This is a genomic window from Asaia sp. W19 (assembly GCF_003994335.1).
GTDB lineage: Bacteria > Pseudomonadota > Alphaproteobacteria > Acetobacterales > Acetobacteraceae > Asaia.
On sequence record NZ_PNQZ01000054.1, the window covers coordinates 1 to 44059 of the forward strand.

The 44059-nt window shown below is 58.1% G+C and carries 50 protein-coding genes, 1 tRNA gene and 1 pseudogene; 26 read left to right on the forward strand and 26 right to left on the reverse strand.

Annotated features, from left to right (window positions below):
- Positions 1-272: 272 nt before the first annotated feature.
- On the reverse strand, positions 273-911 hold the full coding sequence (locus C0V97_RS09910) for a LysE/ArgO family amino acid transporter (RefSeq protein ID WP_127102364.1): 639 nt from the start codon (positions 909-911) through the stop codon (positions 273-275).
- A gap of 74 nt (positions 912-985) precedes the next feature.
- Here C0V97_RS09910 and C0V97_RS09915 point away from each other — a divergent pair, with 74 nt between their 5' ends.
- From C0V97_RS09915 to C0V97_RS09925, 3 genes and pseudogenes are all read left to right on the forward strand, one after another.
- Positions 986-1891, forward strand: coding sequence for a LysR family transcriptional regulator ArgP (locus C0V97_RS09915; protein ID WP_127102365.1), 906 nt, complete (start codon positions 986-988; stop codon positions 1889-1891).
- 111 nt (positions 1892-2002) lie between these two features.
- Positions 2003-2440 carry an alpha/beta fold hydrolase gene (locus C0V97_RS09920; RefSeq protein ID WP_127102366.1) on the forward strand — a complete coding sequence of 146 codons (438 nt, stop codon included), beginning with the start codon at positions 2003-2005 and terminating at the stop codon, positions 2438-2440.
- 46 nt (positions 2441-2486) lie between these two features.
- A pseudogene (locus C0V97_RS09925) lies at positions 2487-3637 on the forward strand (IS3 family transposase).
- Positions 3638-3660: 23 nt separating this feature from the next.
- Here the strand turns inward: C0V97_RS09925 and C0V97_RS09930 are convergent.
- The 7 genes from C0V97_RS09930 to C0V97_RS09955 form a co-directional block, all read right to left on the reverse strand.
- On the reverse strand, positions 3661-4020 hold the full coding sequence (locus C0V97_RS09930) for a hypothetical protein (RefSeq protein WP_127102449.1): 360 nt from the start codon (positions 4018-4020) through the stop codon (positions 3661-3663).
- A gap of 27 nt (positions 4021-4047) precedes the next feature.
- Positions 4048-4173 (reverse strand): hypothetical protein, encoded by a 126-nt coding sequence (locus C0V97_RS18805; RefSeq protein ID WP_255424178.1) that lies wholly within the window; start codon positions 4171-4173, stop codon positions 4048-4050.
- A gap of 43 nt (positions 4174-4216) precedes the next feature.
- Positions 4217-6475 (reverse strand): AAA family ATPase, encoded by a 2259-nt coding sequence (locus C0V97_RS09935; protein ID WP_127102450.1) that lies wholly within the window; start codon positions 6473-6475, stop codon positions 4217-4219.
- A gap of 471 nt (positions 6476-6946) precedes the next feature.
- Complete coding sequence (locus C0V97_RS09940) at positions 6947-7942, reverse strand: hypothetical protein (RefSeq protein ID WP_127102451.1); 996 nt, start codon at positions 7940-7942, stop codon at positions 6947-6949.
- Positions 7943-8529: 587 nt separating this feature from the next.
- Positions 8530-9240, reverse strand: a complete 711-nt coding sequence (locus tag C0V97_RS09945) for an SDR family oxidoreductase (RefSeq protein ID WP_127102452.1) — start codon at positions 9238-9240, stop codon at positions 8530-8532.
- Positions 9241-9361: 121 nt separating this feature from the next.
- Positions 9362-9940: a carboxymuconolactone decarboxylase family protein gene (locus C0V97_RS09950; RefSeq protein WP_127102453.1), complete on the reverse strand. Its 579-nt coding sequence runs from the start codon at positions 9938-9940 to the stop codon at positions 9362-9364.
- Between the two features lie 727 nt (positions 9941-10667).
- Positions 10668-11543, reverse strand: a complete 876-nt coding sequence (locus C0V97_RS09955; RefSeq protein ID WP_127102454.1) for a LysR family transcriptional regulator — start codon at positions 11541-11543, stop codon at positions 10668-10670.
- A 118-nt stretch (positions 11544-11661) separates the two neighbouring features.
- Between C0V97_RS09955 and C0V97_RS18350 the strand changes: the two genes are divergently transcribed.
- The 8 genes from C0V97_RS18350 to yghU all read left to right on the forward strand — a co-directional run bounded on the left by C0V97_RS18350 (position 11662) and on the right by yghU (position 17460).
- Positions 11662-11823 carry a hypothetical protein gene (locus C0V97_RS18350; protein ID WP_158625400.1) on the forward strand — a complete coding sequence of 54 codons (162 nt, stop codon included), beginning with the start codon at positions 11662-11664 and terminating at the stop codon, positions 11821-11823.
- Positions 11816-12451 (forward strand): glutathione S-transferase family protein, encoded by a 636-nt coding sequence (locus C0V97_RS09960; protein WP_127102455.1) that lies wholly within the window; start codon positions 11816-11818, stop codon positions 12449-12451. The genes C0V97_RS18350 and C0V97_RS09960 overlap by 8 nt, the downstream gene beginning before the upstream one ends.
- Positions 12452-12481: 30 nt before the next feature.
- Positions 12482-13585 carry an alkene reductase gene (locus tag C0V97_RS09965; protein WP_127102456.1) on the forward strand — a complete coding sequence of 368 codons (1104 nt, stop codon included), beginning with the start codon at positions 12482-12484 and terminating at the stop codon, positions 13583-13585.
- A gap of 112 nt (positions 13586-13697) precedes the next feature.
- Entirely contained in the window at positions 13698-14372 is a 675-nt protein-coding gene (locus C0V97_RS09970; protein ID WP_127102457.1) for a peroxiredoxin-like family protein, read from the forward strand.
- 67 nt (positions 14373-14439) lie between these two features.
- Entirely contained in the window at positions 14440-14856 is a 417-nt protein-coding gene (locus C0V97_RS09975) for a carboxymuconolactone decarboxylase family protein (RefSeq protein ID WP_158625401.1), read from the forward strand.
- 150 nt (positions 14857-15006) lie between these two features.
- Positions 15007-15756 carry an SDR family NAD(P)-dependent oxidoreductase gene (locus tag C0V97_RS09980; protein WP_127102459.1) on the forward strand — a complete coding sequence of 250 codons (750 nt, stop codon included), beginning with the start codon at positions 15007-15009 and terminating at the stop codon, positions 15754-15756.
- A gap of 106 nt (positions 15757-15862) precedes the next feature.
- On the forward strand, positions 15863-16579 hold the full coding sequence (locus tag C0V97_RS09985) for a glutathione S-transferase family protein (protein ID WP_127102460.1): 717 nt from the start codon (positions 15863-15865) through the stop codon (positions 16577-16579).
- On the forward strand, positions 16576-17460 hold the full coding sequence (gene yghU / locus C0V97_RS09990) for a glutathione-dependent disulfide-bond oxidoreductase (RefSeq protein WP_127102461.1): 885 nt from the start codon (positions 16576-16578) through the stop codon (positions 17458-17460). The genes C0V97_RS09985 and yghU overlap by 4 nt, the downstream gene beginning before the upstream one ends.
- 48 nt (positions 17461-17508) lie before the next feature.
- Here yghU and C0V97_RS09995 read toward each other — a convergent pair whose 3' ends face one another.
- From C0V97_RS09995 to msrB, 4 genes are read right to left on the reverse strand one after another with little or no spacing between them, the layout of a single operon-like run.
- Positions 17509-18153 carry an NrsF family protein gene (locus C0V97_RS09995; protein WP_127102462.1) on the reverse strand — a complete coding sequence of 215 codons (645 nt, stop codon included), beginning with the start codon at positions 18151-18153 and terminating at the stop codon, positions 17509-17511.
- Positions 18140-18670 carry a sigma-70 family RNA polymerase sigma factor gene (locus C0V97_RS10000; RefSeq protein WP_255424179.1) on the reverse strand — a complete coding sequence of 177 codons (531 nt, stop codon included), beginning with the start codon at positions 18668-18670 and terminating at the stop codon, positions 18140-18142. The genes C0V97_RS09995 and C0V97_RS10000 overlap by 14 nt, the downstream gene beginning before the upstream one ends.
- Before the next feature lie 30 nt (positions 18671-18700).
- Positions 18701-19492, reverse strand: coding sequence for a peptide-methionine (S)-S-oxide reductase MsrA (gene msrA, locus C0V97_RS10005; RefSeq protein ID WP_233582091.1), 792 nt, complete (start codon positions 19490-19492; stop codon positions 18701-18703).
- A gap of 8 nt (positions 19493-19500) precedes the next feature.
- Complete coding sequence (gene msrB / locus C0V97_RS10010; RefSeq protein ID WP_127102463.1) at positions 19501-19962, reverse strand: peptide-methionine (R)-S-oxide reductase MsrB; 462 nt, start codon at positions 19960-19962, stop codon at positions 19501-19503.
- Between the two features lie 162 nt (positions 19963-20124).
- Between msrB and C0V97_RS10015 the strand changes: the two genes are divergently transcribed.
- From C0V97_RS10015 to C0V97_RS10025, 3 genes are all read left to right on the forward strand, one after another.
- Positions 20125-20748, forward strand: a complete 624-nt coding sequence (locus C0V97_RS10015; protein WP_127102464.1) for a cytochrome b/b6 domain-containing protein — start codon at positions 20125-20127, stop codon at positions 20746-20748.
- Entirely contained in the window at positions 20745-21494 is a 750-nt protein-coding gene (locus C0V97_RS10020; RefSeq protein ID WP_127102465.1) for a molybdopterin-dependent oxidoreductase, read from the forward strand. The genes C0V97_RS10015 and C0V97_RS10020 overlap by 4 nt, the downstream gene beginning before the upstream one ends.
- A 107-nt stretch (positions 21495-21601) precedes the next feature.
- On the forward strand, positions 21602-21955 hold the full coding sequence (locus C0V97_RS10025; RefSeq protein WP_127102466.1) for a pentapeptide MXKDX repeat protein: 354 nt from the start codon (positions 21602-21604) through the stop codon (positions 21953-21955).
- A gap of 168 nt (positions 21956-22123) precedes the next feature.
- Here the strand turns inward: C0V97_RS10025 and C0V97_RS10030 are convergent, their stop codons facing one another.
- On the reverse strand, positions 22124-23002 hold the full coding sequence (locus tag C0V97_RS10030) for a LysR family transcriptional regulator (protein WP_127102467.1): 879 nt from the start codon (positions 23000-23002) through the stop codon (positions 22124-22126).
- Between the two features lie 17 nt (positions 23003-23019).
- Here C0V97_RS10030 and C0V97_RS10035 point away from each other — a divergent pair, with 17 nt between their 5' ends.
- Positions 23020-23958, forward strand: coding sequence for an NmrA/HSCARG family protein (locus C0V97_RS10035; protein WP_233582092.1), 939 nt, complete (start codon positions 23020-23022; stop codon positions 23956-23958).
- 544 nt (positions 23959-24502) lie between these two features.
- On the opposite strand, the gene arfB is transcribed toward C0V97_RS10035, so the two are convergent.
- The gene (gene arfB / locus C0V97_RS10040) at positions 24503-24925 is read right to left on the reverse strand and encodes an alternative ribosome rescue aminoacyl-tRNA hydrolase ArfB (RefSeq protein WP_127102468.1); all 423 of its coding nucleotides are present in this window, start codon (positions 24923-24925) and stop codon (positions 24503-24505) included.
- Positions 24926-25387: 462 nt separating this feature from the next.
- The gene (locus tag C0V97_RS10045) at positions 25388-26308 is read right to left on the reverse strand and encodes a LysR family transcriptional regulator (RefSeq protein ID WP_127102469.1); all 921 of its coding nucleotides are present in this window, start codon (positions 26306-26308) and stop codon (positions 25388-25390) included.
- A gap of 105 nt (positions 26309-26413) precedes the next feature.
- Between C0V97_RS10045 and C0V97_RS10050 the strand changes: the two genes are divergently transcribed.
- The 5 genes from C0V97_RS10050 (at position 26414) to C0V97_RS10070 (ending at position 31772) form a co-directional block, all read left to right on the forward strand.
- On the forward strand, positions 26414-26569 hold the full coding sequence (locus C0V97_RS10050) for a zinc-binding dehydrogenase (RefSeq protein WP_199751807.1): 156 nt from the start codon (positions 26414-26416) through the stop codon (positions 26567-26569).
- 28 nt (positions 26570-26597) lie between these two features.
- The gene (locus tag C0V97_RS10055) at positions 26598-27434 is read left to right on the forward strand and encodes an NAD(P)H-dependent oxidoreductase (RefSeq protein WP_127102471.1); all 837 of its coding nucleotides are present in this window, start codon (positions 26598-26600) and stop codon (positions 27432-27434) included.
- A 484-nt stretch (positions 27435-27918) separates the two neighbouring features.
- Positions 27919-28842: a DUF1837 domain-containing protein gene (locus C0V97_RS10060; protein ID WP_233582093.1), complete on the forward strand. Its 924-nt coding sequence runs from the start codon at positions 27919-27921 to the stop codon at positions 28840-28842.
- Positions 28839-31448, forward strand: a complete 2610-nt coding sequence (locus C0V97_RS10065; protein ID WP_127102473.1) for a DEAD/DEAH box helicase — start codon at positions 28839-28841, stop codon at positions 31446-31448. The genes C0V97_RS10060 and C0V97_RS10065 overlap by 4 nt, the downstream gene beginning before the upstream one ends.
- A 15-nt stretch (positions 31449-31463) precedes the next feature.
- Positions 31464-31772: a DCL family protein gene (locus C0V97_RS10070; protein ID WP_127102474.1), complete on the forward strand. Its 309-nt coding sequence runs from the start codon at positions 31464-31466 to the stop codon at positions 31770-31772.
- Positions 31773-32213: 441 nt separating this feature from the next.
- Here C0V97_RS10070 and C0V97_RS10075 read toward each other — a convergent pair whose 3' ends face one another.
- Positions 32214-32846, reverse strand: a complete 633-nt coding sequence (locus C0V97_RS10075; RefSeq protein ID WP_127102475.1) for a recombinase family protein — start codon at positions 32844-32846, stop codon at positions 32214-32216.
- A gap of 275 nt (positions 32847-33121) precedes the next feature.
- On the opposite strand from C0V97_RS10075, the gene C0V97_RS10080 reads away from it, so the two are divergent.
- Together C0V97_RS10080 and C0V97_RS10085 are read left to right on the forward strand one after the other, a co-directional pair.
- Positions 33122-33967, forward strand: coding sequence for a hypothetical protein (locus C0V97_RS10080; protein WP_127102476.1), 846 nt, complete (start codon positions 33122-33124; stop codon positions 33965-33967).
- A 10-nt stretch (positions 33968-33977) separates the two neighbouring features.
- On the forward strand, positions 33978-34838 hold the full coding sequence (locus C0V97_RS10085; RefSeq protein ID WP_127102477.1) for a hypothetical protein: 861 nt from the start codon (positions 33978-33980) through the stop codon (positions 34836-34838).
- 26 nt (positions 34839-34864) lie between these two features.
- Here C0V97_RS10085 and C0V97_RS10090 read toward each other — a convergent pair whose 3' ends face one another.
- Positions 34865-35464 (reverse strand): recombinase family protein, encoded by a 600-nt coding sequence (locus C0V97_RS10090; RefSeq protein WP_127102478.1) that lies wholly within the window; start codon positions 35462-35464, stop codon positions 34865-34867.
- Between the two features lie 313 nt (positions 35465-35777).
- On the opposite strand from C0V97_RS10090, the gene C0V97_RS10095 reads away from it, so the two are divergent.
- From C0V97_RS10095 to C0V97_RS18675, 3 genes are all read left to right on the forward strand, one after another.
- Entirely contained in the window at positions 35778-36086 is a 309-nt protein-coding gene (locus C0V97_RS10095; RefSeq protein ID WP_127102479.1) for a helix-turn-helix transcriptional regulator, read from the forward strand.
- Between the two features lie 265 nt (positions 36087-36351).
- Positions 36352-36843 (forward strand): MobC family plasmid mobilization relaxosome protein, encoded by a 492-nt coding sequence (locus C0V97_RS10100; RefSeq protein ID WP_127102480.1) that lies wholly within the window; start codon positions 36352-36354, stop codon positions 36841-36843.
- 27 nt (positions 36844-36870) lie between these two features.
- Positions 36871-38832 carry a hypothetical protein gene (locus C0V97_RS18675; protein ID WP_233582094.1) on the forward strand — a complete coding sequence of 654 codons (1962 nt, stop codon included), beginning with the start codon at positions 36871-36873 and terminating at the stop codon, positions 38830-38832.
- 28 nt (positions 38833-38860) lie between these two features.
- On the opposite strand, the gene C0V97_RS10110 is transcribed toward C0V97_RS18675, so the two are convergent.
- Positions 38861-39184: an AlpA family transcriptional regulator gene (locus C0V97_RS10110; protein ID WP_127102481.1), complete on the reverse strand. Its 324-nt coding sequence runs from the start codon at positions 39182-39184 to the stop codon at positions 38861-38863.
- Between the two features lie 163 nt (positions 39185-39347).
- On the opposite strand from C0V97_RS10110, the gene C0V97_RS18355 reads away from it, so the two are divergent.
- Positions 39348-39430 (forward strand) — tRNA-Ser (locus C0V97_RS18355).
- 58 nt (positions 39431-39488) lie between these two features.
- On the opposite strand, the gene C0V97_RS10115 is transcribed toward C0V97_RS18355, so the two are convergent.
- From C0V97_RS10115 to C0V97_RS10150, 8 genes are all read right to left on the reverse strand, one after another.
- Entirely contained in the window at positions 39489-40337 is an 849-nt protein-coding gene (locus tag C0V97_RS10115; protein WP_127102482.1) for a site-specific integrase, read from the reverse strand.
- 38 nt (positions 40338-40375) lie between these two features.
- A complete protein-coding gene (locus C0V97_RS18930) occupies positions 40376-40720 on the reverse strand; it encodes a helix-turn-helix domain-containing protein (protein WP_127102483.1) in 345 nt (114 codons plus the stop codon).
- Positions 40677-40934, reverse strand: coding sequence for a helix-turn-helix transcriptional regulator (locus C0V97_RS10125; RefSeq protein WP_127102484.1), 258 nt, complete (start codon positions 40932-40934; stop codon positions 40677-40679). Before C0V97_RS10125 ends, C0V97_RS18930 begins: the two co-directional genes overlap by 44 nt.
- Complete coding sequence (locus C0V97_RS10130) at positions 40927-41160, reverse strand: hypothetical protein (protein ID WP_127102485.1); 234 nt, start codon at positions 41158-41160, stop codon at positions 40927-40929. The genes C0V97_RS10125 and C0V97_RS10130 overlap by 8 nt, the downstream gene beginning before the upstream one ends.
- Positions 41153-41932 carry a hypothetical protein gene (locus C0V97_RS10135; RefSeq protein WP_127102486.1) on the reverse strand — a complete coding sequence of 260 codons (780 nt, stop codon included), beginning with the start codon at positions 41930-41932 and terminating at the stop codon, positions 41153-41155. The genes C0V97_RS10130 and C0V97_RS10135 overlap by 8 nt, the downstream gene beginning before the upstream one ends.
- Positions 41929-42723: a hypothetical protein gene (locus C0V97_RS10140; protein ID WP_127102487.1), complete on the reverse strand. Its 795-nt coding sequence runs from the start codon at positions 42721-42723 to the stop codon at positions 41929-41931. The genes C0V97_RS10135 and C0V97_RS10140 overlap by 4 nt, the downstream gene beginning before the upstream one ends.
- A 136-nt stretch (positions 42724-42859) precedes the next feature.
- Positions 42860-43450: a 3'-5' exonuclease gene (locus tag C0V97_RS10145; protein WP_233582095.1), complete on the reverse strand. Its 591-nt coding sequence runs from the start codon at positions 43448-43450 to the stop codon at positions 42860-42862.
- The coding region (locus C0V97_RS10150; protein WP_199751811.1) for a recombinase RecT at positions 43447-44059 on the reverse strand (613 nt) is incomplete at its 5' end. The genes C0V97_RS10145 and C0V97_RS10150, both read right to left, overlap by 4 nt.

The window sequence follows — 44059 nt, forward strand, 5'->3', positions numbered from 1 at the left end:
CCTATAGAATAGACATCTCTTTTCCGCTACTTCCGATGATTTCTATTATCGGAAGTAGGTGTAATGGACAGAAAACGGCCGCGGATGTGCTTGTAAGCATGCCTCAGAGGCAGGGTTTGGCTATGCCACAGATTACCTCCGCGCTTACACGGCCGCGCTCAACGAAGGATGTCAGCTTTCGCCTTCTTTCCGGACACTAAACATGCCGGCACAGGTTCCTCGAAGCGGACGTCAGACACAGCCGATCGTTCGCATCGATCTGTTTGTCACTTTCATCCCAGTCGTAACTCCGGGCACAAAGTCCGTAAGATAAGCACGGCTGCCAACGTCAGCATGACGCAACCTACGATCGCATCGAGTATGCGCCAGGCGAACGGACGCGCAAAAATCGGTCGCAACAGACGACTGCCGTAGCCGAGGGATGCAAACCATACCACGCTCGCGGACGCGGCGCCGACGATGAAGAGCGGGCGTTGTCCGGACGGTTCGGCCGCCCCAGCCGCTCCCATCAGGAGCACCGTATCGAGATATACGTGCGGGTTGAGGAACGTGAATGCCGCCAGCATAGCCAATACCCGCGCACGCGGGATTGGGGGCGTCTCGCCTGCGATCATGCGTCGGGGTGTGCGCATCCGGCGCAGTGCCGCAAGGCCGTACCAGGCCAGAAACGCGCTACCGCCGAACGCCAGAACCCGTTCGAGCGGCGGAACAGCGCCCAGAAAAGTCCCAAGACCGCTGACGCCTAGCGTTATTAGCAAGGCGTCGGCAAGGCTGCAGAACAGGACGACCAGGGTGACATACTCGCCCTTCAAACCTTGCTGAAGGACGAACAGATTTTGCGCGCCGATCGCCATGATCAGCGCGGCCGACAGACAGAAACCGGAAAAGACTGGAAGCAGCAGAGGCATCATTCCTGAGGGAGGTATCAGCCAAGCACTCGAAAGGAAAACTTGTTTTCTTTCATCAGATGAAGCAACGCTTCATCATGCTCGATTATCCGTCGCTTGCGGCTGTCGCCGCCGTCATTCGCGAAGGCACGTTCGAACGCGCTGCAGCTGTTCTCGGCCATACGCCTTCCGCGGTTTCGCAACGTGTGCGCGGTCTGGAAGAGCGTCTTGGTGCGATCCTCATCCAACGCGGGCAGCCATGTCAGCCGACCGCACTGGGCCGGAAGCTGTGCGATCATGTCGACCGCGTGCGCCTGTTGGAACAGGATCTCGGCCCCGCTCTGGGGCACGGCGGCGGCAGCCTGTCTGGCGGCGTTGCCACCATTGCGATCGCCGTCAACGCGGACAGCATGGCAACATGGTTTGCCAAAGCCGCCGCCGATTTTACGCATCAGACTACGGTCGCACTTGATTTCAGGCTGGATGATGAAGCGCATACAGCCGATCGCCTGCGCTCCGGCGAAGTGCTGGCCGCCGTCAGTTCCAATCCTGCTCCCATTCCAGGATGCAAGATCATCGAATTAGGCACGCTACGCTATGCCGCCTGCGCCAGCCCGGCCTTCATGGCGCATCATTTCAGTCAGGAATTCAGTATTGAAAGGTTGGCGGCAGCGCCATCCTTGCGTTTCGATCGACGCGACGGACTACAGGCCCGCTGGCTACGCGAAACCCATGGAACCGAGCCGGGCAAGGTGATTCATTGGGTGCCGTCCACCCAGGGGTTCCTTGACCTCGGGCTCGCCGGCGTCGGCTGGGGGATGCATCCGATCAAGTTGGTCAGGGAACACCTGACGGCGGGACGGCTGGTCGAACTGCCGCCGGGCATCAGGATTGGGGTGGCGCTTTACTGGACTGTCGCCCGACTACATGCCGATACCCTGATCCGTCTAACGCAGGCCGTGCAACGTGCCGCTGCTACGGAACTACAGGCGCATGATGGGTGATTGTCCCCCTCCCCACAGCTGGGTCATGGAGGCCGGAAGCCGTTCCGGCCCGCGCAATAATGAAAACGACGATCCAACGCGTCTTTGAAACGAGAGGATATCGCCGCGATCATGCCCAAAACCCTGGTCCTGCCGGGTGCCGCTGGAAGCGCCACATTCTGGCGACCGGTCGCGTCCCACGCCGGACTGGAGGGCCTATTCTTCGCCTGGCCCGGTCTGGGTCACGAGCCGCCTCAGGGCGATATCCGTTCGATCGACGATCTGGTCGATACGGTCGGCGCCCATATCACGGAGCCGGTCGACATCGTGGCGCAGTCGATGGGCGGCTTTATCGCGCTGCGTCTGGCATTGGCGTTTCCGCATCTGGTCCGGCGCCTGGTCCTGACGACCACGTCCGGGGGCGTGCCGGTCGCGGATCTGGGCGGCTGCCCCTGGCGTGATGATTATGCGCGCACATTTCCGAATGCCGCGCTGTGGATCGCCGATCCCGTCAGCGATCTCTCTGCCCGGCTTCCAGCGGTTACACAGCCTCTGACGTGCTCCGCTTGAATGTGACCGTTTTGAAGTAGAGTCCGATCGAGAAGGATACGGACGAATGAAGCGCAGTCGATTTTCGGAAGAGCAGATCATAGGCATCCTGAAGGAGCAGGAGGCGGGTCTGAAAGTTGCGGATCTGTGCCGCAAGCATGGGATCAGCGATGCGACTTTTTACAAATGAAAGACCCGTTACGGTGGGCTTGAGGTTTCCGAGGCAAAACGGCTCAGGACGCTGGAGGATGAGAACGGTCGCCTCAAACGACTTCTGGCGGATGCCATGCTGGACAATGCGGCGCTAAAGGAACTCGTTGGAAAAAAGTGGTGACGCCTGCCGACAAACGGCAGGCGGTCCGACACATCCGGGAAGTTTTCGCCCTGAGCGAGCGGCGTGCGTGTGCACTGGTGGGTGTGGCTCGCCGCGTTTTTCGCTACGCCTCTACGTGGCCTGACGATGCGGCCCTACGCCAACGTCTGCGCGCCCTGGCGGCCGAGCGTCGCCGGTTTGGCTATCGGCGGCTGGGTTATATTCTGGCGCGGGAGGGCCTTGCTCCCAACCACAAGAAGCTGTTGCGGATCTATCGGGAAGAAGGCCTGCAAGTCCGTGCACGGGGCGGCCGGAAACGGGCGCTGGGAACGCGGGCGCCGATGACGCTTCCCCAGGCCGCCGGTCAGCGGTGGAGCCTGGATTTTGTTTCAGATGCGCTCATCTGCGGTCGTCGGTTTCGCATTTTGGCGGTCATTGATGATTTCAGTCGGTAATGCCTGTGTCTGGTGGCCGACACGTCCTTGTCCGGCGGACGAGTTGCGCGGGAATTGAACGCGCTGGTCATGAAGCGCGGCAAGCCCCTCATGATCGTCAGCGACAATGGAACGGAGTTCACCTCACATGCCATTCTGAAATGGACCGAGACGACATGCCTCGAATGGCACTTCATCGCGCCCGGCAAGCCGCAGCAGAACGGATATGTCGAGAGCTTCAACGGGCGATTGCGCGATGAATGCCTCAACGAGACCCTTTTCACCTCCCTGGCGCAGGCCAGAGAGATCGTCGCTGCCTGGCAACACGATTACAACACCGTGCGCCCACACTCGCAGCTCGGAGGCAACACACCCGATCAGATCGCCAGGCAACGCTCCTGGGGGCATGCCCCCAGGAGCGTTGCCATCACATCACCATCAGCCCATAACAGAAGGGAACTCTCCTTTTGAGCGGATACACAAAGGGGAGCACGTCAGCCGCCCCAGCTCTTAAGCAACAATTCAACGTCGCCATTCTTAATTTCGATCGGATGCGAGATCATCCAGAACTTGTTGGAGCGGGAGTCTCGCTGATCGCTCTGGTAGGGACAGTCGGCGAACAGCTGATCGGCGATTCCTTGGCTAAAGACGCCGGCAGCGACCTGAGCAGCGAAGCGCGACCGAACATTATTGAGAGTCGATGAGTAGATGCCGTCTTGCAGGAGGACGTCAGTCTCGTCATTTGTCATTCGCGTATAGTGCCAGGCACGGATCGTGCGTGCCTCCATGAGCCGAGCAATGTGCTCCATCGCCCGGAGGAATTCGCCCGCATAGGGGTTCTCTGGGTAGGGCATTGTCCGGTCAGAGGCCTCGCGTTCGAGCTATTGGCGACGAGAGGTGAGCAGATAGTCATGAATAACGTCACCATGGGAATCGAGGTTGCCGCTCAATTCGGCATTGAACGTCTCGACACTCCACACGTCAATGATATCCTCGTGCTCACCCATGTTGATCCATCACCTTACAGGCAACTTTCAAGATGTTCGCCGTTTAACAGCCTCCCACGATCGCGATCGTCCGCTGAGCATAAGTCCGCACCTCGTCTTCGACGAACGTAGTGTTTGGGTCGTGATGGAACGGCGCTGTATAATTGTTGATGTCGTCCAGATCACTATATTGTGGCGTCAATGGATGGGCTGTGTCTGCTCGAATGATTGCCAGCATATCACCTAACCACTTTCCCTCGAGAATCTGATTGGGGAAGCGGTAGCGAATATACTTTTCCAGCAATGGCCGCATCACCGTTCTCATGTCACGCGCATCGCCGCTGCGCCCTTCGGCAAACTCCTGCAGCCGCATGTGATCGTGCAGATAGCCTTCTTTGACCTCGCACTCGATGTCCCAGGGCTCGATCGACGAACCGCCCGCGCTGGCCGAGATCTGGAGCGGCGTGCATGTCGCGCCGTGAATCATGCCGCGCACGGCATCTAGGAAGAACTTGTCATGGCTGAGTAGGATGACTTGCGCTGCCTTTCCCGGCTCGCCTGTCCGCCCAATCTCCCTCGCAGTCATCGCCCTGCGGAAGTCATCAAGGCTGGTGAAGGGATCATCGAACACGACGATTTTGTTCGCGATGTCGGGATCGCGTTTGAGTTGGGACAGGAAGAAGGCGAGCGCGAAGGTGTTTTTGTCGCCGGCGCTCATTGTGGTGTCGAAGCCAGGATCATCGGCGTTGGCCTTCGTCACATCGATATCGCTGGTATCAAAGCGCAGGCAGTAGGTGGATTGCGGCACCTTGCCGACATAATTTTTGCCACATTGTGCGAGGCGGAAGCTGGCGCCGAACGACGCTAGAAACCGATTGATATCGGCCTCATAGGCGCCAAGAATCGTTTCGTCGTAGGTGTCGAGGGCGGCTTTCTTCGCATCTTTCGCATCAATGAGGGCCTTCTTGTCGTTCAGTAGAGTGGCATAGTTGGACGCCAAACCGAGCACCGGTGCCGAGTGCCGCTTCTTTATCGCTTGAAGGTTGGCGAGCGTCGCTTCAGCGCTGGTCTTGTTCGCTACGGCATTGGCATCCTTCACTTCCTGGATAAGGCGATTTGCCTGGGCGAGCGTCGCCACGTTAGCGTCCAACTCCACACTCGTCGCCGACCAAGTGGCTTGCGCCTCAATGAAGGCGATGGATGATTCTATCGGCTCGAGCGGCGCGGCCTCCTTCGCCGCCAGCATCGCCTTGGCCGCATCGAACAGGGCTTTGACCTCGCCGCTAATACGATCGGCGCTGCCGGACCCAACATAGCCATGGTTGCAATAGGCCTTCCAAAACTCGGCATCGTTCGAGGCCTGCGTAAAGCTCTGCTCGACCCTGAGCGCTGTCGTCAACGACAGCGCTCCGCTAAGCGCGGTGCTCATGCTGGTAATGGCAACCTTATGCGCTGCATAGGCCTCGCTGAAATATCCGTGATAGGCGTCGATCAGGTTGTTGCCGTCGAGCGGTGTCGCGCAAAAAGGGCAGCGATCGCTGACGATGTGCGACAGACCCTGCGACAACCACGTCTCGCCGCCGTTGCGAAAATTATGGTGGGCGAGTTGTTGCTGAATCCGTTCCGCCGCATCGGCAGCAATCCCATCGACACCTTTGGCCAACAGATCGAGAAACCCGTCAGGCAAGGTAGGCAGCGCCAGCACGCTTAAGGTGTTGCGCGACGCGATCGTCGCACCATCATTGATCGCCTTTAGCGCTTTCGTCGCCTTGTCGATTCTGTCGTCGATGTTGGCATCCGCTGCGAGCTCCAGAAATGCTTCCAGCTTCATGCCGGCGGGCAAGTGCTGCTCCAGAACCTTCTTTTCAGATTTGATCTCTGATTGTTTCATGGTTGCATCGGTATCGAGCCGATCCACCTCCTCGGCCAAGGCGACGCCTGCGGGACCGACGACAATGCGATAGAAATTACGACGATGCTCGACATCGATCTGATCACCGCCGTGAATATTGTCGGTGACGAATTGCTGATCAAAAATATGGATGCCGGACTGAGTGGCAGTCCAGGCGCCTCCTGAAAATCGAACCGGACCACTATCAAATAGGAGTCCGATCTCAGGTTCCGATGTAGCCAAAAAGGTCTTTCGGCGTTGGATGAGCTTGGGCTCGTTGCGTTGGAGCGAGCGTAGAACTGCGCACAAGGTTGTCTTGCCGCGTCCATTACCACCATAGATTAGGGTAAAGCGGCCATATTCACCACCGGTGATGCGCGCGGCCCTGTACCGGCCGACATTCCTGATCGTCGTGATTTTCTTCAGAAACACGCCCCGAGCCCCTTCGATCTGTAGTTCTTTACCGGCCTCATTCGCTCCACGCCAGCATTGGGAACCAGAGTAAAGCATAGTGTAGTGATGTGCCAGATTGGTTATGGATTAGATGGAGTTCGAACACTTACACTGAATCAATTGACTGACGCCTGGCCGGTTCATGAGCTCATATCGCCTTTCAAAACATCTCACGGGTTATTTGAACAACCGGAATGGGATGAAAGCCTTCGGGGGGCGTCAGTGTGCATGTCCGGTTTTACCAATCGCCCTATACAAAGCCCACCTTCCGTTTACCCTCCAAAACTACCCGTCTGTTTTACGAGATGCGACACAACAGGTGGTAGTCGCTTTCGACTTGGCCACTTACAGTTCCCAAATATGGCCTGACAGAGGTTTTTCGCTCGTGCGTTACCGGGTTGAGTGGCAATTGCGACCCGGCAGCTAATATGCGTCCAAAGCAATAGTCGATCAGGCTTTTGGTTGACCTTTTCCAATCGTCAAATCGCGAGTGCTCCGGTCATCGTAGAACTGACGTAGCCCAGGATAGGGCATCGGTGCTGCTGCTTCTGTCGGGGAATAGCGCGGTACAAGTTCTTCTCCGCACTGTACGATCAGGTGACCTTCTGCCAAGCGGAAATTATGTGCGAGATGCCGACGGATTTCATCGCAAACTAAGTTCGCTGCACGCGTCAATTCAAGCATTAGGTCGCTAACCAAACGGACATGGAAGTAGTACCGCTCCAGAAGCTCTGCGTAGAGCGACTGATCCCATTGTCTGATCTTGTAGAACTTTTCAGTCCAGAGTTCGGCACCTGCGCCATGTGGTTGTAGGTGCTCTTGCAGAATTTCCTTAAAGTCCGCCAACACTCGGCGGAAATTGTCAAAAGCGATTTCGAGTGAAGGATAGCGATTTGGCCAGACGCGTCCGAGCAGCCACCGGTTTAGCGCTGTGAGATCATCATAAATATTTACCCGAATGCGCGGCTGCCCAAACTCAAGCACCCGGCCACTCCATGCTAACCATTCGTCAAGATGTGCAAGTTTAACCCATTCGTCGACATAGCCGGCATAGACAGTGTCATCGTGCATCTTGGCCTTATCGAGTCCAAGCGACTGCTCTACCCAAGTCTCGTGTTCCACCTTCAACTTTTTCAGGCGGTCGACTGTCCAGACTGCCTCATTGTCATCAATGATCTTATGATGGACGTTACAGAGTAGGGTGAGGTTTGCGTAACGATTTCGGTCTTCGACTGACATCGTTGGATCGCTGCGTGGTCCGCCGTCCTTCTCAGCAACAATGTGGCAATTCTCGCCGACGAGTGTGGGATCGTCGGTCTCGCTGATATCTTCGACGAGTTGTCGGCGGCATTCGGGCATTGAGCAACGTGCGGCCGCCCTGCCCCACAATATTTTCTGAGTCTTTAGGCTGACGGTCACAAATAAATTTCCCGATGCGTTTGGCATGCTGATATAGACGCTTTTTGCATATCGACCAATCGACGACTCATATCTTTAATCGAACGTTTTATGCGAGGAAACATAATGTCCGCATATCGTCAGTAGACATCATAATGCCGACCTTCCGCTTTCCCCCCATTCAAGACGGAGAGCCTTTGGCGGGGTTCTCTCAGTGACGACCTACTCCAAATAACTGGGCGCTAAAACGTTCAAAAAATAACCGCCGATGCCGGTCGTCGTCTGCCGATCAGATCGGTCGATAACGCGTAGCGAGATAAGATTGCCGATAGACAGAAAATGGCGGCCTTCCGCCTTTTTCCTACTTCCGATGTTTATCATTATCGGAAGTAGAGGGGGGCGAGGGGGTTATAAGGCCTAAAAGCCCCTCCTCAGAGGCATGTCTCCACCCAGGTGCGTAACCGTCAGAATTTTTGCCGACATAGCATTATCACGCGTCGTGAGGCGAGCCACGCTCAACTACGCGTGCCGACGAGTGACTCTATCAGGGGAAGACGATACAAGACTAAGCTATGCGAATTTTGATTCACGCCTGCTACGATTCAGTATGTTCGCGGAGCCGCTTCCGATATCGATCATCCTTTTCCCAGACTGCTACCGCCGTCGATGAAAAGCGACTGGCCTGTAATGAAGCTGGCAAGGTCTGAGCAGAAGAAAGAAATCGCTGCTGCGATTTCTTCGGGGCGGCCAAACCTTCCGGCAGGCACGCCTGTAAGATATCTTGCCTCGCCTTCGCTACCAGGCTGATTATTTGCGCGAAAGAGCTCCGTCTCCGTTGGACCTGGGGCGACGATGTTCGCTGTGATGCCATATGCAGCGTATTCGATCGCGATCGTCCGCGTGAGGCTCTCGAGTGCAGATTTTGCCGCCGCATACCCGGCGCGATAGGGCAATCCACGCGTGGTGAGACTGCCAATATTTACTATGCGCCCAAACTTGGCATCGCGCATCCCTGGAAGCAAAGCCTGCGTAACCTGTAATGCCGGGCGGAGGTTGGCCCCGAGCAGCGCCATAAAGTCGACGTCCGTGACGCTCTCAAAGCGCTCATGTCTCGCAATACCGAAATTATTGACGACACCCAGCACGTTACCACGGCTGACGACATCTCTCGCCAGTTTCCGGATTGCGTCGCTATCGGTCAGATCGCACGAGACGAACTCGCCCGGAAATCCTCCCGCAATTGAACGGGCTACGCCGATAACGTGCCAGCCCGTGTCAGCAAGTGCCTGCGCTGCCGCCCGCCCGATGCCTTTCGACGCGCCCGTGATGAGAATGGACTTATCCAATGGAAGCTTCCCTGATCAACAAATTTGAGGTTCAGCCAATGAGCCCGGGGGTGTATCGAGACACCTCCGCGACACCTCGGCCGAAGGACTTGCTTCGGCCATTTGCCAAAATGGGCTGCGTTCAGCCTGCTACACCCAGTTTACCCGGGGCGGTCCATTCGGCACCCGCCATGAAGCTGTCCAGAGGTGTATGAGCGAGATGGTTCGTATAATTCGAAATCAGTTTAGTGGCTTCAAGCACCAGCACGTCAAGTACGGACAGATTGGTGTAGCCAGCAGCTTTAAATGCATCGACATCGGCTTCGCTCAGGACGCCACGATTGCGTGTTACCAGCGCCGCGAATCTGCGCAAGGCCTCAAGTTTGGGGTCAGCAAGGGGCTTCCCCTCACGGATCGCCTCAATTGAGGCATCGTCGACTTTTGCCATGCGCGACAGATTGGTGTGACCTGCCATGCAGTAGGTGCATTCGTTCTCATAGATGATCGAAAGATAGGCAATATTCCGTTCGACAGGAGAGAAGCTCGTTTTCTCGGCAATCCCCCACAAGGTAGCGTATGCCTCAAGCGCCGCAGGGCTCTCGGCTAGAACGCGATGCAAGTTGGGGATAAAGCCCCAGGCCTGCTGTACCCCGTTGAGAATGTCTGCTGATGCCTTCGGTGCATTTTCGATATCATGCAGCTTGAACGCATTGGTCGTCATTATGAAAACTCCTGTATCCTTGCTTGCCAATATGACAATCAGGAAACGGAGATTTCGTATTTTCCTCTCGCTTGGGGAGCGGGGTAATGGCAATAACGCTTATTCCCGAATGGAATGGCCAAGCCCGACTGTAGCGGATTGAAGAGAGCAACATATCGGGTCAGGCACCACCCATCGTTGACCTGTCGATGTCGATGTCGAACTCTGCCTCGACGTCCCAGCATAGCTGGCACACTTTCAGGGCTGCGTGCTCATCTCCACACTGATCCGTCCAATTATTTCAGTATAGTTATGGGTCTCACGAGAGTGATTTTGCTTCGCAAATTGTAGGAGTATGGTCCGTAACACCGAAAGCTGCGCGGCCGCCAAAACCAGAGACTTCGACTGGAGGCAAACATCGGTTTGGGATGATTGGGTGAGATTTCAAGGCCGCTTCGACAAATGGGGAATGTCGGGACATCGGTATTCTCCCCGTATGGATGATTGCAATTAGTGCATAAGGTACCGTTATCTCTTGTAGTCTCCCTACTTTTCGAAAGGCTGCTTTGCTGAGCGACTTGCATGGCGCAAACGGCAAACCAAATCGATCCGAGGCTGAGCCGCCCCCGGAGATTCATCAGAAACCTGCTTTGCTAGCATAGCTGAGCGAACGCGATCGCAACGCCAGCCCTTGTCTTTCTGAATATCGCAAAAGACAGTATGCGCACCAAACGGCGGCATCTTGCTTTCATTCCATCAAGCCCTGAACAAAATCTGCAAATTGCCTTGCCTTTGCGGTCATCATTCTCCCCGTGGGGAAGACAGCCCACAGGTCGATATCAGGCAAAGACCACGCCGGAAGCAGGCGCGTTACGGCGCCGTTCTCCAGTTCAGGGGCAAACATCCAGTCCGAGGTGATGGTCAGGCCCATATCAGCGAGTATGGCTGCCCGCAGGCCTTCGGCAGCGCTGACCCTAAGACGCCCCGCAACGGACACCGAGACGGCCGAGCCATCCCTGTGAAATGACCAGACATTGGGGAGCTGACTGTAAACGATCGCGTTGTGATCAGCCAGATCGGCAGGAACCAACGGCATGCCCGCACGCGCCAGATAGGCCGGTGTGGCGAGCACCGAACGTTTTCCCGTCGCCAGCTTGCGCGCGACCGCTGAGGAATCGGCCAAAGCCCCCATACGCAACGAGATATCAACCCCCTCGGCCACGAGATCGATCATCCGGTCATCAAGCAGAATATCCACATCGAGCTGCGGATGCGCATCGAGAAACGCTGGTAGCCGCGGTATGATGTGCAGTCGTGCAAATGTTGTCGCCGCCGATACACGCAAACGCCCGGACAGACCGCTCCCCGCACCACGCGCGGCCAGCTCCGCTTCGTCGGCTTCCTGAAGCGCATTGCGTGCGCGTTCATAATATGCCTGCCCTGCTTCGGTGGGTGTAAGGCCATGAGTGGAGCGTATGAGCAGGCTGACCTGTAGCCTTGCTTCCAGCTGTGCCACGATTTTCGACACAGCGGGCTGACCGACATGAAGCTGCCGTGCCGCTGCTGAGAATGAACCCGTTTCGACCACACGCACGAACGTGGTCATCGCCTGATATCGGTCCATCCTATTCCTCCGGGGAATGATGCTTATCGCATCGAGCCATCTGCCATGCCCAGTGAAACAGAGGCAAACCAGACCTGCAACCCGGTCAGCATCGGGGAAGGATGGAGCAGGCTTCAGGATGATCGTTCATTTCACCAACGCCGTGTCAACACGACCGGTGTCGCATTTCATCTCGGCCTATCAGCTCACGGGTGACCTGCCACAAGCCATGGTCGCTGCCCTTCTCCCGGCGCTCTCCGCTCTCCTTGCAAAACCTGATGGAGGAACCGCTCATGATTGAGGTCTACGCTTTCGCGACGCCCAACAGCGTCAAGGTCACCATCGCGCTGGAAGAGCTCGATCTCGCCTATGCGCTACACGGCATCAATATCCGGCAAGGCGAACAGGGTACCACGGCCTTTAAGACGCTTAATCCCAACCAGAAGGTTCCCGTACTGGTTGATCACGACGCGAGGGATGAGAACCTCGTCCTCACAGAGTCTGCAGCCATACTCGTGTACCTGGCTGAAAAAACCGGCCGCCTTCTCCCTGCAACCGGGGCCGAACGGGCGCGCGTTTTCGAGCAGCTCTTCTTTCACGCCTCTGCCCTGAGCCCCGCCTTCGGCCAATCGGGTTTCTTTCAGCGTTTCGCCAGCGAGAAACTGCCTCTCGCGGTCGAGCGCTTCGACAAAGAGGCAAAACGCGTCCTGCATGTGCTCGACACCTTATTGGCGCACCGGGATTTCATGGCAGGCGATCATTTTACTATCGCAGATATTGCCCATTTCGGTTGGCTCTGGCGGCGCAGTTTTCCCGGCCTCACCCTCGATGACACCCCTCATATCGCCCGCTGGTACGAGCGGATTGCGGCCAGACCTGGCGTTCAGCGCGGTATCGCCCGGGTTGAGACGCTCGCCGCCCCAAACTGATCCTTTTCTGATCGCTCCGAGGTTATTCCCATGAACAAACTTTTTACGCCTTTCAATGCCGGGGCGCTGTCGCTCGGCCACAGAATCGTCATGGCACCCCTTACGCGCATGCGGTCGGACCATACTGGCAAGGCCAATGCCCTCATGGCGCTGTATTACAGCCAGCGCAGCTCACCCGGCGGTCTTATCATCTCAGAGGCAACACCCGTTGCGCTCGAGGGATACGGCTATGCCGGCGCGCCAGGTATCTATGACGACTCCCAGATAGACGGGTGGCGCAAGGTGACCGAAGCCGTTCATGCACGCGGTGGCAAAATTGTCATGCAGTTGTGGCACGTAGGGCGACAGTCGCATCCTGATCTGCAGCCAGGTGGTGCAGCCCCGGTCGCGCCCTCTGCAATCAAGGCAGAAGGTGACGCCTATACGCCCAGTGGCCCTGCCCCGTTTTCCATGCCGCGTGCCCTTTCGCTGGAGGAAATTCCCGCGGTGATCGAGCAGTTCAGGGAAGGTGCCGCAAGGGCAAAGCAGGCAGGTTTTGATGGCGTGGAAATTCATGGCGCCAATGGCTATCTGCCAGACCAGTTCCTGCAGGACGGTACCAACCACCGCACCGATGAGTATGGTGGCCCGATCGAGAACCGCGCCCGCTTTCTGTTGGAAGTGACCCAGGCAGTCATATCCGTCTGGGGGGCAGACCGCGTGGGTGTTCGCCTGAGCCCAAGTGGCACCTACGGCTCGATGTCAGACAGCAACCCCAAAGAAACCTTCGGTTATGTGGCGGAGCAGCTGGATAGGCTCGGCATCGCCTATCTGCATGTGGTTGAACCCCGCATAAAGGGCACGGAACTCATCGCCGAGAGCGAACCTGTGGCCGCGCGTGATCTGCGCGAGAGATTTCGGGGCACGCTGATCGCGGCAGGTGGGTTCGACAAAAACAGTGCCGCAGCCGTGCTTGGGTCCGGTGATGCCGATGCCGTCGCCTTCGGCCGGCATTTCATCAGCAATCCCGATCTGCCTCAGCGCCTGCGCGAGGACCGTGCTCTGACAAATTACGACCGCTCGACCTTCTACGGCGGCGATGCTCGTGGCTACACCGATTATCCCTTCTTCGACGCCTCGACAGCAGAGCAATAACCACCGCGGTTATTCCACCAGGGAATGACCATTAGTCGCCCCTGCCATCATCCCTCCGGTACGGCGACCTCCTATCGTCAGATCTGTCACCAGATTTCGAGGAAACGAACCCATGACACTTCAGACAAAGCTCGATGCCTTCAAGACCGATTTCGAAGCTGGAAAGCCCCCCTATAACGCTCCGCATAGCGTCATCGAAACCATGCACCGTGCCACCGCCGAGCTGGTTGCGTCCGGCGCTGCGGAAAAAGCCCTCAAAGCCGGAGACAAGGCACCCGTTTTTACGCTGAACGACCCCGAGGGTAACCCTGTCTCTTCTGCTGATCTTCTGGCCAAGGGGCCTTTGGTCATCAGCTTTTATCGCGGTGTGTGGTGCCCTTACTGCAACATGGAATTGCAGGCTCTCGAAGCGGCACTTCCCTCATTTCGTGAGCTTGGCGCCCATCTGATCGCAATCTCCCCGCAAACTGCGGTGAACAGCCGAAAATCAGTCCGCCAGAATGAACTGCAATTTCCGATCCTGTCTGACACGCATAATGACGTCGCCGCGCAGTTTGGCCTTCGCTTCACCATGCCCGATTATCTGATTGAGCTTTACAAGAATCTCAAGAACGATCTGCCCGGTTTCAATGGTGACGACAGCTGGACGCTGCCTATGCCTGGCCGCTTCGTCATCGGTCAGGACGGCGTCATTCTCTATGCCGAGGTCAACCCGGATTATACGCGTCGCCCGGAACCTGCCGACATGCTTCCTGCCCTGCGCCACGCTACCCAGTCGGCCGACTGATCGCTCCATCCATACCGCCCCGGCTCGCGCAGGGGCGGAGTTTTTCACTGAGGATACGGAGAGAGATATGCGCTCCAATGACATGGGCAATAGCTTCACTCGCCATTTGATGGGTGACGAACAATCCGCCAAGCTCATCGCGGCATCACAGTCAGGCACTTTCGGCGCAGCCATAGCCAGGTATGCAGTTGATCATGTTTTCGAGGACATCTGGACACGTGAAGGGCTCGATCAGGCGCGTCGAAGTCTCATCACCATGACCGTCATGGTTGCGCTGCGCCAGCCTCATGAATTCGGCCTCCATATGGGTTTTGCGCTCGATCACGGTATGAAGCTGAAGGAAATAGAGGAGGCTCTGATACAGATGCTTCCTTATGTGGGCTTCCCCGCCATTTCGGGTGTCATGCCTGTCGCTGCGAAGATCATTGCTGAGCGTGGACTCGACAAAAGCGAAGAGTATGAAGGCCATCGCGGTCTGCTCTGAGCCCTCACCCAAGTACTGTACCCTGCCGGTAGAACGGGCCTCGTCTCGCGCTCCCGATGACATCCAGCCTGCGGCGTTCACGAACCTCTCTGCGCCCCTCTCGCGCTTCGTGAGTACTTCACGGCAATCTGCCTTCGAAAAGGAACATTTATGACGAAACTGCATCAAAAAACGGCCCTTGTGACCGGAGGAAGCAGCGGGCTCGGGCTTGCAATCGCAACGCGTTTCATCGCTGAAGGCGCATTTGTCTATATCACCGGTCGGCGACAGGCCGAGCTTGAGCGGGCTGTAGCGGCATTGGGCAGTCAGGCCGCCTCTATACAGGCAGATGTCAGTCTTCCCGGCGATATCGAACGCATGGTGGAAACGATACGGCGTGAACGTGGGGCTATCGATATCCTGGTCGCCAATGCCGGTATCGTTCTGCCTCAAACCCTCGAACAAGCGACACAAGCCAATTACGATCTGACGTTCGATATCAACGTGAAAGGCCTGTATTTCACGATCAGCAAGGCACTTGGCCTGTTGCGGTCTGGCTGCTCAGTCATCCTTGTCTCATCCATCGCTGCCAATAAGGGTGTGCCTGGCTATGGCACATACAGCGCAAGCAAGGCTGCAATACGCAGCCTGTCCAGAACCTGGACGGCCGAACTGGTCGAACGCGGCATACGGATCAATACCCTCAGCCCCGGACCGTTCGACACACCAATCATGGACAGTCAGGCCGATACGCCGGAAGGTGCCGAAGCCGTCAAGCGTCAATGGGCTGCAGCCGTGCCCATGAAGCGATTGGGGCAGCCAGAGGAACTTGCTGCGGCCGCGCTCTTTCTGGCTTCTGATGAAAGCAGTTATGTTGCAGGCATTGACCTCATTGTCGACGGTGGTGCGGCCGCGGTCTAGGGCTCCGTGATAACCACAGGATTGCGATCACCAGTACGGTGGAGCGTCAGCAGGACCCGCCCATACTGCCAATCAGACTGACATGGTTTCGCAAGGGTGAGCTATCATGATCCGTTTTTATTTCCATCCCACGCCCAACCCGGCGAAAATCGCCCTCATGCTCGAGGAAATCGGTTTGCCCTATGAGGCCATACCGGTCGATACCCGCAAGGGTGATCAGCATGACCCGGCGTTTCTCGCGATCAACCCCAATGGCAAGGTGCCTGCCATTATCGACACCGAAGGTCCAGCGGGCCCGGCAACACGCGTGTTCGATTCCAATGCAATATTGATCTATCTTGCTGAAAAAACCGGGCAATATCTCGGGACCCCCGCGGACCGACCTGAATTGCTGTCATGGTTGATGTTTATCGCATCCGGGCTTGGGCCTTTTTCCGGTCAGGCCGTGCATTTTCAGCATGCAGCGCCCGCCGGGCTGGACTACGCCGTCAATCGGTACAGGCGCGAGGTCGAACGACATTACACAGTTCTCGACCAGCACCTCACGGACCGCCGTTACATCGTGGGCGATACTTTCACGATTGCCGATATGTCTGCCTGGGGCTGGCTGGAGCGTGCGCCCCGTGTGCTCAAGGAAGATTATCCGCTCGAGCGCTGGCCTGCACTTGCTCGCTTCATGCACGACCTCAACGCCCGTCCGGCCGTGTCGCGCGTGCAGGCGCTCATGAAGAGGCACGCATTCAAGACAGATATGGACGATCAGGCACAACGGGCCCTCTTCCCATCCAATTTCCCTATCTACAATCGGGAGCAGCGCTCATGACCGCTTCGGAAAACTATACACCGCCCAGCGTCTGGACATGGGACAAACAGAATGGTGGCAAATTTGCCAGCACCAATCGCCCTGTCGCCGGGCCGACGCATGAAAAGAACCTCCCCGTAGGGCATCACCCGCTCCAGCTGTACTCACTGGGTACGCCCAATGGGGTAAAGGTGACGATCATGCTGGAGGAACTCCTGGCCCTGGGACATAAGGGGGCGGAATATGATGCCTGGCTGATCAATATAGGGGATGGCGATCAGTTCGGATCGGGTTTTACTGCCATCAACCCGAATTCCAAGATCCCGGCGCTGGTTGACCAAAGCGGGGCCACCCCCCTGCCCGTTTTCGAATCAGGATCGATCCTGCTTTATCTCGCCGAGAAATTCGCGGCTTTTCTGCCTCAGGATGTTCCATCGCGCACGGCCTGTCTGAACTGGCTTTTCTGGCAGGTCGGCAGCGCACCCTATCTCGGCGGCGGCTTTGGCCATTTCTATGCCTACGCCCCTGAGAAGATCGAATATGCAATCAACCGGTTTGCCATGGAGACCAAACGCCAGCTGGACGTTCTCGACCGGCAGCTTGCCAGGCATGAATATATGGCAGGCGACACCTATACAATCGCCGATATGGCGATCTTTCCCTGGTATGGCGGCCTTGTTGAAGGCTGGCTTTATAATGATGCTGCACAGTTTCTGAGCGTTCAGGAGTATTCCCATGTGCAGGCGTGGTCAGCCCGGTTGCTCGAACGCCCTGCTGTCCAGCGGGGCCGGATGGTGAACAGGCTCTCAGGCCCGCTCTCTTCCCAGCTTCGCGAACGCCATGACAGCTCGGATTTCGAGCTTAGAACGCAGGACAAGTTGCCGAAAGACAGCGCGATCTGATCGCTTCCACCCCGCCGCATCGGGCGATGCACCCCGCATCGCCCGGAACTACCAGCGTATCAGCCACGGCAATACCAGACGCGTGCTGCAGGCCACCAGCGCACAGGCCAATGAATACCAGACGACGAGATAAAGCGGGTCATCGAAGGGGCAGGCAAGAGCAAAGACGAGCGCACCAAAAGCCGCGCCGGCAATGCCTGTGACCCACGCCGTTCCGCGCACATCAACCGGTGCGCCGCGGCGCACGATAACACCCAGCGCGAGGACAGCAGGCAGAGCAAGCTCTACGATCTTGCGTGCACAGACCATGCCGTGCGCCGGATCAAGCCTGAGCCATAAGGCCTCTGGCCCAGCCTGAAGCGCGTCCACAAGCCAGCCAAGGGCAAAAAGTGCAAGAGCGGTCACGCCCAGCCGACGCAGCCCCTGCCGGGGCGAACGCGTCGGGTCGAGCGAGACCAGCGCCGAAGCAACGCCCAGCCCGACGATCAGTAGCAGCCCGATTGCCTTCCACCAGAAGCTCATCATGTGCATGGCATGGGGCATGTCAGGGCGCATCAGGCCAAACCCGAGCACTGCACCAATCTCGACCCCGGCGAGAACCGCGAGGGTCAAGGCATCGCGCCAGAGCGAGCGCCTCCGGACGGGGCGAAGATCGGTTACAAACTGCTCGATCAGGGGATCATTCACCATCATTGCCTCCCATCACCAGCGTGCTCATACGACTCAACCCACGATGAATATTGACCTTCACCAGCGTCGCGGATTGCCCTGTGCGACGTGCTGCCTCCTCTATGCTCAAACCCTGCAACTTCACCAACCTGATCGCTTCTGCTGGCCCCGGCTTCAACTGCGCCAGAAGCTTTTCCAGTGCATGAGCCGTGGTCACCTGTTCCTCGTGATCGCCCACAGCCACCGTCTCATCAAGCAGGGTCGTTTGTGTACGCCTGGCGGCCCGAAGGCGATCAATCCATTTGTAACGCGCAATCGCCGCAATCCACGGGCCGAATTTCTGGGAAGGATCGAAGGTGTGACGCTTCTCATGCACTGCCATAAGGGTGTCCTGCACGGCGTCATCGACCATTGAGGGCGGCAGGCGTTTGAGGAAAAAACGGCGCAACCATGCCTGAGCCTCGCCCAGCACCAGGCGATAAGCCTGTGCATCTCCTGCCTGCGCGGCCTCCATCCAACGGCTCCAATCCGCTTCTGTCAAAAATCTGCTGCCTTCATGCGTGATCGGAGATCATTTCCTACCGCTATCATTTGACATACGTAAAGACCCAGGCGCCGTAGAAAGTGCGAGGACTGGCTCTGTCCGCCAGCTTGCCGGGAAGCTGGCACGCAGTGCGTCCAGCCGCGGGGCATCATAGGTCTCGATGTAGATATTATGCGGATAACGCGCGGCGAAATTCTGGTGCTCTCTTTCCGCCCCGGTAAACGCCTTGTCAGGCTGAACATGCGTTGCGATGGGCTGGGCAAAAATGTGGGCGGCATCGAGCTGCGCGATATAGGCCTCTGCCTCACGCGCCTGTTGCGCTGTGCGCGTGAAGATGACGGAACGGTATTGTGGCCCCGTATCGGGGAATTGCTGGTCGATCTGCGTCGGGTCCAGTGCCACGGTGAAGAATATCCGCATCAGCGTGCCAAAGCTGACGAGGGTGGGATCATACTCGACCTCAACCGATTCCGCATGACCGGTATCGCCTTCGCTGACGCGTTCATACTGGGCCGTGTCACGCGCACCGCCGTCATATCCAGCTCGGGTGGCTGTGACGCCTCGCACATGCTGGAATATGCTCTGCACCCCCCAGAAACACCCTCCCGCAAAAACGACGCTGGATGGGGTTATCCCCGGACGGGAATCATCGGGGGGTGCCGTCATCTGCCCGATGGGTTTGTCGTTACCGGTCTTTGCCACGATAACGGGCTCAGGCAAGGTCGGATAGGCAGACGCCCTTGAGGTGACCTCGTGCAAAATTCCATAAAGGCTGAATGTGGCGAGCGCGACGCCAAGCACGTTTTTTCTGATCATCATGCGAACTTTCAGACTGGCCTGAAGGTAAGGGCTGCACCGTTCATGCAGTAGCGCAATCCGGTCGGTTGGGGACCGTCATCAAAGACATGGCCAAGATGACCACCGCATGTCGCGCACTGTACCTCCGTACGCTCCATGCCAAGACTGTCATCCCCACGCTCCTGAACAGCATGGGGCAGCGCTGCCGTGAAACTTGGCCAGCCCGTCCCGCTTTCGAACTTGCTGCGTGAGTCAAATGCCGGCGTTGCGCAGCCTGCGCAGGCAAACCGCCCCTGTCGGTGTTCGTTCAGGAGCGGGCTGGACCAGGGTGCCTCTGTGCCAGCCTCGCGCAGAATCTCGAATTGCTCCGGTGTGAGCAGGCGCCGCCATTCAGCAGCACTATGCGTCACGGGATAAGGTTCTGCGCCCCAGGCGCGGCCCGACAGAGCCAGACAGACTGAAGCAAGGCAGAATTGTCGACGCGATGTCATGATCTTCGCCCTTTTGCTGAATTTCACACCATCCTTCGTGCTGCACCGCGCAGAGGTTACGGGCAGTCACACTGTTTTTTTTCGTTCCGTGCCGTAACTTTTAGGGGCCTGCGCACGAAGGAAGCTCTGCCAGCCTCCAGAAGACTCAGGGAACGAACTGCCATGTCACGATCGCGACGCGCGCCCGCACCGATCATACGCCTCACCCATTGGGCAGGCGCGCTTGCCATGCTCGTCATGATCGGTAGTGGCTGGCAGATCTACAACGCCTCCCCTATCCTGCCTTTCGAATTCCCCGCTGCCATCACTCTTGGAGGCTGGCTTGGCGGCGGCATTGCCTGGCATTTTGCTGCCATGTGGGTGCTGATGGGGGCGGGGCTGGTTTACGTTGTGTATGGCGCCGCAAGCGGGCATTTTCGCAATGACCTGCGCCCCGCAGGACCGCGATCTGTGGTTAGGGATATAGGGCAGGCCGTGCGCCTGAAGCTCTCCCACAAGGCTGGTCACTACAACGCCGTGCAACGTGCGCTCTATACGGGCGTGCTTGTGGTGGCTGTGCTGACGGTCACGACGGGCCTCTCGATCTGGAAACCCGTGCAACTTGGATGGCTGACCTGGTTGTTCGGAGGCTACGACATTGCCCGGTGCATCCATTTTGCCATGATGAGCCTGATTGTAGGCTTTCTTTTGCTCCATGTCGCGCTTGCCCTGATGGTGCCTGCCACCTTGTGGGGCATGGTGTTCGGGCGACGCATGCCAGATAGCGACAAGGAGAGCGCATCATGAGTCCGCCGAAAATCGACCGCGCCGGTGCCGCGCCTGAGTTGCGCAAGCTCGAACGCAGGCTCTTCCTTCGGAACAGTCTTTCGCTTGGTGGGCTTTCCCTGCTGTCAGGCTGCGCACTGGACGATAATGCGTCGGTGGAACACGCCCTCAGCCTGATGTCACGTTTCACCGACCGGATGCAGGCGCTTCTTTTCAGCCGTCAGCGCCTCGCAAGGGGATTTGACCCGTCACGCATCACACATCCCTTTCCATTCAATGCCTATTATGACGAGAGCGACATAAGGCTCGTCGAGACTTCATCCTGGCGGCTGGAGGTGAGCGGGCTTGTTTCAGACAAGAGCCCCTGGTCCGTCGCCCGGTTTCGCACCCTGCCGCAGAAAAGGCAGATCACGCGACATATCTGCGTGGAGGGGTGGAGCGCTATCGGAGATTGGTCGGGGGTTCCGCTCTCTGTATTCCTGCAACATGTCGGGGCCGATCTACGGGCAAGATATGTGAATTTCCGCTGTTTTGATGATTACAGCACGAGTATCGATATGGCGACGGCACTTCATCCGCAAACAATCATGGCGCTGGATTTCGGCGGGAACCCTCTCCCACCCGCCTATGGCGCCCCGATGAAGATCCGCATCCCTACAAAACTCGGCTATAAAAACCCGAAATATCTCGCCTCTATCGAGGTCACGAATCATTTCCCGGGCGGATATTGGGAAGACCAGGGGTATGACTGGTTCGGCGGTTCATAAAAAACCACACAAGCGTGTAACCTGCGGCAAGGCTGAGGCGAAAGAAAAGATATCGGAAGCTGGCGTGTCCATTTTCCGATCCTTTAAACCGATCTAGGAATGTAATCATGTCTTTTCGTACACTCGCTCTCGCCTGTACCCTCTCTTCGACAATGCTGCTGGGAGCCCCTGCCTTCGCTCAGGACACCATGTCACAAGGGACGATGTCGCGGGGCGCTATGGCACATGACAGCATGTCCCACGGTGACATGTCCTCCGACAGCATGAAGAAGCATGCCATGACGAAGGACGAAATGGCGCCCCACGGGATGTCGAAGCAGTCCATGAGCAAGCACGGCAGCATGATGAAGTCAGAGGGTATGGAAAAGAAGAACAAGATGGGCAGTGCGATGAAGCACGACCCGATGGAACATGACGCGATGAGCAATGACTCGAAAGGCGACATGGCAAAGCCGAACTAAGGGCCAGACGCCTGTGGCCAAAAGCCACAGGTCGTCCCTTTGGGGCGTAATCGGGTTCTGGTCCTAGCGAAATGTCAAACAGCGCCGGGGCACGTTAGAAAAAGATGACATCAGAGAGCTTTCGCCTTCGCTGCCGATAAGCTGTATCCCATAGGATAATACGAGTAGCTATCGTGTCAGATGTCCACGCAAGGCATCGTTAAAAACTCGAACCTTGGAGGAGAGGCTCCGATGCGCGGCGTAGACCGCATGTACCTCCACCGTCTCCGCTTCATAATCGGGGAGCAGTCTCACAAGTCGCCCTTGCTCGATTAAAGGGCTTGCCAAGAAGGCAGGCAAACGCCCGACACCTCCCCCGCTCTCTAGGACGACCTGCAGGACGGCGGGCTCCGGGATGACGGATCGAACAGCGACAGGTACGCAATGCTCGCGATCAGAGCGATCCCTGAAACGCCAGATCGACGGTTGATCGGTCCACCCAAGCAACTCGTGATCGGCCAAGTCGTGTGGCGTTTGGGGCCTACCTCTTTCCAAAAGGTAGGCTGGGTTCGAGCAGGGCCATAATTCGATCCTGCCCAGCTTGCTGGCGATTAGGTCGGAGTCGGGCATGGCCCCTATTCGGATTGCCACGTCGACATCCTCCCTCGCCAGATCGACGATCCGGTTCTCGGCCTCAAGATGAACGCGCAGATCAGGGTAGTCTCGCAGAAAATGCGGCAGCATCGGCGCCACCAGCCCGATTGCGAATGTCGTTGCTGCGCTGATCTTCAGAACGCCTCGAGGTTGCCCCGTCACCCCATCGAGGGCCGCGGCAGCCTCATTCAGATCGTCCATGACGCGTCTAGCATGGATCAAGAGTATGCGCCCGGCCTCGGTCAGTCTGAGGGCATGCGCGCCGCGTTCGAACAGCTTCGCCCCAATTTCCCTCTCCAGACGGGATAATGCCCGGCTGAGCGATGATTTAGGCGTTCCCGTGACGCGCGAGGCTGCGCTGAGGCTCATGGTCTCCGCGATGCGCAGAAAGCTGCCGAGATCATCTGAGTTCATGGGCTCGTGTTCCAGATATGGAACAAGACGTCTACGATGACGCACCTGCCCTGTCCAACGGGAACGGCTTATCGTACCTCTGTATTGAGGGGGCCGAGATGTCAAAACCAGTCATTCTGATTACGGGCGCGACCGGACAACAAGGCGGAGCCACGATCCGCGAGATGCAACGTCGAGGGCTTTGGCACATTCGCGCGCTTGTTCGGGATTTGAAGGCGCCAAAAGCAGTCGCTCTGGCAAAACATGGAGTTGAGCTTGTTCTCGGCGATCTAGACGACGATCACTCCCTTCGATTGGCGCTTGATGGGGCTGAGGGCGTTTTATCTGTCCAGTCGCCCATGAAGATCGGTCCAGTCGGCGAAGAGCGACAAGGGAAGACGCTTGCCAGGGTTGCCAAGGAGAGTGGTGTGAGGCACTTCGTGCAATGCTCCGCAGGCGGGGTAGAGCGACGGAGCGGCGTGCCGCATTTCGAGAGCAAATGGGCGATCGAGCAGCACATCTCGTCCCTTGACTTACCCTCTACAATTTTGCGTCCGGCGGCATTCATGGAAAACTTTTCGAGCATGATCTTTCGGATCACCATGCTCTCCATGATGAAGACCTATCTGAGGCGGAATCAGGCCATGCAGCTTGTCTCGGTGCAGGACGTCGCCTGGTTCGCGGCGGAGGCGTTCGAGAAACCTGATCAGTACCTTGGTCGGGTCATGGAGCTTGCAGGCGATAGCGTGACGGCCCGCGCCGCAGCGTCAATTCTGAGGGATGCCGGAATACGTCCTAGCCGCAGCTTTACGATACCCTCTGTCATGCGGAAGCGCTTTCCCGAGGATTTCCGTTTGATGTTCGAGTGGATTGCCCGAGACGGGTTCAAGGCTGATATCCCCGTTCTGCGCCGCGAGCACCCTTCATTGCTCACACTTGAGGACTGGGCGCTGCAACGCGCAAAGTATTGCCGTTAACATCTGTCGTAGTCTGACGATCGGATCGGTCGATGCCGCATAGCGAGAAAGGGAAGCCGATATTTGAAAATTGACAAGCTTCTTTCGGTTTTTGACTCCCGGTTGCCTCTATTACCGGTAGTGCGGCCAGTGGGCGCAAAATATCGAAGACCGAGCTTATCATGCAACCAGGCCCGGAGGAATTTTAAGCGCGCGATCTCCTCAGCGAAACCAGACAGTTTTGGCTATCGGTTTTTTTTTGGAATGGTCGGCCTAGGGTTCAGATCGAGTGCCGCACCACACGTTCGAGAGATAATCCTCTGCATCTATGAAAAGGAAGCATAGTAGTACATGTGACCGGCCTCTCTCTAAGGGCAGCATAGAGAGACCGATTTGTGTGAGTAGTACTCTGACGATGATGATCTACGCTCCTCCTTTGAGCCAGATTGCGGAGACCGTGCTGCTTTTATGGAATGCAACGGCGGAAGTGAGTGGACAGTCGCCTGATTTCTTTGCAGCCCGTATATTTATAAAGAAGATACTCTAGCGAGTTCGTTCTCCAGTTTCAGTCTTCGCGGGGCGCAGCACGTCCGCGCTTGATCCCCGCACGATGGGATTTGCCGTCCATCCGGCGCGCGCGCGCCGCTCGCCCCGGGCGCGTAGGAATCCTGAACGCCTGACGGTGGGCAGCTTCGCGGATCATTGTGGTCAGACGTTCAATTGCGTCCTCGCGATTGCGGATCTGCGTGCGGAAACGCCGGGCCGTAATGACGACCACGCCATCTCGCGTCGCCCGGCTTCCAGCGATTTTCAGCAGTCGTACGCGCACCCGTTCAGGCAAGGACGTGGAACGCGCGGTATCGAAACGTAGCTGTGCTGCGGTCGCAACTTTGTTGACGTTCTGACCGCCGGGCCCGGACGCCAGAATATAGCTGATCTGAAGTTCGTCATCGGCAAGAGACAGGCCGGGGAGAATGGGAATTGCCATGACGCGCCCCATAGCATATCGCACCGCGAAATGCCCGCATGCGCTGTCTCTGAAGCGTTCAGGCGCTTCCCTAAAGAGGTCGATTACCCCGCATCCTCCCCTATGTGCCGGCCGCAGAGCATGCCTCTAACGCTATCGCATTTGGGCGCGATCGAGAGCGAGCGACCCCACTGGCTTCGCCATATACATTTCAAATAAGAAATTTAGGATGCCCTTGGGTAAGTTCATCGTGATCGCGAATACTTTCATCAATTAGGGAACTTTCAGGTGCCCGCTTTGAATCATTGTCCTTTGGTGCGGCTCAAGCATTTCAACAATAAACAAGAAAGCGCACCTCAGAGACTGCTGACTCTCACCGATGTACTCGAAGCCGTACAGCTGCGCCGCCTTCTTTGCGGACGCTTGCGGGCGTGAGCAGGTAGCCGCAGAGCGGACATCGCGTCTGGGTGTATAACATGACAATCATACCCCGATATCCGAAACCGTTGTCCGAGCGACGACCGCGATCATCTCGCGCATCCACCGGTGCAACGGATGCGTGGCGGTGCGATCATGCCAGGCCATGGCGATGGTAAAGCCCGGGACGCGGATCGGCGGCGGCAGGATCTGCAACGCAAGGCCACGTCCCTGCACGATGCGGCGCGGCACGAGGGCGACCATGTCCGAGCGGGCGACCATCTCCGGTACCATCAGAAAGCCTGACGCCGAGAGCATGACGCGTCGGGTATGTCCCAGGGCCGCCAGCGCGACATCGGTCGGTCCTGAGAACCCGCCGCCCTCGGGGGAGACGATGATGTGTTCCAGGCTGCAAAACGTCTCGAGGTCAAGCCAACCCTGCAGGACCGGATGATCGGCCCTGCCGATCGAAACGTAATCTTCATCAAAGAGCGGCTTCATGCGCAAGCCGTCTGGAATGTCTTGCGGTATTGTCAGATACAGGTCTGCAAGGCCCTGTTCGAAAGGACGAATTCCGGCCTCAATGTTGGCGGTACGCCAGGCGATCCGTATCCCAGGCGCTTCCTTCCGCAGACGAAGGACCAAAGGCATCAGCACGGCGTACTGAACATAGTCGCTGGCAACGATCGCGACAGTGCCCTCAGCCGTTGAGGGAACGAACGGGTTTGCGGTGGCCACCACATCGCGCACGCCGTCCAGGGCAGCGCGCAACGGCTGCCGCAGGGCGATGGCGCGGGCGGTCGGCACCATGCCGCGCGGCCCGGGCAGCAACAGTTGATCACCCAGCACGATCCGCAGTCGCGCCAGCCGCGCCGAGAGGGCGGGTTGGCTGAGGTTTAGCCGGCGCGCGGCACGGGTGACGTTTTGCTCGGTCAGCAGCACGTCCAGCGTTGCAAGCAGGTTGAGATCGAGGGATCCGATATCCATTCAGTGGATAGCAACACACAAATCATTCGATTTCAACAATACCTTATATCGGCGCATCATCCTCAGATACAGACCACGTAGGACATCGCCGACATGAGTTGCATCTTGAACGTCCACGCCTATCGCGAGGCCTGCGATGAAATCGATGCCGTCTACGGACACCCGGCGATCGACCGTTCCTTTCCTTTCGCAGAGCTCAACGACGCCGTCCGGCTACAGAAGAGCGGCAGGCACGCCGGCAACGTCGTTGCCGAACTCTGATCAACGTATACAGTGGGAGCATCGGACCATGAACATACTTATCGTTTACGCGCATCCTGAACCCACTTCGCTGACACGGCAGTTGGTCGACGTGACCGCCGAGACGTTGTCGGCAGTGGGACATACCGTGGTTCATTCGGACCTCTACGGCATGAAGTGGAAGGCGGTGTACGACGCCGCCGACTTCCCCATGCGTGACAACCCCGAACGGCTGTCTTTCATCGCGGAATCGGGACACGCTTACGCAAGCGGGCATCAGACGCCCGACGTGATCGCCGAGCAGCAGAAACTGCTCGCGGCTGATGCAGTGATTCTGCAATTCCCGCTGTGGTGGTACGGCGTGCCCGCGATCCTGAAGGGCTGGATAGAGCGGGTCTATGCCTTTGGTTTCGCTTACGGCTATCACAATGGCTCCAACCAGTACCGCTTCGGCGAGGGTATACTCAAGGGCAAGCGAGCGCTGGTTAACGTGCAGGCCGGCGGCCCAGCAGCCGATTACGGCCCGCGGGGCATCAACGGGCCGATCGAGCAACTGCTGTTCCCTTTGACTCATGGCGCGCTTTTCTACCCCGGCATGGAGGTGCTTCCAACGCATGCGGTCTACGGCGCGGGTCGCGTTTCCACGGCGGAAGAAATGCAGGCGATCAAGATAGCTTGGCGTAAGCGTCTTGCCGGGCTGTTCACAGACGCGTCGATTCCTTTCCGGTTACAAAACGGCGGTGACTTCCCCGATCACCACACCATGGCCGACCACGTTGCGCCGGGCCAAACTGGCCTCGCCGCGCACTTTTCCGACCGGGCCGACCCACGAAAAGCGAAGAAGCGCGGGCCGCGCTGCCGAGACGCTAAACCAAATCAGACTTAGACGCTGGCCGCGCTGGCATCAGAAGCCGCCGTTTGATCGCCACTCGCGCGGAATGGCACAATTTCACATGGTGCCGTCGGCTGCGTCCGCCTTCAAGGTAGACATCAAAGTGGTGATGGCGGTTGCCCGAAAGCCGACATTGTCGGACGAACCGCGATAGACAGAGTTTGGGACTTTCTTGCCGTTTCCACGCAACGTGTCGAGCGGCAGGTTTTGTCAATCGCTGACATCCGCACGCATCTGCCCACCTTTCCCCTGTCGTTTCGGGCGTCCTTCGTCATCACCGACGATGCACCCTATGGCCCACGATGGGTGCCCCCTGACGCTTCGGTGAGCATGGCAGGGCTGGATTTGCTGTTCGGCCCAAACCGGATCATAAATACCCTCGGGACACGGCTTGGCAAATAACCTATAAAATGGATGCTAATCGTATGCCGGTCGCGACGTTGGAGGGGACGACCTGTCTAATATCACTGTCGAGAATTTGAATGCCGCGCTTACCGGCAATCCTGAGACTCTCGAAGTTCACCTTGAGCTCGTCGAGCGCGACGCCGTTCTCGATGGACACCAAGTAAAGATTCACTGTCACTGTCTGACAGTCGACGCGAATGGCCGTGTCGATCCGCACCGGCTCGCGGAGTTTATGCGAAACGCAGTGACCAATTACGCCATCCCACGCGCGAAAATGGCTGACGCGAAGGCGCGGGACGAGAGATGGAACAGCGGCGAGGCAATGGCCGCGCTTCACGAGGAAGCGAAACGGTCTTTCACCGATCTTGCCCTCACGGGCGAGGGCGGGGAGATGCTGCTGTTTCTGCTTGCCGAGCGCTTTTTGAAGCTCCCACAAATCCTCTGCAAAATGGACCTGAAAACCGACACCCGCCTGCATTATCATGGCGCAGATGGCGTTTACGCTGGCGTCACAGAAGATAGGGTTTTGAAGCTCTTTTGGGGTGAGTCCAAAGTCTACAAGGATGTCGGAGACGGCATCAAAGAGTGCTTCGCGTCAATCGCGCCTTTCCTGATCGAGCCCGATCATGAGGGCGCGGAGCGAGAAAAGGACCTAATCCTTCTGAGCGACAAAGCCGATCTGTCGGATCCAATCGTCACGACGGCTCTCCGACAATATTTCAACAAGGACTCAAAGCAATCCAAGCGCGTTCGCTACTGCGGCATCGCTCTGATTGGATTTGATGCGGATTACTATCCGACCGACGGCGTGAAGGGCATAGCGGAAGAGATCGCCAAAGCGGCGAAGGCCGAACTGGAACATTTAAAAACCCGTATCGGCAAGCGACTGACAGCCGAGAAGCTTAATCAAATTGAAATCGAGGTGCTGTGCATTCCGTTGCCCTCGGCAGATGGTTTTCGAAAGGCGTTTCTCAAAGCGATGGGGCTTACTGAATGAGCCTCGACCAACTTGCGACATGGCTGATGGACGAGGGGGTTAAAGATGATGTCAAAACCCTCACGCGTTTGGCCGTTCGGACAGAACTCGACCACCTCGCGCCCGAAACTGCGGAGACAGCTCCTATCGATTGGCACCGTCTGCTGTTCGCGGGCAGCATTTTGGCTCGGTCAGCATCTCGGCAGCATCAGGAAGCGGCTTTGCGCATCGCGACTGGAGCCGTGACGATGGCTGACACTCAGCCAGTGAAGGACGCGGGAGCCGTCCTTCTAGGCAAGCTGACAAATTTTCGAGCTGTTGCCCTGGCGAACGACCGCAAGCTGCTCGAAACGGACCTAGAAGGCCGGTTAGGTTTCGGTCTACGGATGGAGGCCCAGCGTCGCAAACTTGATCATTCGGTTCTGATAGAATCTAGCGGCCACTGGCTTCAGGTCAATGATTTTCAGCAACGGTTCTGGGATAGCGCCACGCTGAATAATTGGCTGTCGGCCTCGGCGCCCACAGCATCCGGTAAGACCTTCCTAGTCCTGCAATGGCTGATAAATCATATGCGCTCGGCCGAAACGCGGGTATCGGTCTACCTAGCACCCACGCGCGCGCTTGTTTCCGAGATTGAGACAAATTTGGCTCAGCTTTTGGGCAAGGCGGCAGAGATTGAAGTGTCGTCTCTTCCTCTACCGGAGAAGTATGATGCCGCTCAGTTAGGTGGAAAGAAGCTCATCCTGGTGTTTACGCAGGAGCGCCTGCATCTGTTAGCCAATGTTCTCGGAGAAAACGTCCACGTCGATCTGCTCATCGTCGATGAGGCTCACAAGATCGGGGACAATCAGCGCGGCGTCATTTTGCAGGATGCGATCGAGCGGTTAGAACGCTCGAATGATGATCTCAAAGTGGTCTTCATCAGCCCGGCCACGCAAAATCCCGAGGAGTTATTGGCCGATGCCCCGAGGACAGCGAAAACGGATGCCGTCGATAGCGACGCCCCGACGGTCATTCAGAACCTGATCGTTGCCGAGCAAGTCCCGCGCAAGCCGAAACTCTGGAATCTGTCGATAAGGGAGGGAACGGCATCCCAGCCCGTGGGTGTTTTGGAGCTTGCCAGCTCACCTGGTAACGTCACCAAAAAGCTGGCCTTCATTGCAGCCGCAGTGGGTGAGCGAGGCGGGACGCTGGTTTATGCCAACCGAGCTGGCGATGCCGAAGATATCGCCGACTTGATCGCCCAGCTTGTCCCCGCGATCGACGGGACCGACAAGGAATTGATCGAATTGGCGGACCTGGCGCGGAAGGGTGTTCACCCAAATTTTGCCCTTGCATCGCTCGTTCTGAAGGGCGTTGCTTTCCACTACGGCAACATGCCGTCCTTGATCCGACAGGAAGTAGAACGGCTCTTTAAAAGCGGCAAAATCCGCTTTCTTGTTTGCACCTCTACCCTGATCGAGGGCGTCAATTTGTCCTGCCGGACAATCGTGGTCCGTGGTCCCCGCAAAGGTATGGGAAATCCGATGGAGTCCCATGATTTTTGGAACCTCGCTGGTCGTGCTGGGAGGTGGGGAAACGAGTTTCAGGGTAATATCGTGTGCATCGACCCGGATGACACAACAGCTTGGCCTAATGGCGTGCCTATCCGCTCACGCTATCCGATCAAACGCGAGAGCGACGCTGTTTTGGAGACCGGTGACGGCATGGCTGATTACTTAGAGAGAAGGGTAGATACACCCCTCTTCGAATTGGCCGACGTCGGCCGGTTCGAACAGGTTGGAGCATATCTCCTATCCACCTACCTGCGACTGGGCTCGATTGCGCAGGCGAGCTTCGCAAAGCGTCACAGTCCTAATACCATCGCAAAGATCGACGAGCAACTCGCTGCTTTGGCTGACAAGATCGAGATTGGATCAGGCTTCGCAGAGCGACACCCAGGCGTGAGCGCGCTTGGCCTTCAGTCATTGTTGGAAGCGTTTCGGGCCTACGAAAAGGATGTCGAAAACCTGATACCGGCGCCGGTCGAAAGCCAGGACAGCTACGATCGCTTCGTCACCATCATGCGGAGGATCAACGAGCATCTCTATCCGGCGTTCATGCCGGACAGCCTAATCCCCCTATACGTCGTGATCGTCGTTCAGTGGCTGAAAGGTTTTTCCCTCGCGGCCATGATCAGAGCGAACATCGATTATCACAACAGGCATGGTCGGAAGTTCGTCCTGCCGAAGTTGATCAGACAAACAATGGAACACGTCGAGCAGGTGGCTCGCTTCAAAGCGCCAAAATATCTCTCGGCTTACATGGACATTCTGCATCTACATTTCCGCGAAATCGGTCGTGAAGATTTGATCGATACCGATCTTGATATCGGCACCCAGCTGGAGTTCGGCGTGTCAACGCGCACTCTGCTGTCTCTCATGGAGATGGGCCTATCTCGTATGAGTGCCGTAAGCCTCTACGAAAAGATCGCGCGAGATAACCTTACCAAAGAAGAATGTATGAAGTGGATTCGGGAGCGCGACGACCAGTTCGATACAATGGACATCCCAGCGATCATCGTTCGGGAAATTCGAGAGAAGATACTTGCTATCGATGAAGGCAGTCCGGATACCGTTAGTCCGTAACGAGGGAGGGTAAACATGCCTGCGAAACCTTTCAGCTTGGGTGAGCTACATTTCGCTAGCAAAGGTGATGCGGTAGCCTACCTCAATGCCATGCTGCGCAAGTATGATGTCGGGGACAAAGTGAGCGCGGAAGACTCAAAGATTTTGATTGCAGCGTTGGCTCGCCACCCAGAGGGTGATAAGAAGATCGGCTCCGGCGTCGCTGATTTCAGCGTGAGGACCGCTGATTATGGTACCAAGTGCTTCTGGGTAAATCGGACCGATGGAACCACCGAAAAATTCGCTCATCGCGCCTGCGTTTACGGCAATGTCCGTCCCGGCTAAATCCCGATATTCTGGGTTCAGCATTCCGCTATCGTTGCGGACTGTCGAAAACATGCTGTTCGAGCGCGGCATCGACATCTGTCACGAGAGGGTACGGATGGGTGGACGAGTGTGAATAATCCACGCCTTAAGAGATGCAGATCGTGACACTGACTTCGGCATAGGCGCGGGAAACGTACGTTCGCTTTAGGGAGCGCCCGCAACAGCGCGGAAAGACCGAGAAATTTGCGCGCAGCCGACCGGCAGACACCCAATCCGACGTTCCAGCGGCTGCCCCGGAACGGCGTGACTTGGTCGATAGCCGTCATGAGCGTGAAAGCTGTGAATGGCAGCATTCAGTCATTTCTTCCCGATAACCGACATTCTGCTGTCCCCCCCATAGCTGTCCCCTCGCATCAAACCTAACGCCCCTCGCCACGTTTCCTGTCCCGGAACCGGTCATTACTGTGTCGGTGTCAATCGGACCGACCGATCGATCCGGCCACCCGTCCCGGAACCTGCGTTTCCGGAACACTTTCCCCCGCAGGAAACCGCGCGCCAGATTGTGGTTTTCGAGACGGCCATGATCTGCGCAATTTCATGCAAAGATTTTCCTGATGCGCGCAGTTCGACCGCGTGGCGACGCTGCCTGTCGGTCAGCCGAGCAGGCCGTCCCATCCGTGCCCCGCTACGCCGTGCTGCCTCGAGCCCGGCCCGCGTTCGCTCCCGGATGATCTCCCGCTCGAATTCGGCAAACCCAGCCAGGATGGTCAGAAAGAGCTGCCCGTTTGCCGTGCCGGTCTCGATCCCGACATCGAGAAGCCTCACGCGTACCTGACGTTCCACGAGAGTGCCCACCAGCCCCATGACGTCGAGCATGGTCCGCCCCAGTCGGTCGAGACGTGCTGCCACGAGACTATCGCCCGGCTGCAATTTCGCCAGCAGCCCTGACAGACCCGGTCGTGACGTCGCCGGAACCCCGCCCGAGACCGTGTCGAGCACGATCTCCTGCACCCCTTCCCGCTCAAGTGCCAGAAGCTGCGGATCATGCGTCTGTTCCTCGGTCGAGACGCGCGCATAGCCATACCGTGTCATGAAAACCCCCTCGCTGATTTCGGAACACGGTTTGGAGACGGGACACCCGGCCCGATGCCGTGCCGTCCCGAAACCGACGGATTGTGGACCGGTCATCACAACCGGCCAGGACACGGTCGAGCCACCAGAAAATCAGTCAGGGCAAAGGTTTTGCAAGGTCGGGCTTCCGCTCCCCCATAACCCCATTGTTGCCCTGTCGTGTCTTTTGAGGCGGCTCAGACTGACACCTGTCCCGACCCTGTGTTGGCCTGCGTCACATCACTCTGGGGGAAACCATGAAACGCGTCATCGCCTGCCTCTTGCTGTCTGCGGCCTCAGCGCCGCTCGCTCAAGCCCAGGATATGGAGGCTTTCCGCCGCAACATGGTCAATGCGGCCAATGCGCTTGGTCAGGGGCACGTCACGGAGCCTCCGACCTCTCCTGCGACACAGGATAATGGCGGCGTCGCACTCACGCAGAAGCTCACCTATTCCAGAATGAGCAATGCGCTCGGTCAGGCCTCCATACTCGGATTGTCGCTTGGCATGTCCGCCCCGGAAGCCACCAGTGTTCTGCGCCAATACTGTCAGACAGAACCAAGCCTGCGAACCGAGACGTTGCGCACATCGCATAAGGGCGTGGATATCGAGAGCCAGCCCTATCTGGCATCGCTCGCCTGCCAGCGCGAGAGTGACAGAATCGATGTCACCCTCGCCCCACCGGTCATGGGCGGCGTGGTGACCCGCATCGAGCGCACTGTCTCCTACCCGCCCCTCAATGCACCGGGATACGATGCCCTCAAGGCCGAACTCACCAGGCATTACACGGCGCATCTGCCGCCGCTGTCGGATGGAAGTGCCGCAACCGCGCTTTACGCGCTCAAAAGCGGCAACGTCATCGAGAAAGCGGATGGCACCGGGATTGATCCTTCGCCCTCGTCAGACCCGCGCGCTGCCACCACACAGGCCTGGCTGCGCATCGCTGTCAGCGTCGTCCCGCAAAACCCTTCCGCCGTGCGCAGCCTGAGCATCACGACCGAGGATATCGGTGCCGAACAGGCCATCACAGCCGAGATCATCCGGCAGCTCAATGCAGCCATCGAGGCCAAACTCGCGCATGCCACCGCGAAGGCCGCCCTGTGAGGACAGACCGATGAACCATTCCTCCTCTTCGCCCAGAACCATCAATGCCGATGATGCCAATCGCGGCACAATCATCCGCATTCCCGACACCCAGCCAGGCCTCCTCGTGTCCGACGGAAAACAACATGAGTTTACGCTCTCCGGCATCTGGCAGGGACCGGCAGCCCCGGCCCTGAACCAGAAAGTCAGCTTTATCCTGACACCGGAAGGACGCATCGCGTCCATCCATGTGCTTGGCCGCGATGTGCTGGCCAATGAAACGCTGAGCGCATTCGGTCAGACCTTGCGCAGCAATGGCGGCTCACTGGGAGCCGTGTTGTTGCCCTACCTACGCCAGCAGAGGGACCGCATGACCCTGCCCGGCATGGTCATGTCAGGTGCCTTGCTGCTTGGGTTCTACGCTCTGCCGGGATGGACGCTCGATGCAGGCAATTCCATGCTGGGCATGAGGCTTGATTACACGCTGAACCAGCTGCTCGGTGTACAGACGGGTGGTGCAGGCATCACTGTGACGTTCGGCTTCTGGCGTCTGCTCGGCTGTACCATCGCGCTCCTGCCCTGGGTGACACCGTGGCTCGGTTTTGCCCGGGCGCGTCTGCTCAACATCCTGCCACTGCTCTTGCTGCTGGCCCTGCCTCTGGTCGTGCATGCGCGGCTGCGTCATCTCGCAGCCGAGGCAGCCCAGAGCACAGGTCAGCTGCTCGGCGGTTTTGGCGGTAATGCCGCGATGCAACATGATTTGCAGGCCATGGTACAGAAACAGGCGACCGCGCTGATTGATGCGACCTCATGGAATAGCGGGTACTGGCTTGCGCTTGTCGCCGCCTGCGGTCTGGCAGGTCTCACGCTGGTGCGAAGGCCCCGTCACTGAGGCAACACACCACTCCAGCGTCAGGCTCAGGCTGCGGCGCTGGAGGATTGCCCGGCCTGCTGCGGTCCAGCCTCGCACTGCAGCGCTCGATGCACGGTAGCGCGCCCGACATTCATGACGGACGCGATGTCCCGGATAGACAGACCCTGTGCCGCCAATGCCCTGACATGCTGCGTCTGTGCCAATGTCAGCGCACGGGGCCGTCCGATGCGACGCCCTGCCGCCCGCGCTGCTGCAATCCCCGCCCGGGTACGTTCGCGAATGAGCTCGCGTTCGAACTCCGCTATCGCCATCAGGATAGTGAGGAACAGGCGGCCATTGGCCGTGCCCGTCTCGATGCCCAGAGAGAGAATACGCACTCTGACGTTGCGCTCATCCAGCGCGGAGACGAGCTGCAGCATATCGATTGCATCGCGCCCCAGCCTGTCGAGACGCACCACCACAAGACTGTCGTGAGGCTGGAGCCGGTCCAGCAGCGATGCAAGGACGGGACGCTCTCTGGCAGGCACGGCACCCGACACGGTCTCGACGAAAATCATGTCCAGCTTCTCGGCTTCGAGGGCGGGAAGCTGGGCATCGACACTCTGCATATCGGTCGAGACCCGGGCATATCCATAGCGCGCCATGACTGCGTTCTCCTTCTCGAGACGACAGATAGCGGCGTTCTTATGTCGTAGTCAACGTGTTTGGACTCCAAAACATATTTGGACTCCCTACAATCCTGTTTGGACTCTTTTCGTCACACCCAGCGCACTAAACCACGAAAAAACCACGCCCTTTTTTTCAGAAAACCGTCCGGGTGCTTCCGAAAACGACGCATATGAGGCAGTATCGACATCAATCTCCCTGCCCTATGTTCTGTCCCTATCGCCTATCGCCTGTCTCTCTTCCTCTCCCTCTTCTCTTCCACCCCCTGCCCTTACCTCTACGGAGACCTCCATGACGCTTGTTGCCTCGCAATGCCGTGCCGCCCGCGCCATGCTGGGTCTCTCGCAACGTGACCTCGCCAGGATGGCCGAGATGGCGCATCGCACCGTGGCCGATTTCGAGACCAATGCCCGCACACCCCATATCCGCACCCTGCGGGCCATGCGTGAAACGCTGGAAGCCTGCGGGGCGGTGTTCATCCCGGCCGATGAGCAGTTCGGCCCCGGCGTGAGGCTGAAGGCCGTCGAGGAGCCGAAGACTGCCGTCGATGCGGATGCTGGTACCGCAGAGACTGCATCACAGGAGACCGGGGCAAGCTGAAGGAAAGCTCTCCGGCGACCGGACGCGACAGATAGCAAAGGCGCAGATTTTCCGAGGCCGGAAGGTAGAAATTTCCCCTCATTCTTCATGGGATTTGTCAGAGGCCGCCTGCTCCACCCGGCATCTGTTCTTGTCCTGTTCTATCATGAGGACATGGGTTGGCTCCCCTGAGCCAGCAGTGCTTCGTGGCTACCCGTTGGGTGCACGAAGCAGCTGGCAAGGGGGCTGTCGCCCCCGTTGACCCCCTTGATGGAAAGCGTAACCCATGTCTGCCTCGCCCCTTGTTCCTGTGCCCGTGACGCCTCCTGTTTCCAGCCTGTCCCGCCCTGCCCGCTCGTCCCGCCTGTCGGTTCGTGCCTCGCCTGACGAGCTCGCTGCGTGGGCCGGTACAGCGCGTCTTCTGGGTCATGAGACCACCGCTCTCTGGGTACGATCTTTGCTGCAGGAGGCGTCTCTGACCGGTCATGACGGGATGGCGGTGGGTGCCTCATTGCGCAAGCTGCGGGGCGAGCTCGGGCGCATCGGCAACAACCTCAACCAGCTGGCTCATTATGCAAATTGCGGCGACGCTGTCCGGGCGGGGAATGTTCTGGATGCGCTGGAAAAGACAAAGGACCGCGTCGATGTCCTGCTCAAATCCCTGCGTGTGACAAGGACAAGCAGGACGTCCCGACAGCGGAAGATGGTCGAACCAGAGACAGGGATAGACGCAGGAGCATCCCAGACGCCAGCGACCTCGCCCACAACACTGCACTAAGCCTCCTCATAGTCCGGAGGGGAACGCATGATTGTGCAGGAAACCCGTATCCGGACCAGAAGCGGCCATCAGGCCGTTTCCCGGCACGTGCTAAAGGGCGCGAGGAATGAGGCCATACGCGTTCTGTATGGCAGTGACTGGTGCCTTGCGGACTGGATGAAGGAAGCAAGGCGTGAGGGCATACGCTATGGCCTGCGTCATATCGCCTTCAGCCCTGCCGAGCCCATGAGTGACGAGGCACTCGCGTCTTTTGCCGCCAGGCTGTGCGATGAGCTGCAGGCGGACAGGGAGCGCATGACGCTGGTCGTGCATCAGAAGGATGGCAGCCCCCATGGTCATCTTCTCCTGCCCGAATGGCAGGACGACCATGTGCTGAGCTCGCGCTTCTCCTGGCAGCGTCTGGAGAAATGTGCCCGTCTCGAGGAACTGCGTCTGGGGCATCCACTGGTACCGGGGCGGCATGACCGGGCCATTGCCAGAGCCCTGCGTCAGGAAGGAAAGACGGCAGAAGCGGAGCGTGTTGAGGCGGTCCTGCAGGGGCCAGCATCCGGTGCTGCAAACCTCCCCGCCCCTACCCATGCATCTCCTGACACACCCCTCTCTCCAGCCGCATCCGCATCCAAACGCGGACCCCAGCCCCTTCCACGTGCAGCCTACACCTCGCAATCACGTCGTATAGCCGAGCGACAGGGGCTGGATCTTGCCGAAGCGAAGAAGACCATCGCCTCCTTCTGGGCGCGGTCGGATAATCAGCTGCATCGCTTTCGCGCCCTGCTGAAGATAAGGGGCTGGGTCATGCGCGCTGGAGACCGGCAGGATACCCGCAAGGATGCGCATATCATCGAGACGTCAGACGGCGTTCTTATCGGGTCTTTCACGCGCCTGACGAAAACGCGCATGAAGGATTTCCGCCAGCTTCTGGTGGATGAAGCAACCCGACCGAAATGCGGAGATATCCGGGCAGTAGTCAAACCGCTCCTGGAGCGTGCTGCTCTGGCGACGGCTGCGATGGAAAGTCACGCAGAGCAGAGCGGTCTGCTCCTGCCGCCCTTCGAGGAACTGACGCGTGACCCCGAAGCATTTGCGAGAGCGGCTTCGAAAGCAAGGCCGTCACAGCCTTCGCAAAAACAGCCAAAGATCGTTTCGCTGGATCGTATCGATGAGCTGCCACCGAACTTTGCTCATTACATCCAGCAGTGGAAACGAGAAGCCCGAGCGTGCCGCACGGTACTCAATGCAAGACCGCCTCTGGAGTATGGTCCACGGCACTCTGTCGATGAACAAGGCGCTGCTCTGCTTGCGCAGATTGAAGACACGCGCAGGCACCTCTGGCAGACCGGAAAACAGCTGCAGGAAACACGACAGGAGCGTGACGCTCTGCGTGACAGGGTATTTATCCTTTCAAAGCAGAAACGCCTCTCTCATCTCGACGAGGAAATCGAACGGCTCGCGAAAATGCTGGCCGAGATCCTGCGCTATCTGCTGGAGACCGTGTTCTGGCATCTTGGCCTGCGTGCCACGCCACCCGAGCCGCTTTGCCTGCCTGTGCCGACAGAACGCGAGGAGGCCAATGCGCAGCTGCGGAGAGAGAACCGTGAGCTGCTTCAGCAGATCGTCAGACGGGATACATGCAGGGAATGGCTTGTCACGCTCTGCCGCGAGGCCGACAGGCGCAGGCAGGAGGAGATCGCCGCTTGGAAAGAACGCCATGTCATCCGGTGTGAGGATGCGACGCGGAAACTGGACCTGCTGAAGGCCATCTGGATGCCGCCAGCAAAACTGCCGCGTGAGACACAGGCAGAGATCATGAAATGCAAGCTGACCGGCAATCTTGAAAAGGCCAAATACGTGACACGTGCCGCTTTGAGAAAGTTGGACCAGGCAGAGGCGGAGCGACTGGCAGAGGAGATGAAGAGCGAAAAAACTGCGCCTGTCGCTGAGGTTCCAGCTCCTTGCTCGGTGAAACCATCTTCCGTTTTTGAGCCGTAATGGTCAGATTAGACCAGACCCGAATACGTCACAGGAACAGACTGATCAGCCAGATGATGAGGCCAATGAGACCTAGCAGGGCTGGAACGAGCCAGACGGTCAGACCTCTGCGCGGTCTCTTGGGGCGTTTACGCGCTGGTTCGGGTGGCAATGCCACGCCTGCTTTCTGGTCGAGCCATGCGTCCAGATCAGTCACGCGAAAGCGCACGTCGCGTCTGCCATAGCTGATGGATTTCGGGGCGATACCCATCCACTTGAGATTGCGTAAGCGCCCAGAAGAAATGCCGAGATAGCGCGCAGCATCCTCGTAGTTCAGCACGGCCGGTCGGAGAGGATCAGGTGTATCGGCCATGAGTCCAGCGTTCGGAAACGAAGCCTCTTATTAAGCCGTCAGATGATAAACACGTCAACTGAATGTGGCTGAGCCATGAGCCAACTATGAGCCAAACGGAGGAAGATCAGGGGTGACAAGCAGTGACATGTGGTGATACAAAACGCATGGAAATCAGGGATTTGTCTTCTTACCTTCAGGAACACCAAGGGTTGTTACTGCCCTCTCACGGCGGCAACAGGGGTTCGAATCCCCTATGGGACGCCATTGATAACATTGAGGTTTCTCTGTTATCCACAGGCATAGTAGCGGTCCACATGGACCACTACAACTTAAAGCCCTCCGCAATGGTCTTCAGGTATGACGGGTCGAACTTCCGATAGACGCGACGCAATGTCTGCGGATCAGTGGCCAGCCAGTCTGAGGTCTGATCAATCGGCACGCCGTCCATCGCGAACCATGACGCCAGAGAGTGCTTCAGGTGATGGGGCGTTGGCTTCCATGTCAGCCCTGCCCGTTCGCAAGCTTTGTTGAAAGACCAACGCAGCCCGGTGGGGATCTGCTTGCCGTGCCAGTTCACGACATAGTCCCCATTCCTTTCATCAAACGCTGCCTCCATTTCATCGCGCAGCGCCTTGGTCATTGGCACGGTTGCGCGGCGCTTTCGGGTCAGGGCGCGGCCCGGCTCCTGGAAGTCGATCATGTTGGTGGTCCAGTGGACCCGGTCCCAGGTGAGCGCCAGAATCGAGCCCTTGCGTGCACCGGTGTAGATGGCCAAGGCCATGAACAGCCGAACATGCGGGGTCTGCGCAGCGTCGATCAAGCGTCGGGCTTCTTCCTTGGTCAGGAATCGGTCGCGCGGGGCGCTATCACGTGGCGGCTCGATCTCAGGCGGTCGGACGAGATAGCCGTCCTTCCACGCTCGGCGCAGCGCCGCCCGCAGAACGTTAAACTCACGGCGCAGTGTTCCGGGTGAGATCGGGACATTTGCCTCTCCACGTTTCTTGAAACGGCTTGCGGCGAATGCGTCCCAACGCTTCTGGTCGATCTGGTCAATGCGGAGATGGCCCAATGCCTCTTCGAGCGGCACGGTGGCTTCTTCAAGACGCTTCAGCGCCGATACCTTCCCCCTTCGGCTTTCGACATATCGTGATAAACACTCAGACACAGCCATCTTGAGGGGCGCCTTCTCCAGCGCTCCCTCGAAGTCTGCTAGCGCTTGGCGAGCGCGTTTCTCGTCCTCTGTGCCAGTCGAAAGTCGTTTTCTCTGTCCTTCTTCCCACCAGACGATCGCCCATTTGCCGCGACGTAATTCCAAGTGGGGCTTATCATTTCTGATGCGGGGCAATGGTAGGTGTCCATGTAGGCTTGAAGGTCAGTTGTTGAGACGCGGTATCCGCCCGGCCTGCGATAGGCTGCGAGCTTCCCAGCCCTGATGGCCCGGCGTACCGTCTCAGGACAAACGTCTATTTGAGAGGCTGCTTTCTTGACGGTAAGCAGCCGAGGCATTCCCTCACCCATCTGCCCTCTCCTTCCGATGCTCCACAAAGTCGGCATAGATCGCCGCCATGACCTCAGGCGGGGCCTTGAGTGCGGCCATGACGCTCAGAACCGTGTTGATCGTGCTGTTCTGGCCCTTGATCAGAAAGCCGAGCGTACTCGTGGAAATTCTGGCCTCGACGGCCACGCTCTCCTGAGACCGGCCTTGTGCGACGATCATCCGCCGTACCCGCTCGCCCAGGAGGCGGTTAAAGGGGGTGGGGTCAGTCATGGGCGGCTTCCTCGATCATCACCCCGGCGAGATATCCGCCAAGCCTTTCGAATTCGGACCGAGGAAAACTGACCTCTCCACCCCAATCATTGATGATGGTGATCTCGTCTTTGGCAATATCGGCCACGCCATAGAGCGCCCCGAGATGAACGGATATCTCAGGGTCGTGCTTCGCGAACCCAACGATAGCGTTTTTGGTGGCCTGCGCCTTCTCCCATTCACCCATGCTCGCCTCCCGCGCGGATGGCTGAGCGCAACGCTTCGAGAGCGTATTCACAGTGCAAAGTGACCTCACTGTGGATGATATCGCCGCGTTCACCGTCACTCATCTGGAGAGAGACAAATTTGCCGTTGCGGGCATTGTATCCGCCGCGCTTTCCGTCTTTCACTCGCTCAAGAGCGTATGCGGCTTCCTTCAAGACCCCCTCCAACTCCTTCACCCGATCCTCAAGCGTGGCGACGTTGGCGGGGCGGAGGTAGAGGGGGCGGACTTTTGTGCCTCGTTCAATGAACCATTCAGGCGATCTGGTATCATGCCAATCGCCACGCGCGTATTCATATTGCCATCCGTCCGGCTCCGCCCCCTCCGCATCCTTCCGGCGCTGCTCGGCCTCTCGGTCAGCCTTGAAACGCGGGACGACATAAGCCGCATAGGTGACAAATTCATCGTCGCTTCTGCCCTTGTTCGTACTTCCGGCGAGAATGTTCGTCTCCTCCGCAAGCACCTCGGCTTCTGCTCTGGACCCGCATGGATGCACATCATCAGGCCCGAGAATATGCACTGACCATTCGATCAATCCCGGCTTGTCGAGATTTGCCGAGATCAATTCGCGCTTCTCTTCGTCCTTCTGGCGCTGCTCTGCCGCACCTCGGGCTTCGGCTTCGAGGATGTGAGCGGTCGCAACTTCCTCGTGAGAGCAGCTTGCGCACAGTTCGCGCACCTGATCCGCCCGCGTCCGAAACTCCGCGCTCTCCGGCTTCTGTTCGTGCTGGGTCACTGTGTAATCTCCGCCGTCTCTCGTTCTTCACAAAATATGCCGCACTCCGGCATTTGGATCGCTTTCAAAGGTCCGCCCATTACGTCAGGGGATAATTCGTCCAAGAAGATCCGCTCTTTCCTCACCTCGACCAACCGGGCACCAATCCGGCGTGACTGCTCGCACCGGGCATGGAACACATCAGGCGCAACCTGTCGTATGAGGTTCCAGTATGTCGGGCTGGTCGCTTTGACACACCCAATGCAATTCGCATTTGGCAGTCCCAGCGCGTAGGCCTCAGGTAAACGAATTCCCGCATCAACAAGGATCTGGGCGCATCGCTCCTTGGTAAATCCTGCGTCAATCAATACAGGCAGGACATTCGCCCGCTCTGTAATGGTGAAATTGCGATGCCTGCGGCTTTCTCCCGCATGGAAACCCAGAACATGCCAGTCACAGGGGTTTTCAGCTTCCCATTTTTGGCGGGCCTCTTTCTTGAGGAGCGCGGTGCAAGGCGCTCCCCTTACCCCGGCCATATATCGTTTCTTCTCCCAGACAGCGGCGGCGCTCGCCATAGGCCATTTGGGGTGTGTAACCGTCTCGATCTTCCGCCCGATCCATTCTTCCACATCAGCCAAAAAGCGGCGGTTGTCCCACCCTTCTTCCATGACTGGATTATTCAGAACCCTGACGGAATTACGCGCGCCGTAAAGGCGGATCGTTTCGCGAGCGGCCACGGCACTTGCTGCCCCGCATGAAAACCACACCGCTATTTTTTGACCGACGATCTCCTTCTTCTGTTCGAGGGTCATCCCCGTCTCTCCCCTGCGCTCCGGCCCTTCATGGCCTCCTGCGCTTGTCCCTGCGCTGCTATCCGGGCGCGAATTGCATCCTGTGCCGCCTGCTCTCTCATCAGGCGGTCCGCTATTTCCTCGTCGCCGGGTTGGGTCATGCGGGTACCTGTTCGAGCATTTCGAAATAGATCCGCTTGCAGGCGCGAACATCGACCAGCGCGTCATGAGCGCCGTCCAGTTCTTCGCCATAGAAATGGCGGATGCATTCGGCCAGGCTCGGCGCTTTGGGCTTGTCGCCATACCCTGCAGCAATCATTCGCTCGGTCGGGGGCAGGTTCACGATCGGTGAGGCGTTCATCATCGTGCAGGCCTGCCGCTCGGGCAGCTTCCAACCACGCCCAGCGCGCGCGAACATCGTGCCGACAATCTGCCGGTCAAACTTGATGTTGTGCGCTACGATCGTATCGGCAGCGCAGCACAGATCATACATCGCCCCGGCTGCGACCACTTCGCGGATACCGTATCGGCTCGCCTTCTCTGTCGTGATGCCGTGCACCCTGGCTGCGCCTTCAGGGATCACCCATCCGTCAGGCTTGATGATGACGCTCAACTGCGCCTGCTCTTCGCCTCGCTCATCCGTCAGGATGGCCGCAAGCTGAACGACATGCGGCTGGTCCTCGTGGTTGGTGGGGAGGCCATAGTTCGGCAGCCCCGTGGTTTCGGTGTCGAAGAAGAGGATACTCACGCTGCTGATCCTTCCAATTCGCGGGTTTCCTCGAGTACAACTCCATCGTCATCATGCTCGAGCGCGTCGAGCTTGGAAGGCGCTTCCGCCTCAACCCGGATCGTCGGCGCAGCGACATCCTGTGCATCGTTCTCGTCGTCCCGGCGCATAAGGTCCTCGGCCTCGGTATCCATCGGCAACCACTTGGAGAGACGACGAAACACTGTCTTGCGGGCCATCTCGTCCCACCACTGAACCCAAGGCCCGCTCTTGCCGGCGCGGCTGACTGCGCGAACCTTTTCGATCGCGGCTACATCCATGACCTCGAACTGCGGGTCACTGCCGTCTTTGAACTTGGCTACAGCATAGGCGCCGATTGCCTTTCCGCGATCGCCGGGAAAAAGCGGACGGTGCTCGATGCTCGCATCTATGCCCTGGTGCCAGATGAAGTGATCGTTCTCGTAGATGACATGTGCCTGAATGCTTGCGATCTCACCGCTGTTGCGGATGCGCTTCTGAATACCGGCCAGCATCGGCATATACTGGACCTGCTGCCCAAACATCACGAGCGCGGATTCGCGCCCATATGGGATCAGCCCGTCAGCCGCACACTTCAGGCACGATGCGAGC

Bases quoted from the DNA above. Each gene is read 5' to 3' on its own strand.
- msrB (WP_127102463.1), bottom strand. From the start codon at position 19,962: ATGACATCGCGTCGACAATTCTGCCTTGCTTCAGTCTGTCTGGCTCTG.
- C0V97_RS10020 (WP_127102465.1), top strand. From the start codon at position 20,745: ATGAGTCCGCCGAAAATCGACCGCGCCGGTGCCGCGCCTGAGTTGCGC.
- C0V97_RS18350 (WP_158625400.1), top strand. From the start codon at position 11,662: ATGATCGTTCATTTCACCAACGCCGTGTCAACACGACCGGTGTCGCAT.
- C0V97_RS10025 (WP_127102466.1), top strand. From the start codon at position 21,602: ATGTCTTTTCGTACACTCGCTCTCGCCTGTACCCTCTCTTCGACAATG.
- C0V97_RS10110 (WP_127102481.1), bottom strand. From the start codon at position 39,184: ATGGCCGATACACCTGATCCTCTCCGACCGGCCGTGCTGAACTACGAG.
- C0V97_RS09920 (WP_127102366.1), top strand. From the start codon at position 2,003: ATGCCCAAAACCCTGGTCCTGCCGGGTGCCGCTGGAAGCGCCACATTC.
- msrA (WP_233582091.1), bottom strand. From the start codon at position 19,492: ATGATGATCAGAAAAAACGTGCTTGGCGTCGCGCTCGCCACATTCAGC.
- C0V97_RS10140 (WP_127102487.1), bottom strand. From the start codon at position 42,723: ATGACCCTCGAACAGAAGAAGGAGATCGTCGGTCAAAAAATAGCGGTG.
- C0V97_RS09980 (WP_127102459.1), top strand. From the start codon at position 15,007: ATGACGAAACTGCATCAAAAAACGGCCCTTGTGACCGGAGGAAGCAGC.
- C0V97_RS09915 (WP_127102365.1), top strand. From the start codon at position 986: ATGCTCGATTATCCGTCGCTTGCGGCTGTCGCCGCCGTCATTCGCGAA.
- C0V97_RS09910 (WP_127102364.1), bottom strand. From the start codon at position 911: ATGATGCCTCTGCTGCTTCCAGTCTTTTCCGGTTTCTGTCTGTCGGCC.
- C0V97_RS10090 (WP_127102478.1), bottom strand. From the start codon at position 35,464: ATGGCGCGCTATGGATATGCCCGGGTCTCGACCGATATGCAGAGTGTC.
- C0V97_RS10045 (WP_127102469.1), bottom strand. From the start codon at position 26,308: ATGGATATCGGATCCCTCGATCTCAACCTGCTTGCAACGCTGGACGTG.
- C0V97_RS10065 (WP_127102473.1), top strand. From the start codon at position 28,839: ATGAGCCTCGACCAACTTGCGACATGGCTGATGGACGAGGGGGTTAAA.
- C0V97_RS09960 (WP_127102455.1), top strand. From the start codon at position 11,816: ATGATTGAGGTCTACGCTTTCGCGACGCCCAACAGCGTCAAGGTCACC.
- C0V97_RS09950 (WP_127102453.1), bottom strand. From the start codon at position 9,940: ATGACGACCAATGCGTTCAAGCTGCATGATATCGAAAATGCACCGAAG.
- yghU (WP_127102461.1), top strand. From the start codon at position 16,576: ATGACCGCTTCGGAAAACTATACACCGCCCAGCGTCTGGACATGGGAC.
- C0V97_RS10035 (WP_233582092.1), top strand. From the start codon at position 23,020: ATGGAACAAGACGTCTACGATGACGCACCTGCCCTGTCCAACGGGAAC.
- C0V97_RS09940 (WP_127102451.1), bottom strand. From the start codon at position 7,942: ATGCCAAACGCATCGGGAAATTTATTTGTGACCGTCAGCCTAAAGACT.
- C0V97_RS10085 (WP_127102477.1), top strand. From the start codon at position 33,978: ATGAACCATTCCTCCTCTTCGCCCAGAACCATCAATGCCGATGATGCC.
- C0V97_RS10095 (WP_127102479.1), top strand. From the start codon at position 35,778: ATGACGCTTGTTGCCTCGCAATGCCGTGCCGCCCGCGCCATGCTGGGT.
- C0V97_RS09970 (WP_127102457.1), top strand. From the start codon at position 13,698: ATGACACTTCAGACAAAGCTCGATGCCTTCAAGACCGATTTCGAAGCT.
- C0V97_RS10115 (WP_127102482.1), bottom strand. From the start codon at position 40,337: ATGGCTGTGTCTGAGTGTTTATCACGATATGTCGAAAGCCGAAGGGGG.
- arfB (WP_127102468.1), bottom strand. From the start codon at position 24,925: ATGGCAATTCCCATTCTCCCCGGCCTGTCTCTTGCCGATGACGAACTT.
- C0V97_RS18930 (WP_127102483.1), bottom strand. From the start codon at position 40,720: ATGCCGACTTTGTGGAGCATCGGAAGGAGAGGGCAGATGGGTGAGGGA.
- C0V97_RS10070 (WP_127102474.1), top strand. From the start codon at position 31,464: ATGCCTGCGAAACCTTTCAGCTTGGGTGAGCTACATTTCGCTAGCAAA.
- C0V97_RS10075 (WP_127102475.1), bottom strand. From the start codon at position 32,846: ATGACACGGTATGGCTATGCGCGCGTCTCGACCGAGGAACAGACGCAT.
- C0V97_RS09955 (WP_127102454.1), bottom strand. From the start codon at position 11,543: ATGGACCGATATCAGGCGATGACCACGTTCGTGCGTGTGGTCGAAACG.
- C0V97_RS10030 (WP_127102467.1), bottom strand. From the start codon at position 23,002: ATGAACTCAGATGATCTCGGCAGCTTTCTGCGCATCGCGGAGACCATG.
- C0V97_RS09965 (WP_127102456.1), top strand. From the start codon at position 12,482: ATGAACAAACTTTTTACGCCTTTCAATGCCGGGGCGCTGTCGCTCGGC.
- C0V97_RS10125 (WP_127102484.1), bottom strand. From the start codon at position 40,934: ATGACTGACCCCACCCCCTTTAACCGCCTCCTGGGCGAGCGGGTACGG.
- C0V97_RS10015 (WP_127102464.1), top strand. From the start codon at position 20,125: ATGTCACGATCGCGACGCGCGCCCGCACCGATCATACGCCTCACCCAT.
- C0V97_RS09985 (WP_127102460.1), top strand. From the start codon at position 15,863: ATGATCCGTTTTTATTTCCATCCCACGCCCAACCCGGCGAAAATCGCC.
- C0V97_RS09975 (WP_158625401.1), top strand. From the start codon at position 14,440: ATGCGCTCCAATGACATGGGCAATAGCTTCACTCGCCATTTGATGGGT.
- C0V97_RS10100 (WP_127102480.1), top strand. From the start codon at position 36,352: ATGTCTGCCTCGCCCCTTGTTCCTGTGCCCGTGACGCCTCCTGTTTCC.
- C0V97_RS09995 (WP_127102462.1), bottom strand. From the start codon at position 18,153: ATGATGGTGAATGATCCCCTGATCGAGCAGTTTGTAACCGATCTTCGC.
- C0V97_RS18805 (WP_255424178.1), bottom strand. From the start codon at position 4,173: ATGGGTGAGCACGAGGATATCATTGACGTGTGGAGTGTCGAGACGTTC.
- C0V97_RS10080 (WP_127102476.1), top strand. From the start codon at position 33,122: ATGAAACGCGTCATCGCCTGCCTCTTGCTGTCTGCGGCCTCAGCGCCG.
- C0V97_RS09930 (WP_127102449.1), bottom strand. From the start codon at position 4,020: ATGCCCTACCCAGAGAACCCCTATGCGGGCGAATTCCTCCGGGCGATG.
- C0V97_RS10130 (WP_127102485.1), bottom strand. From the start codon at position 41,160: ATGGGTGAATGGGAGAAGGCGCAGGCCACCAAAAACGCTATCGTTGGG.
- C0V97_RS10055 (WP_127102471.1), top strand. From the start codon at position 26,598: ATGAACATACTTATCGTTTACGCGCATCCTGAACCCACTTCGCTGACA.
- C0V97_RS18675 (WP_233582094.1), top strand. From the start codon at position 36,871: ATGATTGTGCAGGAAACCCGTATCCGGACCAGAAGCGGCCATCAGGCC.